Origin of the sequence: Streptomyces johnsoniae (genome assembly GCF_031845565.1) — a bacterium.
Lineage (GTDB): Bacteria > Actinomycetota > Actinomycetes > Streptomycetales > Streptomycetaceae > Streptomyces > Streptomyces johnsoniae.
On record NZ_JAVREV010000001.1, the window covers coordinates 452,731 to 510,401 of the forward strand.

Consider the following 57,671-nt stretch of genomic DNA (forward strand, 5'->3'; position numbering starts at 1 on the left):
GGGCGGTGTAGAGCACCGTCATGTCCACGGAGATCAGCAACAGACCCGCCGAGACCGTTACGAGCAGCAGCCAGCGCCGCGCCTTGCTCATTTCCACACCATGACTTTCCACAATTGAACGTCCGACGGAACGCGACGCTCAGGCCACCGGGCCGGCCGCCGGGTCGGTGAGGGCGGCGATCCGCTCGATCAGGGCTTCCGTGACCTGCGGGTCGAGACGGTCCGGCGCGGTGGCGGCCAGCAGCCACAGGCCGTCGGCGGCCAGCCGCGCGAGGAACAGCTCCACCGCCTCCGGGTCGGGTGTGGCGGGCCTGGGCACCCAGCGCTGCGCCAGCTCCTCCCACGCCCGCGTCAGCTCCGGGTGGGCGGCCGCCTCCACCATGAACGCCAACTCGGCGCGGCTCTCGGTGTCGTGCGGCCCGAACCGCACGTACGCCGCGGCCCGCTCCCGCGGGGTCGCCTCGTCCAGCGGCTTGCCCAGCTCGGCCAGCAGGTGGCCTTCCCACGCACCGATCAGGTGCCGCTGGATCGCCCGCAGCAGGTCATCGCGGGTGCGGAAGTGGTACATCAGCCCCGCCTTCGTCAGCCCCGCCTCCTCCGCAGTGGCCTCCAGCGTCAGCGCAGTGATCCCCGCCCGCGCGGTCACCCGCACCGCGGCTTCCAGAATCTGGTTCCTCGAACTCGGTCTCACACCGTAACTTTACCATCCGGAAGGTAAAGTTACGGTGCCCGCCCCGTCGCCGACCAGGGGCCGGCTCGGGGGCGCCGGGGTCAGGAAGTAACGGGGTGGGGCGGGGGGTTGTTGGGAGTGGCGAGGGCCAGCGGGAGGACGACATCGTGCACCAGACGGTGTGTTTCCTCGCGGGCGACCGGCACCCCGGTCAGCAGCCAGCGGAAGAAGATGACCGCGGGAGCGATCTGCCACAGCAGGTCCACGTCCGCGGTGCTGGCCATCTCGCCGCGATCCCTGGCGCGGACGAAGGCGTCGATGACGGGCCGCCGGCGCGCGTCGATGTATCCCTTGCGCATGGCCGCGGCCAGTTCTGAGTTGCGCCTCAACTCGCCGACGAGACCGGCCATGACGTCGGCGAGACGTTCCATCTCATCGATCAGGTCGTGGAAGTAGGCCAGCAGGTCACCGCGGAGCGAGCCGGTGTCGTGGCTGGCGGGCAGATCGCTGATGGCGTTGACGAGTGCGGCGACGACCAGCGCGGACTTCGAGGGCCACCTGCGGTAGACCGTCGTCTTGCTGGCGCGCGCCCGGCCGACGACCTCGTCGATGGTGAGCCGCTCGTAGCCGTTCTCACGGAGGACGTCGAGCGTGATGTTGAGCAGTTGATCTCTGCGGGCCTGGCCGCCCCGTAGCGGTGCCATCGACATGGGCGGAAGTTTACGCCGCCGCCCACTGGACAGTACAGTACTGTACTGTACTTCTCGTCCTCGAAGGGGGCCGCGTCGATCTTCCTCGCCGTCGTGATGAGCGAGGTCGCGGGCGAGTGTCCGGCGCCCCGGCGGGGCCCACCCGCACAACCTGCCCACAGCCCCTGAGCGACAGGTCCGTCCTGTCCTGCTCAGCAGAGCGCGCCCGGACCCCCGACCGGGCGCTGGCCCGCCGGCCGAGGCGGCACCTCGGCCGGCGGGCCGCACTACCGCACTGCCGCAAGCCCCCGCCGGATCACCCGTTTTCGGGTGGTCCGGCGGGGGTTCTTCCGTGTCTTGACCGCGTCTCAAGCGCCGGTCCCGATCCTGCTCACGACCTCTGAACATGTCGATCGCACCGCACGGCGCCGACCACACTCAGGAGTTATCGTGAGCCTTGCCCAATCGGGCGACTCGGAATGGGTCCTCACCACGGCCATCGGCGGCATCGCTCTGGTGCTGTTCGTGGCCGTGGGCTTCGTCGTGCTCAGCCGCCGGCTGCGGCAGCCGGCTGTCATCGGCGAAATCACCGCAGGGATCTGCCTGGGGCCGAGCCTGCTCGGCCTGCTGCCCGGCGACCTGCCCGAACTGTTCTTTCCCGTCGAGGTGCGGGACTACCTGGGCGTGGTCGCGCAACTCGGCCTGCTCGTCTTCATGTTCCTCATTGGCTGGGAATTCGACTACGCGACGCTCCACGGCCGGCGGCGCACCACGGCGACCATCTGGTTCTGCGCGGCGGCGCTGCCGATGGCGCTGGGCATCGGGCTCGCCGCCATGCTGTTCGGCGCGCACGACACGGTGAACGGGGAGGAACTGCGCTTCCTCGACTTCGCCCTCTTCATGGGAACGGCCATGTCGATCGCCGCGTTCCCCGTGCTCGCGCGCATCATCGCGGACCGCGGCATCCAGTCGACGCCCGTCGGCACGCTGGCCCTCGCGCTGGCCGCGCTCGACGACATCCTCGCCTGGTGCCTGCTGGCCATCGTCGTGGCGCTGGTCACGGCGACCGGGGCGGCCGGGTTCCTCGGCGTCGTCGGCTGGGGTGCGGTCTACATCGTGGCCATGGTGTGGGTGGTGCGCCCGCTGCTCGGGCGCCTGGTGCGCCATGCGACGGCGGCCACCCCCTACCTGCCGATGCTCGCCGCCGGAGGCGCCCTCGGCTCCGCGTACGTGACCTCCGAGATCGGGCTGCACGCCATCTTCGGCGCGTTCGTCTTCGGTCTCGTCATGCCGCGCGGCCCGGAGCGCGAGCTGATGCACCGGGCGGCGTTCATTCCGCTGGAGCACCTGAGCCGGCTGCTGCTGCCCGTCTTCTTCGTCGTCACAGGACTGTCCGTCGACCTGACCGCGCTGACCGCCACCGGGGCGCTGCACATGGTGCTGATCATCCTGACGGCCTGCGCGGGCAAGCTCGGCGGCGTGCTGCTGTCCGCCCGCGCGACGGGCATGAGCTGGCACCAGTCCACGACGCTCGGCCTGCTGATGAACACCCGGGGGCTGACCGAACTGGTCATTCTCAACGTCGGCCTCGGCCTCGGGCTGCTCAGTACCGAACTGTTCACCGCGATGGTGATGATGGCACTGGTCACCACCGCCATGACGTCGCCGTTGCTCGGCATCGCGCTCCGCAGGGTGACGCCGGAGGCCGCCGCTCCCGTGCCGCGGGAACGCGCGCCGGTGCCCGCGGGGCGGGCCACGACCTGACCGCGCGGGCGGCCGCCGGCCGCGCGCGGGAGCACGCCAAGCACTGCTGACGCCCGGGAGATGAGGGACCGTGAAGTTCGACTGGACCGATGAGCAACGCGCCCGGTACGACGGGACGCTGGCCGCCGTGCGCGAGGCGTTCCCGCCCGGCGCGCCGGGGGTGCAGGAGTACTACTCCCGCAAGGACTGGCAGCGCCTGGGCGAACTCGGCCTGCTCGGCCTGTCGCTGCCCGCCGCCTACGGCGGGGGCGGGCTCGGCGCGCTCGACACCGCGCACGCCGTGGCGGCGCTGGGCCGCGGTTGCGCGGAGACCGGCCTCGTCTTCGGCGTCAGCGCGCACCTCTTCGCCTGCGGCATGCCGATCGCCGACTTCGGGACCGAGGAGGTCAAACGCCGCTTCCTGCCGGGCATGGCCGGCGGCGAGCTGATCGCGGGCAACGCCATCACCGAGTCAGGCGCCGGCTCCGACGTCTCGAAGCTGAGCGTCACCGCGGAACGCGTCACCGGCGGCTGGGTCCTCAACGGCGAGAAGAGCTTCGTCAGCAACGGGCCGGCCGCCGATGTCTACGTCACCTACGCCACCACGGACGCCAAGGCCGGCCCGTTCGCCACCACCGGCTTCGTCGTGGACCGCGCGAGCGCCGGGGTCGGTGCGGGCGAGCCGTTCGAGAAGATGGGTCTGCGGCAGTGCCCGGCGGGCAGCGTCCGCTTCGACGACTGCTTCGTGCCGGACGCGCAGGTGCTCGGGGCGCCGGGCCAGGGCGGCGTGATCTTCCAGCACTCGATGGGCTGGGAACGCGCCTGCCTCTTCGCCGGCTACGTCGGGCTCGCCGACCGCGTGCTGGAGCAGTGCGTGGCGCACGCGAAGGAACGCCGCCAGTCCGGCAGGCCGATCGGCAAGTTCCAGGCGGTGTCGCACCGCATCGCCGAGATGAAGCTGCGCACCGAGAGCGCCCGGCTGCTGCTGTACCGCGCCTGCTGGGAGATGGACCGCGGCGGGCCGGCCACGATGGCCATCGCGCTGTCGAAACTCGCGGTGTCCGAGGGCGTGCTGACCAGCATGCTGGACGCGGTGCGCATCTTCGGCGGGCGCGGCTACCAGCAGGCCGACGGCATCGAGGCGGCGCTGCGCGACGCCGTGCCCGCCGTGCTGTTCTCCGGCACCTCCGACATCCAGCGGGAACTCGTCGCGAGGGAGCTGGGACTGTGAACCTCCACCGGCTGCTCGCCGACTCGGCGCGGCGCCGCCCGGACGCCGTCGCCGTGCACGGCCCCGAGGGGCCCCGCGAACTCGACCGCACCTCGGGCTCGACGGACGCGCCGAAGGCCGTGTGCACCGGTCACCGCCCGGCCCGCCGGCTGCCCACCTACATGATCGTCGACCGGCTGTCCGTGCGCGCGGAACTCCCGCGGACCCCCAACGGGAAGCTCGACCGGCGCCTGCTCCTGACCGAGGCCGAAGCGGCCCGTTCCTGACCGGGGCGGCACCGCGCGGCACCGGCGCCCGCGCCGGACCGGCGCCCGCCGGAACTCACCACTCACGGAGGAACCATGAGAAGTGACGGCGACCAGGCCGTGGCCATCGTCGGCGCGGGGTGCCGCTTCCCCGGCGGCGGCAGCGGTCCCGAAGGACTGTGGCGGCTGCTGCTGAGGGGCACCGACGTCATCACGGAAGTGCCCAGGTCCCGCTGGGATCTGGAGCGCTACTACGACCCCGACCCGGACACGCCGGGCACGATGTACACGCGGTGGGGCGGGTTCCTGCCGGACATCGAGCGTTTCGACGCGGCGTTCTTCGGCATCGCGCCGCGCGAGGCCCGCCAGATGGACCCGCAGCAGCGGCTGCTCCTCGAGGTCGCCTGGGAGGCGCTGGAGGACGCCGGAATCCGGCCGGGCGACCTCTCGGGCACGCGGACCTCGGTGTTCACCGGCGGCCTCGGCGTCGACTACTTCCTCGCCCACGCCCGCGACGCGGGGCTCGCCGGGATCGACCCCTGGTACGCCACCGGCAAGGAGTCGAGCTTCACCTCGGGCCGCCTGTCCTACCTGCTCGGGCTGAACGGGCCCAGCCTGTCGCTGAACACCGCCTGCTCCTCCTCGCTCGTCGCCGTCCACCTCGCCCGCCAGTCGCTGCTGACCGGCGAGTCGGACGCGGCGCTGGTCGGCGGTGTCAACCTGCTGCTGTCGCCGGAGCTGACGGTCTTCATGTGCAAGGCGGGCGCGATGGCGCCCGACGGCCGCTGCAAGGTGTTCGACGCGGGCGCCAACGGCATCGTCCGCGGCGACGGCTGCGCCGTGCTGGTCCTCAAGCGGCTCGACGACGCGCTGGCCGACGGGGACGACGTGCTGGCCGTCATCCGCGGCTCGGCCGTCAACCACGACGGGCAGAGCGCGGGCCTGACCGTGCCGAGCGCGACCGCGCAGCAGCGCCTGATCACCGACGCGCTGGCCGCGGCGCGCCTTCACCCGCACGACGTGGGCTACGTGGAGGCGCACGGCACCGGCACCCCGCTGGGCGACCCGATCGAGGTCTGGGCGCTCGGCGACGTGCTCGCGCGCGGCAGGAGCGCGGAAGACCCGCTGGTCATCGGCTCGGTGAAGGCCAACCTCGGGCACACGGACGGCGCCGCGGGCATCACCGGGCTGCTGAAGGCGGCGCTCGTGGTGCGGCACGGCCGCATACCTCCGCACCTGCACCTCAAGGAGCCCAACCCCAACATCGCCTGGGACCAGTGGCCGCTGCGGGTGCCGACCGAGGGGCCCGTCGACTGGCCGGGCCCGGCGGGGCGGCCGCGGATCGCCGGAGTCAGCGCGTTCGGGCTCAGCGGCTCCAACGCGCACGTGCTGGTGGAGTCCCCGCCGGAACGGGCGGCCGCGCCCGCGCCCGCCGCCCGAGCGGGTGGAACGGACGGCCGCGCGGGCGGAACGGACGGCCGCACGTTCGTGCTGCCGCTGTCGGCGCGTTCGGCCGCGGCGCTGCGCGACCTCGCCGCGGCGCACCGCGACCGGCTCGGCGGCCAGGAGGCGGCGGAGCGGGAGGGCGCGGACGGCTTCGCGGACGTGGCGTCGTTCGTGCGGACCGCGGCCGTCCGCCGCACCCACCACGCGGAGCACCGGCTCGCCGTCACCGGCGGCAGCGCGGCCGAACTCGCCGCGGAGCTGGACGCGTTCACCGAGCAGGCGCAGGCGCCGGTCGTGGGCGAACGCGCGGGGCCGGGCGGCGTGTGCTTCGTCTTCTCCGGGCAGGGCGGGCAGTGGGCCGGGATGGGCCTGCGGCTGCGGGCGGCGGAGCCGGCGTTCCGCGAGGCCCTGGACCGGTGCGACGCCCTGATCCGCGAGGCCGCCGGCTGGTCGGTGGTCGAGGAGCTGTCCGCGGACGGGGACGCCTCCCGGCTGGCGGACACGGAGATCGCCCAGCCCGTGGTGTTCGCCGTGCAGGTGGCCCTGGCCGCGCTGTGGCGGTCCTGGGGCGTGGAGCCGTCGGCCGTCGTCGGCCACAGCATGGGCGAGATCGCCGCGGCGCACGTCGCGGGCGCACTCGACCTGGCGGACGCGGTGCGCATCGCCGTGCTGCGCGGGCGGCTGCTCCAACGCGCCGCGGGGCAGGGGCTGATGGCCGCCGTGGCCCTGCCGGAGGAGGAGACGGAACGGCGGCTCGCGCCCTACGGGGAGCGGCTGTGCGTCGCGGCGGCGAACGCCCAGGGCAGCACCGTCGTGGCGGGCGAGCCGGACGCGGTCGAGGAGTTCACCGCGGCGCTGAAGGCCGAGGGCCTCACCTGCCGGACGCTGCCCGGCGGATACGCGTTCCACAGCCCGCAGATGGCCCCGTTCGAGCCGGAGCTGGTCGGGCTGCTCGACGGCCTCGCGCCGCGCGAGCCGCGCGTCCGCATCGTCACCACGACCCCGGGCGACGGCCGCTTCGACGCCGCGCACTGGGGGCGGAACGTCCGCCGGCCGGTCCGGTTCGCCGGGGCGGTGGCGGAACTGCTCGACGCGGGCCACCGCACGTTCGTCGAGCTGGGGCCGCATCCCGTGCTCGCCCAGCCGCTGACCCAGTCCCTTGAGGCGGCGGGCCTGGACGGCACCGTCGTGCCCTCGCTGCGCCGGGACACGGACGACGTGGACACCGCGCGCGCCTCGCTGGCCGCGCTGTTCACGGCCGGTGCCGACGTGGCGTGGGACGCGGTCGCCCCGGCGGGCGAAGGCGTCGACAAGCGGCTGCCCCGCTATGCGTGGCAGGGCGAGCGGCTGTGGTTCGAGACACCGCGGGCGGCCGGTCCGGACGCGCAGGTCGCGGCCGGCGGGCTCGCCGCGCTGCACGGGGAGTTGCGGCTGTACGACGCCGCCGGCCGGGTGGTCGCGGAGGCGACCGGGCTGCGGCTGGGAGCGCCGGGCGACGGGGCGACGGCGGCTGCTGCCGGTCCCGGGGCGCCCGCCGTTCCCGCCGTTCCCGCCGTCTCCGCCGCGGTGGAGGCGGCCGGGCACCGGCCCGATCCGGCGGAACTGGCGGACCTGGTCGCGCGGAAGGCCGCCGCGGTGCTCGGGCTGCCGCAGGGCGGCACTCCGGCCCGCACGCAGGGCTTCACCGAGCTGGGGATGGACAGCCTCGGCACGGTGGAGCTGGCCCGCCAGCTCCAGCAGGCGCTCGGGGTGCGGGTGCCGAAGACCGCCGCCCTCGACCACCCCACGGTGGAACGGCTCGCCGCCTACCTGGACACGCGGCTCGCGGCGGCGCCCGCCGCGCGGGCCCAGGCGCCCGCGGCCGTTCCCGCGCCGGGGCCGGTGGCCGCCGAGGTCACCGGCCCCGAGCCGATCGCCGTGATCGGCCTCGGCTGCCGCTTCCCCGGCGGGGCGAGCGGACCTGACGCCTACTGGCGGATGCTGCGCGCCGGCACGGACGCCATCCGCCCCGCCCCGGAGGGCCGGTTCGGCGGGTCACGCGTGTGGCACGGCGGATTCATGGAGGGCGTCGACGAGTTCGACGCCCCGTTCTTCCGCATCCCGCCGCGCGAGGCCCGGGTGATGGACCCGCAGCAGCGGATGTTCCTCGAAGTGGCCTGGGAGGCGCTGGAGCACGCCGGGCAGCCGCCCGCCGCGCTCGCCGGCACCCGCACCGGCGTGTTCCTCGGCATGAACTCGACCGACTACGCCGGCATCGTCACCGCGCACCCGGGCAACGTCGACGCGTTCTACGGCACGGGCAACTCGTTCACCGCCGCCGCCGGACGGCTGTCCTACCTGCTGGGCGTGCACGGGCCGAGCCTGGCCGTCGACACGGCCTGCTCCTCCTCGCTGGTCGCGGTGCACCTGGCGGTGGCCAGCCTGCGGTCAGGGGAGAGCGAACTCGCCGTCGCCGGCGGCGTGAACCTCATCCTCAGCGACGTCATCCACCGCTCCACCAGCGCCATGGGCGCGCTCGCCGCCGACGGCAGGTGCAAGACGTTCGACGCGTCCGCCGACGGCTACACCCGCGGCGAGGGCTGCGGCGTGGTCGTGCTCAAGCCGCTGTCCGCCGCGCGCGCCGACGGGGACGACGTACTCGCCGTGCTGCTGGGCTCCGCCGTCAACCAGGACGGCCCCAGCGGCGGCCTCACCGTGCCGAACGGCCCCGCCCAGGAGGACCTGTTGCGGCGTGCCCTCGCGGACGCGGGCGTGGCGCCCGGCGAGGTCGGGTACGTGGAGGCGCACGGCACCGGCACCCCGCTGGGCGACCCGATCGAACTCCAGGCGCTGGGCGCGGTGCTGGGCGAGCGGGACGGCTCCTGCCTGGTCGGCTCGGTCAAGACGAACGTGGGCCACCTGGAGGCCGCCTCCGGTGTCGCCGGGCTGATCAAAACCGTACTGGCCCTGCACCACCGGGAGATACCGCCGCACCTGCACTTCACCGAGCCGAGCCCGGACATCCCCTGGGACGAACTGCCGCTGGCCGTGCCCGTCGAGCCGACGCCGTGGGCGCCGGGCGCGGCGCGGCGCGTCGCGGGCGTCAGCGCCTTCGGGTTCAGCGGCACCAACGCGCACGTCGTGCTCGCGGAACCCCCGGCGGACGCGGGCGCGGCACCGGTCCGCGGGGCGGCGCCCGGCGGTGCGGACGCAGGCGAACGCCGCGTCCACGCACTGCCGCTGTCCGCGGCCGGCCGGAACGCGCTGCTGGCCCAGGCCGACGCCTGGGGCGCGCTGCTGTCCGGCGGCGAGGACGATGCGGCGCCCGCGCTCGAAGACCTCGCCTACACCGCGGCGCTGCGCCGCACCCACCTGGAGCACCGGGTGGTCGTCGTCGGCGACGACCGGCGGCAACTGGCGGAACGGCTCGCGGCGTTCGGGCGCGGCGAGGACGTGCCCGGCGTCGCCGCCGGGCAGGCGGGCGCGGAGCCGCGGCGCGGCCCCGTGTTCGTGTTCTCCGGGCACGGCTCGTTCTGGCGCGGCATGTGCCGCGACCTGCTGCGGGAGAGCCCCGTCTTCCGGGAGGCCATCGAGCGTTGCGACCGCGCGCTGCGCCCGCACCTGGACTGGTCGATCGCCGAGGTGCTGGCCCAGGGGCAGGAGCCCGCGGCCGAACTCGACCAGCAGTTCCTGCTCTTCGGCGTGCAGTACGCGCTCACGCAGGTGTGGCGCGGCCTCGGCGTGGAGCCGGCCGCGGTCACCGGGCACAGCATGGGCGAGGTGTCGGCGGCGCTGTGCGCGGGCGCGCTCGACCTCGGCCAGGCGGTCGAGGTGATGGTGCACCGCACCGAGGTGCTGAAGGACCTGATGGGCCGCGGCGGCATGGCCGTCGTCGGCCTCGACGCCGAACGCACCGCGGAGGAACTGGCCGGGTACGAGGACCGGTTGTGCGTCTCGATCGTCAACAGCCACCGTTCGACGGTGATCTCGGGCGAGACGGCGGCGCTGGAGGAGGTCGGGGCCCGGTTGAAGGCGCGCAACGTCTTCTTCCGGCCCGTCGCCGCGGGGGCGCCCGCGCACAGCCCGGTGGCCGAGCCGATGCGCGGGGAACTGGTCGCCAGGCTCGCCGGGCTGCGTCCGGCCGAGCCCGTCGTGCCGATCTACTCCTCGGTGACGGGCGGACCGGTGGACGGACCACTGGACGCCGAGTTCTGGGGGCGGAACCTGCGGCACACGGTCTGGTACGCCGACGCGGTCCGCGCGCTGGCGGCCGACGGGCACACCACGTTCGTCGAACTGTCCCCGCACCCGCTCCAACTCGCCCCGACCGAGCACGAACTGGACGCGGCCGGTATCGCGGACCGGCTCCTCGTCCCCTCCCTGACGCGGGAGTCCGACGGCCCGGTGGCGCTGATGACGGCGTTCGGCACGCTGCACGCCGCGGGCCGCCCCGTCGGCTGGGAACGCCTGCACCCGGCGGGCGGGCGGCTCGCCGCCGCCCCCCGCTACCCGTGGCAGCACAAGCGGTACTGGGTGGAGCACGAGGCCGCGTCGTCCGGCGCGGCGCCCGCCTTCGGCGGGGCCGCGGGCGGCGGGGCGCGGCACCCGCTGCTCGCGCGCGAACTGCGGGCCGCGGGCGGGCCGCGTACCCGCATCGTCGAGGCCGATGTCGACGCGGAGCTGGCGGCCGGGACGGGCGCGGAGCCGGTGGGCGGCCACCTGCGGCTGCCGGCCGCGGCCTGGCTGGAGATGGCACTGGCCGCGGTCGCGGGCGACGGCGGTCGCGTCCGGCGGCTGGAAGACGTGAGCCTGCCCGGCAGTTGCCTCACCGACCCGGCCGTGGGCAGCGTGGCGCAGCTGACGCTGACCCCGGAGCCGGGCGGCGCGTTCGCGTTCACCGTCCACGCCCGCGCCGCGGGCGACGGCGAGGGCGGCGGCGAGGGCCCCGCCCGGCCGCTCGCGGCCGGGCGCGCGGTGCCGGGCAGCGGCAGCGCCGCGCCGGACGCGGTGCCCGCGTCCGGCATGCGCGGGGCGCCGGACGCGCGGGTGACGGAGTGGTTCGCGGCGCGCGGCGGGGGCGGCGCGCTGCGCGCGGTGTCCGCGGTGCGCGGCGCCGACGCGGTCGAGGTCGAGGTGGAGTGCGCACCCGCGGCGCTGCGGTGGCGGATGCGCCCCGACGTGCTGGACGCGGCGCTGCGCCTGCCCGCGCTCCTGGGGAACGCGGACGAGGCGGCGCGGGACGTGCTGCCGCGGCACATCGCGTCGGCCGCCGTGTACGGAACGCCGGGGCAGCGCCTGCTGATCGGCGCCCGGCGCACGCCGGGCGCGGACGGCGAGCTGTGCGCCGATGTCTGGGTGGCCACGCCGGAGGGCACGTTGATCGCCGAAGCGCGCGGGGTACGGCTCGCTCCCCCGCCGGGCCGGCTGCTCGACGCGGCGGAACTCCGTTCCGTGGCGGACAGCTTCTACCGCGTCGACTGGCACGAGCGCCCGCACGAGGCGGCGGAGCCCCTGGAAGCCGCGGGCGGCTGGCTGCTGCTCGCCGACGGCGGCGGCGTCGCACAGGCGCTGGCCGGGCTGCTCGAAGAGCGCGGCGGAACGGTCGAGGTGCTGGCGGGGGCGCGGGAGGAGGCCGAGGTCACGGCGGCGCTGCGCGCGCTGCACCGCGGGCCCGGCTGCCGCGGCGTGGTCCACCTGGCGGCACTCGACCTGCCGGCAGGAGTCCCGGCCGCGGACCGGATAGCCGCCGCGGCGGCGGTGGCGGCCTCCGTGCCCGCGGTCGCCGCCGCGGCGCAGGCGGTCACCGGCGCGGCGGGACCGGCGCGCGTGCACTACGTCACGCGGGGCGCGGTCACGGTCGGGGCCGGGGAGCCGCCCGCGCCGCTGCACGCGCCCGTGCACCGGCTGGCCGGGGTCACCGGCGTCGAACGGCCCACGGTGTGGGGCGGAGTGACGGACCTGGACCCGTTCGGCGACGGGCCGGCGCGGGACGCGTCCTGGCTGCTGGCCGAACTCCTCGCACCGGACGGCGAGGACCACCTCGCCGTGCGCGCGGGCCGCCGGCTCGGCGCCCGCATCGTCCGGTGCGCCGAGCCGGAGCCGGTGCTCGTGCCCCCGGCGCTGCGCGCCGACCGCACCTACCTGGTGGCCGGTGACGACGGCGGCCTCGCGGAGCGCCTGGCGGCCTGGCTGACCGAACGCGGCGCGGGGCGCGTGGTCGCCGCGGGACGGCTCGCGGACCCCGGCACGGCGCGCGACACCGCGGGCGCGCTGGTGAAGGAGGCGGAACAGGCGGGGGCGCCGCTCGCCGGAGTGGTGTGGGCGGGCACGGAGTGGAACCTGAGCCCGCAGGGCGCCGCGCCGCCCGCGGCCGACGAGGTCGGCGGGCTGCTCGCGGAACGCGCCGCCGGGGCGTGGCTGCTGCACGACGTGTGCGCCGAAGCGGACCTGGAGCTGGACCTGTTCGCGGTGTTCACCTCGGTGGCCGCGCTGTGGGGCGCCGCGGGCGCCGGGCACCAGGCCGCGCCCGACGCGCTGCTGTCCGCGCTGGCCGCGCACCGGCAGGCGCTCGGCCTGCCCGCGTGCGAGCTGGCGTGGGCCCCGTGGGACGGCGTCGGGCGGCTGGACGAGAACAGCAGGTCCCTGCTGGTGCGCAGCGGCCTTGAGCCGCTGTCCCCCGAGTCGGGCACCCGGCTGCTGGACCACGCGCTCGCGGGCGCCCACGACGCGGTCGCCGTGGCGGCGGTGGACTGGTCGCTGCTGCTGCCGCTGTACCAGCAGTCGCTGCGCTGGCCGCTGTTCGACGAGATCGCCGCGTCGGCCCTGGCGGCGCCGGACGGCACGGACGAGCTGCTGGCCCGCCTGGCCGCGCTCCCGCCCACGGAACGCGACGAGCTGCTGCTCGATCTCGTCCTGGCCGAGGTGGCCGTCGTGCTCGGCATGGACGGCGCGGACGATCTCGAACCGCGGCAGGGCTTCTTCGAGATCGGGGTCAGCTCCATCACCGCGGTGGAGCTGCGGATTCGCCTGGAACGCCGCTTCGCGTGCGCGCTGCCCGCGACGCTCGCGTTCGAGCAGCCCACCGCGGAGGCCGTGGCCCGTTATCTGGCGGCCGACGTCCTCGGCCTGCCGGCCGCGGACGCCCCCGGCTCCGGGTCCGAGCCGGAGCCGGAGCCGGAGCCGGAGGTGCGGCCGGCGACGGAGCCGCGGCCGGAGTCCGCGGGGGACGGGGACGACCTCCTCGCGCTCCTGGACGAACAGATCAGCGCCGTCAACGACCTTCTCGACAAGGGAGCCTTCTGACGGACCCGTTCGGCGGCGAATACCCGGCGGCGCCGGGGCGTGCGTGTGCACGCCCCGGCGCCGTTCCGCGTGCCCGCGGGCGGTCAGGGCCGCGGCCTTCGGGGTCGATCGGAGCACGAGCCGGGCGCGAGTACCCCTGGACGGCGCCGATTTACCTTGACGGCGAACCGCCACCCCCCGGCCTGCGGGCCGGCGCCGCGAAGAGGATTGTCATGGATGCTTTGACCGAGGCCGTGATCGCGGGGGCGCCCCCTGAGGAGCTGGCGCGGGCCGATGTCCCCCCGGACTACGTCGCCGCGCACCTGCGGATCGAGGACACCGGCATGTTCGCGGGCGTCGAGGACAAGGACGTCCGCAAATCGCTGCGGGTCGGGCGGGTACCGATGCCCGAACTCGCCCCCGACGAGGTGCTGGTGGCGGTGATGGCCAGCTCGATCAACTACAACAGCGTCTGGTCCGCGATGTTCGAGCCGCTGCCGACGTTCGACTTCCTGGAACGCTACGGGCGCGAGGGCGGCTGGGCGCGCCGGCACGACCAGCCCTACCACGTCGTCGGCTCCGACTGTGCCGGAGTCGTCGTGCGCGTGGGCTCGGGCGTGCGCCGCTGGCGGATCGGGGACCACGTGCTGGTCGGCTGCATCCAGGTCGACGACCAGGAACCCGCCACGCACGCCGACGGCATGATCAGCGCCGGGCAGCGCGCGTGGGGCTTCGAGACCAACTTCGGCGCGCTCGCCCACTACGCGGTGGCGCGGGCCAGCCAGCTGATGCCCAAGCCCGGCCACCTCACGTGGGAGGAGGCGGCGAGCGTCATGCTGACCGCCACCACCTCCTACCGCATGCTGATCAGCGACAAGGGCGCGCGCATGAAGCTCGGCGACATCGTGCTGATCTGGGGCGCGACGGGCGGACTCGGCGCGTTCGCGGTGCAGTTGGTCAAGAACGCGGGCGGCATCCCGGTCGGGGTGGTCGGCTCGGCGGAGAAGGCCGCGCTGCTGCGCCGGCTCGGCTGCGACGTGGTGATCAACCGGGCGGACATCGGCATCGGCGGTGCCGCCACGCCGGAGGAGACCGTCGAGCAGGGCAAGCGGCTGGGGCGGCTCATCCGCAAGGAGGTCGGCGAGGACCCGCATATCGCGTTCGACTACATCGGCCGGGCCACGTTCGGCATCTCCGTGTTCGTGGTCCGCCGCGGCGGAACGGTCGTCACCTGCGGGTCCAGCAGCGGCTTCCAGCACAGCTACGACAACCGCTACCTGTGGATGAACAGCAAGCGCATCGTGGGCTCGCACGCCGCGAACATGCAGGAACAGACGGAGACCAACCGGCTGTTCGCGCTCGGGCGGCTGACGCCCGTGCTGTCCGCCGTGTACCCCCTGACGGAGGCCGCGGAAGCCGCGCGTCTCGTGCAGCTCAACCGTCACACCGGCAAGGTCGGCGTGCGCTGCCTGGCGCCGCGCGAAGGGCTCGGCGTCACCGACCCCGAGCTGCGTGCCCGCATCGGCGCCGAACGGCTCAACCCGCTGCGCCCCCCCGGCTGAGGCACGGGCGGGGACGACCAGCTTCCGACCCACACGAGCAAGGGGAGTTTCCCATGGCGAAGGGCACCATCGGCATTCTCGGAACCGGCTCCTACCTGCCCAAGGACGAGGTCACCAACGAGGAGGTGGCCGCGCGCGTCGGCGTCGAGACGGAGTGGATCGAACGCAAGACGCAGATCGCGGGCCGGCGTTACGCGGCCCCCACGGAGGCGACGTCCGACCTGGCGGCGGCAGCGGCGGAGGACCTGCTGAAGCGGTCGCCGGTGGCCGCGGAGGACCTGGACTTCCTCATCGTCTCGACCTCCACGGGCGACTCGCCGCAGCCCCCGACGGCCTACCTCGTCCAGGACCTGATCGGCGCGGTGAACGCGGCCTGCTTCGACATCAATGTGGTGTGCAGCGGGTTCATCTACGGCCTCGCGCTGGCGCACAGCCTCGTCGCGGAGCGCCCCGGCGCGCGCGCCCTGGTGATCGCCGCGGACGTGTACTCCCGCTGCCTGGACTTCTCCGACCGCCGCACCGCCGTGCTGCTCGGCGACGGCGCCGGGGCGGCGCTGGTCGGCCAGGTGCCGGACGGGCTCGGGTTCGCCGGTTTCGAGCTGGGCAGCCGCGGCGACGCGCGGCGGCTGATCCGGGTGGAGGCGGGCGGCAGCAGGCTCCCGGCGTCCGAGGCGACCCTCGCCCGCGGCGAGCACTTCTTCCGCATGGACGGCCGCGGGGTGCGGGACTTCGTCATGGAGAACTTCCCGCCCGCCGTGCAGCGCCTGTCCCTGCGCACCGGTATCGGTCTCGACGAGGTCCGCCACTTCGTCCCGCACCAGCCGAACGGGGTGCTGCTGAGTCAGCTCGTCGAGAAGGCGGGCCTCGGCCACGCGACGACGCACCGCACGCTGGAGCGCTACGGCAACACCGGCAGCGCCTCCGTCGCGCTCACCCTCGACCACGCCCACCGCGAGGGCGCGCTGCACCCCGGCGACCTGCTGCTGCTCGGCAGCTTCGGCGGCGGCATGTCCCTGGGCGCGACGTTCCTGCGCTGGTCGGCGGCGGCGGCCGTCTGATGGGCGCGGACGGAAGCGACGTCGAACGGGTCGGGCTCGTCGGGTGCGGGGTGATGGGCACCGGCATCGCCGAGATCTGCGCGCGCGCCGGCCGGGACGTGCGGATCGTCGCCCGCTCCCCCGCCTCCGCGGAACGGGGCAGGCGGCGCCTGACGGCCTCCCTCGACCGGGCGGTCACCGGCGGCAGGCTCACCGCCCAGGGCCGTGAACAGGCGCTGGGGCACGTCACGTTCGGCACCGAGCTGGCGGATCTCGCGGACCGGCAGCTGGTGGTGGAGACGGTGCGCGAGGACCGGGCGGTGAAACGGGAGCTGTTCGCGGCGCTCGACGACATCGTGCGGGACCCCGAGGCCATCCTGGCGTCCAACACCTCCTCGCTGTCCATCACGGCGCTGGGCGCGACGACGGAGCGTCCCGGCCGGGTGCTCGGCATGCACTTCTTCAGCCCGGCCCAGGTCATTCCGCTGGTCGAGCTGATCCCCGCCCTGCACACCGAGGAGGCGGTGGTGGCGCGGGCCGAGTCGTTCGTCGCGGGCGTCCTGGGCAAGGAGGCCATCCGCTCCGTGGACCGCACCGGCTTCACCGTCAACGCGCTGCTGGTGCCCTACGTGGTCTCCGCGGTGCGGATGGTCGAGTCGGGGCACGCGGAGCCGGAGGTGATCGACCGCGGCATGGTGCTCGGCTGCTCCCACCCCATGGGGCCGCTGCGGCTGGCCGACCTCATCGGGCTCGACGTGATCGCCCTGGTGGCCGGCGCGCTGTACGAGGAGTTCAAGGAGCCGCTGTACGCGCCGCCCGCGCTGCTGACGCGCATGGTCGAGGGCGGGCTGCTCGGCCGGAAGTCCGGCCGGGGCTTCTACGTCTACCCCTGATACGTCCACCCCTGAACGCGCGGCCCCGGCCCCAGCGGGCCGGGGCCGGGGCGCGCAGCGGGAGCAGGCCGGCCGGGTAGTGCCGCACGGTGGCCCGATGACGCGCGCCACGTAACGGGCCGTCACGAGGCCGGCGAGCTGGAAGGCCGGCGAGCTGGGGGGCCGGCGAACGCCGCCCGCACCTCGGGCCAGTTCCTCCTCCCCCCAGGTTCACGGGCTGTACGGCGTCGTCCATGACGGCCGCGAACAGCCCCTCCTTCGGCGTGAAGAAGTGGCGCACGAGTGCCGCATCCACTTTTGCGGCTTTGGCGATCGCCCGGATCGACGCCTTTCCATATCCGTCGCGTGCGAAGGCGGATTCCGCCGCCGCCAGAATCGTCTCCCGCATTGTCGTATTGCCCGGTCCGCGGCCTGCGGGTCTGCGCCGTTCCGTATTCGCCTCGACGGGCGACGTGGGATTTCCCACCCCCTCCGATGTGGTCACGGAAGGCCACCTATACGTGGTCACACGCCAATGCCGGACGTCACCCCAAGGCCGTTTGGGAGGGCTGCGCGGGCCGCGTTCGCACCTCCTGAGCGAAAGACAAGCCGTCCTCCAGCGCGCTGGCGCACGCTCGTTCTGGTCGAGCACTGCATCGGCGCTCCTCGTCCGACCTACAGGAGAAACCAGTGACGGCGACAGACCGCGAAACGATCTACAAGGCCATCAGTACCTATGTCCAGGAAACGTTCCTCGGCGAGGGCGACGTCCCGGAGCTGACGGCCGAGTCCCCCCTGCTGGAGTGGGGAGTGCTCACGTCGATGAACACGTCCCTGCTGCTCGCCTTCATCAGGACCGAACTCAACGTGGTGGTCCCGCCGACTCACCTCACCGGGCAGCATTTCGCCAATCTGCGGAGCATCACGGACACGGTGTACGGCCTGTCCCGCCAGCCCGCCTGATCCCGCCCCGGCCGCACTCGGCCTTTTCTGACAAGACGACCGAAACCAGAAGTGGAGAGAGTGTCGTGGACGCAGAGTTCGATATCGGTATCATCGGGGGTGGCCCGGCCGGCTCAACGGCCGCCTCCTACCTGGCCAAGGCGGGATTGTCGGTGGCCGTCTTCGAGGCGGAGAACTTTCCCCGGGACCACGTGGGCGAATCCCTGGTGCCCGCCACCACTCCCGTTCTGCTGGACATCGGCGCCATGGAAAAGGTCGAGGCCGCCGGCTTCCCGAAGAAGTTCGGCGCGGCGTGGACGTCCGCCGAGCAGCGCGACATCGACCACATGGGCTTCCGCGGGCTGACGCACGACTTCAGGGCGGCGGAAATCCTGTTCAGCGAGCGGGATCAGAAGGGGGTCGACCGCGACTACACGTTCCACGTGGACCGCAGCAAGTTCGACCAGATCCTGCTGAAGCACGCCGAGAGCCTGGGCGCGAAGGTGTTCCAGGGCGTGCGCGCGGGCAAGGTCGACTTCTCGGGCGAGCACCCGCAAATCGAGGTGAAGATCGCCGGGCGCAGCACGCAGGTCCCGGTGCGGATGGTCGTGGACGCGAGCGGCCGCCGCACGCACCTGGGCTCGCAGGAGAAGTTCAAGATCGCGGACCCGGTGTTCAACCAGTACGCCGTGCACACCTGGTTCGACGGTCTGGACCGCAAGGCCCTGGCGGTCAACAAGGACCAGGCGGACTACATCTTCATCCACTTCCTGCCGGTCACGGACACGTGGGTCTGGCAGATCCCGATCACCGACACGGTCACCTCGGTCGGTGTGGTGAGCCAGAAGAGCCGGTTCAAGAGCTACGGCGGCGACCGGGAGAAGTTCTTCTGGGACACCATCGCCAGCCGCCCAGAACTGCTCGATGTGCTCAAGAACTGCGAGCAGGTCAAGTCGCTGAAGACCGAGGGCGACTACAGCTACGGCATGAAGCAGATCGCCGGTGACAAGTTCGTGCTCATCGGTGACGCGGCCCGCTTCGTCGACCCGATCTTCTCCAGTGGCGTCAGCGTGGCGCTCAACAGCGCGCGGATCGCCTGCCAGGACATCATCGCGGCGGCGGAGAAGGGCGACTTCTCGCGGGCGCAGTTCTCCTCGTACGAGGCGAAGCTGCGCCGCGGTGTGCGAAACTGGTACGAGTTCATCTCCATCTACTACCGTCTGAACATCCTGTTCACGGCGTTCGTCCAGGACGACCGGTACCGGCTCGACGTGCTGAAGATGCTTCAGGGCGACGTGTACGACGACGAGGAGCCGAAGGCGCTGGCCGCGATGCGGGAGATCGTCGAGGCCGTGGAGAAGGACCCGAACCACCTGTGGCACCCGTACCTGGGCGACCTCAAGGCCCCCTCGGCCGCGCCGAGTTTCTGACGGCAGAACGGCAGGCGGCACCGCACGCACATCAGGGCCGGCCCCCGCGGGGGCCGGCCCTGATGTGCGTGCGCGTGGCCGCCGGCTCAGCCGACGGGGCGGCCGGTGAGGACGGCCTGCTGGATGCGCTGGAGTTTGGGCGAGGGTTCGAGACCCAGCTCCCGCACCAGGGAGCCCCGCAGCCGCTGGTACGCCTCCAGCGCCCGCCATGGGTTGCCGGCGCGGTGGAGGGCGAGCATCAGCTGGGCGCAGAAGTTCTCGTGCAGGGGCTGCTGAGCCGCCAGGACGCGTAGCTCCGGGATGAGTTCGGCGTGGCGGCCGATGCGCAGGTCGGCCTCGATGCGCCTCTCCAGCGTGGACATGCGGCGCTCCTCCAGGCGCAGCACTTCGAGTTCGAGCGCGCTGCCCACCCGGACGTCGACGAGGGCAGGGCCGCGCCACAGGTCCAGGGCCTGACCGTAGAGACGGGAGGCGGCATGGGCGTCACCGGCCTCGGTGGCGTGGCGGCCGGACTCGACGAGCTGGTCGAACTCGACGAAGTCCAGGGTCCCGGGCTGTACATGGAGGACGTACGCGCTGTGCCGGGTCTCCAGGACGTCCTTGGCCTGGCGCGAAGTGTCGTGGATCAGGGCCCCGGCGATTTTGCGGCGGAGCTGGAGGATGTAGGTCTGGAGCGTCGTGGCGGCGCTGCGTGGGATGGACTCGCCCCACAACTCCTGCATGAGCGTGGACACGGTCACGACCCGGTCGGCGTGCAGCGCCAGCAAGGCGAGCAGCTGCCGGGGCTTGGCCGCGCTCGGCACGATCGACACCCCGTGGTCATGAGCAGTGAACGGTCCCAGTATATTGATTTCCATCTGTGCCTCTCCCTCATCTGCGACGACCCCCGATCGGTCGGCACGGCAATCAGAGCGATCCCGGAGCCTGGCAGACACGGCGCATGACTCCCAGTGACACGTTCATCCCACGGGGCATGAAGATCTCATGCTTCGCGCGTGTCCGGGACACTGCCGGTCGATGACACGGCGCGGGAGACTCGTGGGTCGCCCCCCGCGGCCCGGTTCACCTCCCGGTTCGCCCCGCCGACTCCGTCGCGCGCAGAATAGGGGCCCTGAAATGCGGCGTGCTGCCCGTTTGTCCGGCATTTCCCGCGCGCCCCTCTGGGCCACTCCGCATATCTTCATATAATCTGAAGCTGCCATTGGTCACCTTGAGGAGCGCCTGGATGGCAGGCAATTTATGGGACCCGGACAGGGGACCTCCTGGAACGCACAGCCGCGGTGCGCGCGAGTCCGGCGGGCCGTCGGCACACCACCACGTGTCGGCGTTTCGCCTGGCACGGACCGTCACGCTCCTGGCTCTCGGGGGGTACTGCACACTCGCGGCCTTTGAAGTGCTGCACCGCGTCCCGCCGCCGGGCGGGGCCACTCCCTGGCTGACTTTCCTCTCGGGCATTTTAGGGATGCAGTATGTGCACACGGCGTTCACCTCTGCTTCCAGGAGCCCGGGAAGACGAGCAGTAACGACCGGTATCAAAGCCCTTCCGGCCCCTGTTCCGCTGTTCCACTTCGACGCGGGCCGCGCCCATATGACCGCGGGCGCCTTCGCCTTCGTCGCCGCCACGGTGGGCACCGCGGCGCGCGGGCTCGTACTGAACGGCCACAGCGTTTCCGGGGTCCCGCTCAAGGCGGAACCCGTGCCGCGGCTGATGGGCGCCGGACCCGAACGAGCCCGCGCGGGTGTCGTCCCGCTTCTCGACGTCAGCCGCCTGGCCCTGTCCGACGCCAGGTCGGTGGCGAACGGCTACCGCACCCTGTCGCCGGCGCACGAGGCGTCCATGGCCCACATGATCCTCGCCGCCGCCGGGATCGAGGCCGAGATCGACGTCGAGCGGTGCGGCCGCCTGCCGCCCGAGGTGGACACGCTGCTGGCGACGGCCCTGCGCGAGGGCGTCACCAACGTGCTCAGGCACAGCGACACGCGGCATTGCCGCATCATGGCCGACCGCCATCAGGGCACGGCACGACTGGAGTTGACGAACGACGGCGTCGCACCGGCGAACGGCGCGACCGCGTCGGCGGGCCACGGAATCGGGAACCTGACCGCCCGGTTCACCGCCGCCCGCGGGCGCGTCCACGCCGGGGCGACCGGCGGATTCTTCCGCCTGACCACCGAAGTACCGGCGCCTGCCCGGTGGCCGGCGGCCGCCCGCGCGGGGCAGGAGGGACCGTCCGGGGCAGGCCCGCGATCGATGTCAGGCACCACTGCGAACGAGTGACCGGGGGAATCATGCAACCAGTGAAGGTACTGCTGGCCGAAGACCTGTCCATGATCAGGGGCGCGCTGATCGCCCTGCTCGAACTCGAACCCGATCTGCGCGTCGTCACCTCGGTGGGCCGGGGCGACGCGATCGTGCCGGCCGCCGTCCGTGCCCGGCCCGACGTGGCGGTCATCGACATCGGCCTGCCCGGCGGCGACGGCATCACCGCCGCCGCGGCCCTCCACGAGCAGGTGCCGACCTGCCGGACCCTCATCCTCACCGCGCACGGCCAGCCGGGAACGATCCGCCGGGCGCTCAGCACCCGGGTGTCCGGCCTGCTGTTCAAGGACGCGCCGCCGGAGCAGCTGAGCAAGGCGGTGCGCGCGGTCGCCGCGGGCGGCCGGTTCATCGACCCCCAACTGGCGCTGTCCGCCTGGGACACGCAGGAGAACCCGCTGTCGCCCCGGGAGCGCGAGGTGCTGCGGTTCGCCGCCCAGGGCGCGGACAGCGACGAGATCGCGGGCTGCCTCTACCTGTCGGTCGGCACCGTGCGGAACTACCTGACCACCATCGTCACCAAGCTGAACGCGCGCAACCGCGTCGACGCCGTGCGTATCGCCACCCAGGCCGGCTGGCTCACCTGAGCATCCGCTCCGGCGGGCCGCACGGCTCGGACACGCCGGGCAGCATCTCCTGGTGCAGCGGGTGCAGTTCGCCCGCGAGGAACAGCCGCCGCATCGTGCCACGGCGCTGCTTGCCGCTGGTCGTCCTGCGCACCGTGCCGGTGCGCACCAGCAGCAGGGCCGCGGGCACCACGCCGAACTCGTGCGCCACCCGGTCCCGCACGGCGGCGGCGAGGCCGGCCAGGTCGAGCCGGTAGCGGTTCCCGGCCCGCACCTCCTGCACCACGACCAGCCGTTCCGGCTCGTCGTGCACGCCGAACGCCACGCAGGCACCGAACGCATCGCTCACCTCCCGCACCGCGTCCTCCACGTCCTGCGGGTACAGGTGGCGGCCGGTCACGGTGATCAGCTCCTTCAGCCGCCCCGTCACGAACAGTTCCCCGTCCGCGGCGACGCCCAGATCGCCCGTCCGCAGCCAGCCCGCGCCCGCCCCCTCGGCCGAGCCGTGGAACGCGGCGGCCGCGGCGCCCGACCTGTTCCAGTAGCCCGCGGCCACGCCCTCGCCGCGCACCCACACCTCCCCCACCAGGCCCTCGGGGAGCACGCGCCCCGTCTCGGGCTCCACGACGCGCAGCTCGCCGCCCGCGGCGTCCGCCGGGCCGCAGCCGACCAGGGTGCGGGCGGGCGCGCCCGGCTCCGGGGCGCGCAGCTCGCCGCCCGCGAGCGCCGCGGGGTCCACGCGGCGGGTTCGGCGGGCGCCGCGCGCGGCACCGGTGACCAGCAGCGTGGCCTCGGCAAGCCCGTAACAGGGCGTCAGCGCGGCGGCGCGGAACCCGGCGGGGGCGAAGCGTTCGGCGAAGGCCCGCAGGGTGCGTTCGCGCACCGACTCCCCGCCGCTGACCGCGATCTCCCAGCCGGACAGGTCCAGTTGCGACAACTCGGCGTCGGTGACCCGGCGGATGCACTGTTCGTAGGCGAAGTCGGGGGCGCCGCTCACGGCGATGCCGTGGTCGCCGATCGCCCGCAGCCACGCGGCCGGGCTCCGCAGGAACGCCGCGGGCGGCATCAGCACGGCGGTGGCGCCGAGCCACAACGGGTGCAGGAGCTGGCCGATCAGACCGAGGTCGTGGTGGAGCGGCAGCCAGCCGCCGAGCCGCGTGCCGGGCGCGGTGCCCAGCGTGCGGGCGATGGCGCGCTGGTTCGCCAGCAGGTTCCCGTGGGTCACCATCACGCCGCGCGGCTCGCGGGTGGAACCCGAGGTGTACTGGAGGAGGGCGACGGAGTCGGGCCGCAGGTCCGGCATCCGCCAGTCGCCCGCGTCCGGCACCGCGTCCGGCACCGCGTCCACCGGCAGACAGGGGACGTGGCCGAGGCCGACTTCGGCCAGCAACTGGGACACGACGGCGGCATCGGCACGACTGGTGAGGGCCACGCCGACCGCGGCGTCGCGCGCGATGGCCGCGGCCCGTCGCGCGTGGGCCCGCCGGTCGCCCGGCCAGGGCGCGGGCACGGCGATCGCCCCGGCATACAGACAGGCGAGGACTCCGGCCACGAACGGGCCGGGGGACGAACAGAGCACGAGCACCCGCTCGCCTGCGGCTCCGCGGTCCCGCAGCCAGGCCCCGAGGCGCTGTGCCAGCGCGTCGAGACCGGCGTAGTCGAGGACATGTGGAGCGGCCGGGCCGGCATCGCCGCCGAGCAGGAGCACGGCGTCCCGGCCGGGCGCCTCGGCGACCCGTTTCCTGACGTGCTCGGTGAAACTACGAGGACCGGTCACGCTTCCCCCCCGGTGTCCAGAAACCACCGCGAGGAGCGGCGGAATTCCCATGCCGGGGAAATCTAGCGAGCATCTCTCGAACAGGACTCAACTATTCCCGGAGCCGCCGCCCCGCCTACCGCGACGGCACCACGCCCCTCGGGCACCAGTGCCGAAGCCGGTCCCGCGGCTGGCCTTTCTCCGCAATGCACTGCGCGACGTCTGCCTCGACGTCCGCAACCTCCACGATATCCGCGGTCATTTCGTGGTAGGCGGAGGAACGCAGCACCCGGTCGAACAGGTGGCTGTCCTCGCCCCATTCGAGAGTAATGTAGTCCCGCGGTGAGAGGAAAGAACGCAGAACCCGGACGCTGCTCGGACCCCCGTGCCGGGCGAGATGGTCGGCGCGCCGCCACAGCCGTTCCTCGAAGTCGTGCACACGGCCGTGCACGCGGTAGCCGCTGACGACCGCGCACGCGGCGGAGAGCCGCCCCGAGACCGCGTCGCCGCGCACCTCCCCCAAACATTCCGCCTGGTCGGCACGGGTGTCGACGAGGGTGCCCACCTCCGCGACCTCCCGCAGGATCGCCTCGTCGTGCACGGTCTCGACGAACGCGCCGAGTGTGCGCCAGAAGCCGAAGTGGATGTAATTACCCGGCTGACCGACCGACCGGAACGTCGTCATGAGGTCGACGTTTCCACGGCGCCCCACAGAACCTATGTGCTCAAGGAACTGCTGCTCGAACAGACGCGCATCCTGTTTGACCGCGAAGCGGTTTATAACGACAACGGGCCCGCTGAGGTCGCGGGCTATTCGCATCATGGAAATCCTTCGGGCGAGGGCTCTCTGGGAGCTACGCTGCGGGCGGACCCGGTCCGCCCCGGCCACACCCAGCCGCCGAGTGTCGCTCGACTTCGAGCGGCCCGTACGTGCCGGTTTACCCAAGGCTACTCCCCAGTTAACTGAGAAGTACAGCCCTCACCGTCGCACGCACGCCCATGAGGTGAAGTGATTCGCGAATGCCGCCGCCCGCAATTTGCCGCCCGCCAGGTCCCGAACTAGGCGCTGTCCTGCCGCGGGTGAGACCGCGTCCGCGGGGCCGGTGCCCCGCGGACGGACCTACCCGGCCGCTGCCCGGCCGGTCACCACTCGGCGAATGAGCCGTCGTTGTGGCGCCAGACCGGGTTGCGCCAGGTGTGGCCGGTGCGGTCGGCGGCCCGCACGGCGGCCTCGTCGACGGTGATGCCGAGGCCGGGCAGGTCGGAACGGACGGCATGCCCGTCCTGGAAGCGGAACGGCTCGGGGTCGACGACGTAGGAGAGGAGATCGGCGTCCTTGTTGTAGTGGATGCCCAGACTCTGCTCCTGGATGAGGAAGTTGGGGGTGGCGAAGTCGACCTGGAGGCTGGCCGCCAGGGCGATGGGCCCGAGCGGGCAGTGCGGCGCGAGCTGCGCGCCGAACGTCTCGGCGAGCGTGGCGATGCGCCTGGTCTCGGAGATGCCGCCGGCGTGGGAGAGGTCGGGCTGGGCGACGGCCACCCCGGCCTGGAGGACCGGCAGGAAGCCGCCGCGGTCGTAGACGCGTTCACCGGTGGCGATGGGCACCGGGCCGGCGGCCACGAGTCCCGGCAGCAGGTGCCCCTGGTCGGGCAGCACCGGTTCCTCGACGAACAGCGGGTGCAACGGGGCGAGTTCGACCAGGAGGCGGCGGGCGCCCGCGGCCGTGAACCGCCCGTGGCAGTCCACCGCGACGTCCCGGTCCTGGCCCAGGACCTCGCGGGCGGTGGCCACGCGCCGCACGACCGCGGATATCTCCGCGGCCGTGGGGTGCGGTGAGATGCGGCCCGACGCGTTCATCTTGACGGCGGTGAAACCCGCCTCGGCCAGCGCGGCGACCTGCTCGGCCAGCTCGCCCGGGTCGTCGCCGCCGACCCAGCCGTAGACGCGGGCGCGCTCCCGCACGGGGCCGCCGAGCAACGCGTGGACGGGCGCGCCGTAGTGCCGGCCGGCCAGGTCCCACAGCGCCTGGTCGATCCCGGCGACGGCGCTGGACAGGACGGGGCCGCCGCGGTAGAAGCCACCCTTGGTGAGTACCTGCCAGTGGTCCTCGATGCGCAGCGGGTCCTGGCCGACCAGGTACTCGGCGAGCACCTCGACGGCGGCGCGCACCGCCTCGGCGCGGCCCTCGACGACGGGCTCGCCCCAGCCGACGGTGCCGTCGTCGGTCTCGATACGGCAGAACAGCCAGCGCGGCGGGACCATGAACGTCTCGATGCGGGTGATCTTCATGTGCGGAGTCCTTTCCTGACCTCGTCGAGGTCGCGAACGGATTGGGCGAGCGGGGAGCGCATGGCCGCCTCGGCGGCGCCCGGGTCCCGGTCGCGTACGGCGTCGAGCACGGCCAGGTGGCCGGGCACGGGGCCGACGGCGTGCGCCGAGCCGTGGACGATCCGGTCGCGTTCGGCGAGGCCGGACTCGATGACGGCCTTCATGCGTTCCAGCAGCTCGTTGTGGGTGGCGGCGAGCCCGGCCGCGGCGGGCTCGACGATGCCCCGCACCTCGCCGAGGTCGCGGTGGGCGATGGCCTCGACGGTCCGCCCGTGGACTCCCCGGCGTGCGTGCGCGTCATGCACCGAAGCCTTGCGGGCGGGAGGGACCCCGTCAAGGAAAATTAGTAATTAATAGGGCACCCCTCGGCAGGACGGGCGTGCCGAAACCGTTGACAAACCCATGACACGCTTGAAAACTCTCCCACCAAGCCGCAAGAGCTCAACTTCCTTACGCAAATCTCTGCACGCTTGTTGCAACTTCCCGGCGGGCTCCTGGTCCGGCCTGCCGCAGTCCCCCCGTTCACAGGGAACAGAGGACACCCATGACATGGAAGCAACACGGCAGACGGCTGCTCGCCGCCTGCCTGCCGGCCGGCCTGCTCGCCGTCGGACTCCTGCCCACCACCGCCTCCGCCGCGGCCGACACCGATCTGGCCGCGGGCCGGCCGATCGAGGCGTCCTCCACGACGCAGTCGTACATCGCCGCCAACGCCAATGACGGGAACGTCACCACCTACTGGGAGTCCAACGGCTTCCCGTCCACGCTGACCGTGGACCTCGGCACCGACGCCGACCTCTCCGCCGTCGTCGTCAAGCTCAACCCCGACCCGATCTGGGGACCGCGCACACAGGACGTCCAGGTACTCGGCCGCGCGCAGGGCGAGGCCGGCTTCACCCCGCTCGCGGACCGCGCCGACCACGCCTTCGGCCCGGCCGCGAACCGGAACACGGTGACCATTCCCGTCGACGGGCGGGCCGCCGACGTGCGGCTCACGTTCCACGGCAACACCGGTGCCCCCGGCGGCCAGGTGGCGGAACTCCAGGTCCTCGGCACCCCGGCGCCCAATCCCGACCTGACCGTCACCGACCTGACCTGGACACCCGCCTCCCCCGTGGACGGCGACGAGGTCACGGTGAACGCGACCGTGGCGAACGAGGGTTCCGCGGACGCCGCGGCGACCACGGTGGACGTCCGGGTCGGCGGCACCGTCGCGGGCAGCGCGCCGGTGGGCGCGCTCGGCGCGGGCGAATCGGCCACGGTCCAGGTGCCCGTCGGTGCGCTGTCCGAGGGCAGCCACGGCGTCGCGGCCACGGTCGACCCGGACGACGAGATCGTCGAACAGGACAACGCCAACAACGACTTCACCGCACCCGACCGCCTGGAGGTCGGCGTGCGCCCGGGGCCCGACCTCCAGGTCCTCGGCATCACCCCGAGCCCGCGGAACCCCGCGGTCGGCGCGGAGGTCACGTTCACCGCCGAGGTCCGCAACCGCGGCACCAGCGACGTCACCGCCGCCACGGTCACCCGGCTGACGACGGCCGGCACCACGCTGAACGCCCCCACCCCGCCGGTCGGCGCGGACGAGACGGTCACCGTCGCCTTCGACGGCAGCTGGACCGCGGTCGACGGCGGGGCCGACTTCACGGCCACCGCGGACGCCACCGAGGCCGTGGCGGAGACCAACGAGGCCAACAACACCCTCAGCCACTCCCTCGTGGTGGGACGTGGTGCGTCGTTGCCGTTTGTGGAGTATGAGGCGGAGGCGGGGGTGTTCGAGGGGACGTTGGTGGAGGCGGACGCGGAGCGGACGTTCGGGCACACGAACTTCGGGACGGAGTCCTCGGGGCGTGCGTCGGTGCGGCTGGACGCGACGGGGGAGTTCGTGGAGTTCACCTCGGTGAACGTGACGAACTCGATCGTGGTGCGCAACTCGATCCCGGACGCGCCGGGCGGCGGGGGGCAGGAGGCGAGCCTGAGTCTGTACGCGGACGGGGAGTTCGTGCAGAAGCTGACGCTGTCCTCGCGGCACAGCTGGCTGTACGGGAACACCGATGACCCGGAAGGGCTGACGAACACCCCGCAGGGGGACGCGCGGCGGCTGTTCGATGAGTCCCATGCGCTGCTGGAGGACAGTTACCCGGCCGGGACGACGTTCCGGCTGCAGCGGGACGCGGATGACACCGCGGACTTCTACTACGTGGACCTGATCGATCTGGAGGAGGTGGCGGCGCCGCTGCCGCGGCCGGCCGGCTGCGTGTCGATCACGGAGTTCGGCGCGGTCGCGGACGATGGCCTGGATGACACCGCGGCGATCCAGGCGGCGGTGACGGCCGATCAGGAGGGGGAGATCGACTGTGTGTGGGTGCCGGCCGGGCAGTGGCGCCAGGAGCAGAAGATCCTCACCGACGACCCGCTGGACCGCGGCCCGCACAACCAGGTCGGTATCCGGGATGTGACCCTGCGCGGGGCGGGGATGTGGCACTCGCGGTTCTACACGCTGACCCCGCCGCACGAGGCCGGGGGGATCAACCACCCGCACGAGGGGAACTTCGGGTTCGACATCGACGCGAACACGCGGATCTCCGATATCGCGATCTTCGGCTCGGGCACGATCCGCGGCGGGGACGGCGGCGCGGAGGGCGGGGTCGGGCTCAACGGCCGCTTCGGGGAGGGCACCCGCATCGCGAATGTGTGGATCGAGCACGCGAACGTCGGGGTGTGGGTCGGGCGCGACCACAGCAACATCCCCGAGCTGTGGGGGCCGGGTGACGGTGTGGAGTTCTCCGGTATGCGTATCCGCAACACCTACGCCGACGGTATCAACTTCACCAACGGCACCCGCAACTCCCAGGTGACCGACTCGCATTTCCGTACCACGGGGGATGACGCGCTGGCGGTGTGGGCCAGCCGCTACGTCGCCGACCCGGGCACCGATATCGGGCACGACAACACCTTCGCGAACAACACCATCCAGCTGCCCTGGCGGGCCAACGGGATCGCGGTCTACGGCGGGTACGGCAACACCATCGAGAACAACGTCATCTCCGACACGATGAACTATCCCGGGATCATGCTGGCCACCGACCATGACCCGCTGCCGTTCTCCGGGCAGACGCTGATCGCGAACAACGAACTGCACCGCTGCGGCGGCGCGTTCTGGGGCGAGGCGCAGGAGTTCGGCGCGATCACCCTCTTCGCCGCCGCCCAGGACATCCCCGGTGTCACCATCCGCGACACCGACATCCACGATTCCACCTACGACGGTATCCAGTTCAAGACCGGCGGCGGCGCCGTTCCCGACGCACAGATCACCAACGTGACCATCGACCGCTCCAACCACGGCTCCGGCATCCTGGCCATGGGCGGCGCCCGCGGCAACGCCACCCTCACCGACGTCACCATCACCAACTCCGCCGAAGGCGACATCCACATCGAACCCGGCTCCCCCTTCACCATCACCCAGGACCCGGCGGCGTCCGGCTCCGACCGGCCCGCCGCGTGGGCGCCCGGCGGCACCGCCGCCGCGGCCCCCGCGGGCCGGCAGGCCCGCCGGGCGGCCTGACCCGCGCACCGGCTCCCCATCCCGGCAGCCCGTGCCCCGGCCGAACGCCGGGGCACGGGCCCGCCGTTCGGGCGCACTCAGGCGCCCACGTCGAAGGACCGCAGCCACAGCTCCAGCGTGAGAACGAGCCACAGCTTGCCGCCCTGGCGCGGCAGCAGCGTTCCCTCGCGGCGCAGCCACCTGCGCAGGGTGTCCTCGCGGAACAGGCCGCGGGCGCGGGCGGCCCGGCCGAGCAGCAGGTCGTGGCCCAGGTCCCGCAGCGGCCCGTCCAGCCACTGCTGCACCGGGACCCGCATGCCGCTCTTGGGCCGGTCCACGATCGTGGCGGGCAGCAGATCCCGCACGGCCTCCTTCAGAATCCACTTCTCCGTGGTGCCCGACAGCTTCTGCCGCGGCGGCACCCGGAAGGCGTGGTCGATCACCGCCCGGTCGAACAGCGGGGCGCGGCCCTCAAGGCCCGTGGCGGCGGTGATGCGTTCCACCTTGGTGAGGATGTGGTGGGCGCCCTTGGTCCGCAGGTTGGCGTGCAGCAGCTGGTTCAGCAGGCCGGTCATGCGGCCCTGCCGCAGGTAGGGCGCGACGGCCTCCGCGGGCTCGGGCGCGTCGGCGAGCCGGGCGAGCGCGTCCGCGGTCAGCAGCACCGGCAGGTCGCCGTGGCACTTGCGGTAGGAGTCGATGTAGGCCCGTGCCCGCGCGGCGGGCGAGGCGTCCTCGCGGTGCAGCTCGTGAATCAGCATCGGCAGGTTCTTCGGGCCGCCGAACACCGGGTCGCCGCCCTCACCGTTCAGCACCACGTCCGCCCCGTCGGCCGAAACCGCCTCGGCGAGCAGCAGGTTGGGCACGGTCAGCGGGTCGCCGACGGGGCTGTCGAGCAGTGCGACCGTCTCCGGCAGCCGGGCCGCGACCGCGGCGCCCGGGACGGTCAGCACGCGGTGTTCCGTACCGCAGTGGGCGGCGACCAGGCCCGAGTAGGCCAGCTCGTCCTGGGTGTCCCCGCCGAAGCCGATGGAGTAGGAGCGCACCGGCGCGTCGTGCAGCCGGGCGGCGAGCGCCGTGACCAGGCTGCTGTCGACGCCGCCGGACAGCAGCACCGAGACCGGCCCGGCGGCGGGCAGCCGCCGCGCCGTGGCGTCTTCGAGGAGCGCGCGCAGGCGCGCGGCGTGCTCCGCGGGCGGCAGTTCCTCGACGTCCTCGGCCGGCTCCCAGAACGTCTCCTCGGTCCGGGTGCCGTCGGCCCGCAGCCGCAGGCAGCGCCCGGGCAGCAGCTCGTGGACGCCGCGCAGCAGCGTCTCCCGGCCGGGCAGGTAGGCGAACGTGAGGAACGACCGCACCGCGGGCAGGTGCAGCCCGGTGCGCAGCCCCGGCCAGCGGCCGAGCGCGCGCAGCGAGGTCGACGCGGCCCAGGCGGTGCCCGCGCGTGCCGTGAACAGGGTGCGCGCGCCGACGTGGTCGCGGATGAGGACCAGTTCGTCGCCGTCGGCGACGGCCAGCGCGAACATGCCGTCGGCCGCGGCCAGTCCTGCGGTGCCGAGCTTGGCATAGCAGTGCAGCAGCAGTTCGCCGTCCGGGCAGTCCCGCGGCACGGCGCCCGCGCCGAGCCGGGCGCGCAGCTCCGGCGCGTTGAACAGCGTGACCTCGCCCACCGCCGTCAGCCCCGCCGCCCGGAAGGGGCCGGTGGCCGTGCCGGGACCGTCGAGCAGCCCAAGCGCCTGCCGCCCGACGGCCGTCACGGAACGGCCGCCCGCCGCGGCGAGCAGCCCGGCCGCGCCCTCCGCGGCCAGGCAGGCACCCCATCGCGCCACGTTCCCCTCTCCCCTCCCCCTCAGCCGAAGTCGTCCTCGGCGCCGCCCGCGTCGCCCCAGTCGCCGTAACCGGCGTCCTCGCCGCCCTCGCCACCACCCCCGCCGCCCCCGGCGCCCGCCTGCGCCTCGGCCTCCCGCCGGAGTTCCTCCTCCTCGTCCGGCGAGAGGACGGCCGGCGGCGCGAGGACCGCGCCGACCAGGGCGCCGCCCGCGACGGCGGCGAGCACGGTGCCCATACGCCCGCCCAGCGACGTCCTGTTCACCGTCAGCACACCGTTGCTCCACAGCGTGCGGCCGTAGCCGCCCTCCCGGCCGTACAGCACCCGGCCGTCGTCGAAGGTCCGTTTGACGAGATCACGGCCGAGCGGCTCGTCGGTGCCCGCGTCGCCCCTGTCGTCGCGCCACCTCACCTCGCCGCGGCTGCCGCGGCTGCGCCACTCCTGACGGCCGTCGGAGTACCGGCGGTGCACGGAACGGTCGGCCAGCAGTTCGTCCGTGTAGGTCGTCTCCTGCGTGTGCGGCTGCGACACTGCCTCTCAGTCCGTTTCTTCAGGTGAGTGGTGTGAGTGGTGTGCGTGGTGCGGGCCCGGCGTTGCTCATGCGGTTGCTCATGCGGTTGCTCGTGCGGTTGTTCATGCGGCTGTTCATGCGGCGGGCCAGCTGAGGAAGCCCGCCTCGCGCGCGCGGCGCAGCCCGGCGGGCGGCGGCCTGCGCCTGACCTCACGGACCAGCCGGTGAACGGTGCGCAGCAGGGCCGCCGGGCGGACCGCGGCCACCTCGACAGCACGCCCGCGGCCGAGCCAGCGGCGCTCCCACGGGTCGGCCGGGGCTCCGGCGTCCGCACCGGCGGCACCGGCCGCGGCGGGACCGCGCGGGCGGTGCGGCAGGTGCAGCGCGCCGGCCTGCCGCGGGCGCAGCCCGATCGGGACGACCCCGACCCCGTCGGGGACTCCGGCGAGGCCGGCGACGCGCGCGGCGAAGGCGAGCCCGGCGGGCGAGGCGTCGTGCAGCACGTACACCGTGGCCCGTTCGGCCTGGGTGAGCATCGTGAACACGCCTGCGTCGAGAGGCAGTTCGCCCGCGCCGTAGACGGGGCAGGCGGACTCCATCGGCAGCCCGTTGGCGCGCAGCATGCGGGCGATGTCGTCCGACTCGCACACCAGCAGCCGCGGCAGCCCGTAGTCGAACAGGTCGGGCTCCGGCGTGTGGCGCCCGGCCGGCCGGCGGGTGGGCGGTGCGGCGGGCGGCAGCAGCCCCGGCAGGTCCCCGGCGCGGCGCAGCGCGGCCGAGAACGCGGCGGTGCGTACGGGCGGTCCGGTGCTGAACGGAGGGCGGCGCGGCGCGCGGTGCCAGGGGCGCAGGCCGCGGCACAGCTCGTAGTACAGCTGGCGCTCGGTGAACCGGAGGCCGCCGGGGTCCGCGGCCCGCTCGGCGGCGGCGCGCAGCGCGCGCTCAAACAGGGCGTGCCACGGGCTCACGCTGCCTCCGGCCAGGTGAGGAAGCCGAGTTGCCTGGCCTCGCGCCGGGCCGGGTCGGCGGCTTCCGCCGCACGCTCCGCCGCGCGCCCGGCCGCGCGGTCCACGGCGGCGAGCAGCTTGGCGGGCGGCACCGCGGCCACCGGCGACCACCAGCCGTCGGCTGCCCACGCCACCTCCGCCTCCGTCAGCCGCGCGGGCGAGGTGCGCAGGGCCTGGATCTGGGCCGCCAACTCGGCGTCGCGCAGGGGCCTGGTGCGCAGCAGGACGGCCTTGGCCCGGTCCCTGTGCATCACGGAACGCGGCAACAGGCCGACACCCTGGGCCCGTTCGCCCAGCGCGGCACGGGCCGCGCCGAAGAGGGCGAGCCCGTCGGCGCCCGCGTCGTGCAGCACGAGCACGGGAACGTCCCGCGGGACCTCGTCGAGGCGGGCGGCCAGGGCCATGCGGTGCCGCTCCTGAACGCCGTTCGCGGCGAGGCAGGCCAGCACCGCGCGGTCGGGGCACAGCAGCGCGAGTGCGGGCTCCCGGACGGGAGCGGGCGTGACCCGGGTCTCGTCCACGCAGCCGGCCGGCAGCGCGCCGTAGACCTGCTGCCACCGCACCAGTTCGGTGCCGCGGAAGTCGTGGAGCTGCATCGGCACCTCGACCCGCCCCCAGCGCCTGGCCTTCCGGCGGCCGGTCACGACCGAGATCACGGCAAGCAGGAGCAGCGCCAGGGCGATGAGGAGGGCGATGACGAACGCGTCGGAGCCGAAGTCGGTGGCGGCGCCGGTGATCAGCACGGCGACGGTGAGCATGCCGGTCGCGACCGGCAGACAGCCCTCGTAGTCGTGGTCCACCGCGGGTATGCGCCCGCGCGCCGCGGCGTACCAGAGCTGCGGAACGGTGTAGGTGTGCCGCCCCTCCGCCCCGAGCCGCCCGGCGAGCCGGTGCACGCGGACGTCATGGAGCCGCAGCACGTTTTCCTTGGGTTCGAGCGCGAACGGCCGCTGGCAGGACGAGCACGTCCGGTCGGTGCGCTCGGTGCGTTTCAGCTCCGTGTTGCAGCGCGGGCAGATCATGCGGTCCCCCCTTGTTCCGCGATGTGCCGGGGCGATCGTACACGAGCACCGCGCGGCGCGGGAGATGCCCGCGGGGCCCGACAACCGCGCTGTTAGCATCCGGGAGTAATTCCGCCGCGCCGTGACCGCGCCTTATCGCCCGGGGAGTTGGCCGTTTTGTCGAATGAGCGAATGAAAGTCAGCGCCGACGCGGAGAACGAGGTGCACGACGTCGCGCGTTTCACCGATGCCGCGCGGTGCGTCGTGACGCCGGTGCTCGAACTCCCGGCGGACGCGGCGCTCGTCGTCGTCGGCGCGTTCGCGCGGCTGGTGCGGAACGCGAAGTCAAGTGCCGCGGCCACGACTCCGGACGGCGACGGGATCGTGCGCTCCCAGACGTTCGAGGAGGGCGACGTCTACATGCTGGAGGCGCCTTTCGACGGCTTCTTCGCGGATCGCTACCTCATGGATTTCTACGATGTGGCGGAACGGGACTTGTGTTCGCGCATGCACGTCCACACCGGTTTGCGCTTCGTGCGCATGATGACGGGCCCTGATACGAGAATCCGGGTGAGCAGTCTTTCGCCGTTCGATGTGCGGAACGTTCCCGGGGTGACGCCTTTTCTTCCCCGCACGTTCGAGGACGCGCTGCCCGACGCCCCGCCCGGGGCCGCGCGCACCCGGTACAACCTCGTGGTGCCGCCCTGTTCCTTCGTCGACGTGCAGATACCGCGGGGCGTCAGCCACCAGTTCAACGCCGTCGGCGAGCACGCGGTGATCGACTCGGTGCACCCGGAGGAGTCCATCGAGATCTTCCGTGAACGGATGTCGGGCTTCCGGATGATGGCGCAGACGGTGTTCCTCGCGGCGGAGCCGCCGCCGGCGGCCAGCTGTTCCGACCTGCCGGAGTGAGCCGCGCGCCGACCGGGGCGGGCGGCGCGCGGCGGGCGTCAGAGCGCGACGCCGAAATCCTGCGCGATGCCCGCGAGCCCGGCGGCGTAGCCCTGGCCGACGGCGCGGAACTTCCAGTCCGCGCCGCTGCGGTACAGCTCGCCGAAGACCATGGCGGTCTCGGTGGCGGCGTCCTCGCTGAGGTCGTAGCGGGCGATCTCGGTGCCGCCGGCCTGGTTGACGATGCGGATGTAGGCGTTCCGCACCTGGCCGAAGTTCTGCTTGCGGGAGTCGGCGTCGTAGATCGACACCGGGAAGACGATCTTGTCGATGTCCGCGGGGAGCGCGGCCAGGTTGACGTTGATCTGCTCGTCGTCGCCCTGGCCCTCGCCGGTGCGGTTGTCGCCGGCGTGGACGATCGTCTGGTCCGGCGTCTGCTTGTTGTTGAAGAACACGAAGTGGCTGTCCGAGTACACCTTGCCGTTCGCGTTCACGGCGATGGCGCTGGCGTCCAGGTCGAAGTCGGTGCCCGTGGTGACGCGCACGTCCCAGCCGAGGCCGACGACGACGGCGGTCAGGCCGGGGGCCTCCTTGGTGAGCGAGACGTTTCCGCCTTTGGACAGCGATACGGCCATGAGGTCTCCTTGGGCTCTGGGTGCCGGACGGGCCCGGCACCGGACAGGACTGCTCCCCAAATTACGGCACCGCCCCGGCGCGACGCGGACCGGCCGCCCGCGGCCGCCCACGGCCGCCCACGGGGGCGGCCGGGGACGGCCGGGTGTCATGCCAGGGACAGCGCCTGCTGTGCCGCGCGTAGCCCGGACTCGACGGCGCCCTCGATGTAGGCACCGTGCCAGCCCTGCGCGATGTCGGCGCCGGCGAACAGGATGCGCCCGTGCGGCTCCTCGATCTGCGGGAACAGGTCGAGCAGTTGGTTGGGCCTGCGCAAGCCCCAGCCGCCGCGGGACCAGGGGTCACGCCCCCAGTCCTGCGAGCGGTACTCCAGGACGGAGGTGTCCGGCAGCAGCTGCTGTACGGCCTGCCGCACGGCAGCCGCGTCGCTCGTGTCGAGCGAAGGGCCGGGGAAGGCCACCATCAGGCGCCCTTCCTCCAGCTCCTGGGCGGCCATCAGCATCGCGATCGGCGCGCCCTCCTCGGCCTGGACCGTCACAGCCTCCTTGTTGCTCACGTGGAGCCACATCTTTTTGGAGTGCGGAACGCCGATGCCGTCGCCGGCCGCAGCCGCTTGCGCCGGGGGCAGCCCCGGCTGGAAGGAGATGTGCTTCCACACGTTGGTCGGCGTGGCCACGACGACCACCGGCGCGGCGAAGGTGGCACCGCCGGTGGTCTCCACGGTCACCTGCCCACCGGACTCGGTAATACTGGTGACCGGGGAGTCAAAGCGCACGTCGGCCTGCGCGTCGTCGAGCATGGCGTCGAGCAACGCGATCATGCCGCCCGCCGGCTTGTCGGCCGTCGACAGGAAGCTGCCGTAGGTGCCGCCGGCGAGTTGGAACCACTGCGCCATACCGGTGAGTGCGCCGATGGTGCTCGGGCCGCCCGAGTACATCGAGGTCTCGCCGTTGAGCCGCATGAACTCGGTGGGCGAGAGCGCGATTTCGTCGAGCCGGTCGGCCAGGGACTTCCAGTCGACGCCCTCCAGCAGGTCCCTGCGGTACAGGGGCTCGGAGGGGCGCTCGAAGTAGTCGTCCGCGCCGGCGTAGAACTCGGCCCACAGCGGGCTGAGGACGGCGAGGGCTTCCGCCGGCGTCATGCTCTCGAAGCCGTTCTCGGACGGCAGCATCATCCGCTCGGGGGCCACGTCGATTTCCGTGGTGATGCCGTAGCGGCTCAGCTCCCGCTGAACCAGCACCTGCTGGGCTCCCACCCAGCCGCCGCCGACCTCGACCTGTGCACCGGCGAAGGTGTCGGTCCAGATACGGCCGCCGATCCGGTCGCGTGCTTCGAGGATTATGGAGCTCATTCCCTGGGCAGACAGCTCACGAGCCACTGTTCCACCTGCATAGCCTGCGCCTATGATGATGGCGTCCGCTATCTCGTCCCCCGCCGCATTCCTCTTCGTTGCGGCTCGGGCGATTCCGGCGGTCATTCCGGAGGCTGCCGTGGCGGCGGCGGTCGCACCGGCCGCCTTCAGCAGCGAGCGTCGCCCGATGCGCCATTGGGTTGCAGGTCTTGATGCACGAGAGTTCACGAAAGTTCCTTGTTGGTCGGCTGCCTTTCAGCGAACGGCCATGGACGGCGCCTTCGCTGTCCGGCGCAATCGGTCCGAACGCCGCGCTCCCCTCCGCGCGGTGTCGGGTAGATCATTCAACTCCTATGAGTAGAGGCCCGGTTGGGAGCGCTGGTTCCCGATGTGAGGGAACCCTCACAGGAGGGTGTGGCCGTCGTGGTCGGCATGGGATACCGCCTCGGCGGACATGACACCGTTCGTGCGGCGGCGGCTCCTTGCCGTGTTCCGCGCGAACGGCACCATGACCGAACGGGACCCCTTTCAGCCTGCGGTCATGAGCCTCACAGGTAATCGGTCCCGGGTTCGAGTCCGAGGAGGACGCGCCCCTGAACTTCCAGCGAGCCGATGGGGGCGAGCAGCCCGTGCAGCGAAAGCGCCAGGATGTCCCGGTGAATGCGCTGGAACTCCTTGCTCCGCGAAATGGCCGAGGCCGGGCTCAGCGCGGCGAGTTCGCCGACCGCCTCCTTCGTCGTCTGCACGATGTGGGCCACTTGGCCGCGTACCGTGGCCCGTTCCGCCAGCGTCAGGGGCTCGCCGCGGTCAGCGCGCCCCTGGATCGGCCGCAGGAACGACTCCTGAAGCGCCTCGCACGAGGCGATCTTGTTGGCGGCGACCGCCACCTGGATCTGGATGTGCGGATGCTGGTTCTGCTCCGCCCAGTTCGTGTAGGTGATGCCCTTCCCGGGAAGCGCCTGGGTGAACGCGTCGAGGGCGGCCCGGCCGAGACCGGTGAACACCGAGGCCCCGCCCGCCAGAATGTAGCTGAGCAGGTGGTAGTTCCGGCCGTGCACCTCCGCGTTCCAGCGGTTGCCGGTGGCCGCCTCGTACACCGCGGCATCAACGACGCGGTGGGCCGGCACGAAGACGTCCTTCGCCGTGGAGGTGACGCTGCCGGTGCCGGCCGCGCCGAAGACGTCCCAGTCGTCGCCCGTGGACAATGCTGATGTGGGGACCAGCGGGAACAGCTCCTCGGTCCGCCCGTCCTGGTACTCGGCGACCGCCGCGCACACGTTCCATTCCGCGCCTTTGACACCGGTGTTGAACCGCCAGGTGCCGGTGAGCAGGTAGCCGCCCTCGGTCGGCACCAGGGTGCCGGATGGGGTGAAGCCGCCGGAGACGCGCACGCTCCCTCCGGCGAACACTTCGGCCTGGGCGCGGTCCGGGTAGAGGCTCGCCATCCAGGCGGTGGTCACCCAGACCATGGCGACCCACCCCGTGGAGCCGCAGTAGCGCGCGATCTCGGCGAGCAGCGCCGCCTGCCGGTCCACGGGCAGGTCCAAGCCCCCGAATCTTTCCGGTACGGCGACGGAGAAAACGCCCGCCTCTTCGAGCAGTGCTATGTTCTCGTCGGGAATCCAGTTCTCGTTCTCGGCACGCAGGGCGTTGCTTCTGAGCGCCGGTGCAATTTTCCGCACCGCCTCAAGTACCACCAGCAAATCCGCTTCGGCGGAGGCCATTCCGATCTCCCTACGTGACGTTCCATGTGCGGGGGCCAGTTATGACGTGAACGGGCCTGAGAAGGCTAACGAAATGCCGCTCATTGGCCGGTAACTCCCTTGGCAGGGCCGGGCGGACGCCCGTCGGGGCCCTCCATAACGGAGGCGGCGGCTGATAACCTCATGGGATGGAGAGAACGCCACTGCGTGCCCCGAAACGGCCGGCGGCGGCCGCCGCACCCGTTGTCGCCACTCGTGAGCGCATCCTCCGGGCCGCCTCGCGACTGATGCAGCAGCAGGGGTACGACGGCACCGGCATCAAGCAGATCTCCCAGGAGGCCGACGCGACGCTCGGCTCCGTCTACCACTTCTTCCCGGGCGGAAAGCAGCAGCTGGCGATCGGGGTGATCCGCCGCGGCAGCCAGGAGTTCATCGACGAGCTGAGCACCGTGTTCGCCGCCGAGGAGGACCCGGCCAGGGGCCTCGTGGTGTTCACCCGCATCCTGGCCGAAGGGCTGCGGGCCTCCGACTGGCTAGACGGCTGCCCCGTCACCACCACCGCGCTGGGCACCTACGGCCGGTTCCCCGAGCTCCAGGCGGCGGCGGCCGAGGCGTTCGCGCGCTGGCGCGCGCTGGTCCACGACAAGCTGTGCGCCACGGGCTTTGCCGAGGACGACGCACGGGCCCTGGCCCATACCGTGATCAGCACGGTGCAGGGCGCCGAGCTGACCGCCCAGGTCTCGCGGGCCGACGATCCCCTGAACGCGGCCGGCGCCCACCTGGCCCGGCTGATCGCGAGTTACCGCTGAGCGACCGGCCGGGCCGTGCGCGCGGCCGGTGCCCGGGCGACGCGCCGGACAAGAGCCGGGGTCAGGCCGAGGGCTTTTTGAGGCTCTCGATCAGGCTGGTGAAGCTGTCGTCGGCACGCCCCGCGGCGATGCCGCGCTCGAAGACCTCCAGCACGGCGGCGGGCAGCGTGGCGTCGATGCCCGCGTCCCTGGCGGTCTGCACGACGTGGTCGACGCTGGCCACGCCCATCGCGAGCCGGTCGACGTCGCCCGGGTGCTCGCCCGCGTCGATGCGCGCGGTGTAGAAGCCGAAGAAGTCGGGCATCCCGGCGACCGTGCCGGAGACGTAGGGCAGCATGTCCTGCGCGGAGATGCCGTTGGCGTTCGCCACGGCAAGGGCGTGCAGCCAGGCGAGCGCGGTCGTCCAGAAGACGTCGAGCTGGAGCTGGTAGTACAGCGCCGCCAGGCCCGGGTCCTCGCCGCGGTAGTCGGTGCCGGTGAGCAGCTCCAGCACGCCCTTGTTCGCCTCGAAGACGGACGCCGGGCCGCTGTAGAAGGTGAACGTCTTCGGGTCGCCGATGCCGACGGGCGATGCCTGCACACCGCCCGTGAGGTACTGCGCACCGTGCTCGGCCGCCCAGGCCGCCGCAGCGCGGGCCTTGTCCGGCGTGTCCGAGCTGAGGTTGACGAGGGTCCGCCCGCGGAGCGCGTCGGTCGCGTCCCCCAGGATCGCGTACATCGCGTCGTAGTCGGTCAGGCTCAGGATGACCAGCTCGCTCGCGGACAGCGCGGCCGCGGGGCTCTGGGCGAGCGTGGCGCCCTTGGCCACCAGGCCGTCGGCCTTGCTCGCCGTCCGGTTCCAGACGGTCACCGCGTGGCCGTTGTCCACGAACGTGCTGGCCATGGCGTGCCCCATCGGGCCCAGCCCGATGACCGTGACCGGCTGCTTCGACATGAGAACCCCTTGCTCTGACTCACTGGATGGATCGCTCTATTGAAAGGGAGGCTAACACGGGAGCTGGATCGAGCACTCTAATTAGCCATGCGCCGCAGGTAGTTGATTTGGCATCAGTCGACGGCGCGGTGATGCGCCGTCAACCGTTCGAGCACGGGGACCACTTCGGCGGGCCCCGGGGCGCCGAGCAGGTCGCTGCGCAGCGCCGCGGCGCCCGCCCGGAAGGAGGGGTCGGCGAGCAGCCGGGACGTCATCGCGCGGATGTCGGCCACCGACGACTCCTCGTGCCGCAGCAGCAGGCCCGCGCCCGCGCCGGTCAGGTAGTGTCCGCTGACCGGCCCCTCCATGACGTTGTCGCCGTCGATGGCGACGATCTGCGGAACGCCGGCCGCGGCGGCCGCGCACACCGTGCCGTAGCCGCCGTGGTGGATCACCGCGGAGCACGTCGGCAGCAGCTGCGTGAGCGGAATGTAATCGACGGCCCGCACGTTGCCCGGCAGGTGCGCGATGCCGTCGAGCTGCGCCGCGTTGAGCGTCGCGACCACCTCCACGTCCATCGCGCCGAGCGCTTCGAGCAGGTCGGCGATGAGCGGCTTGCTGTCCTTGCCGAAGGCGCGCATCGACGCGCCCAGGGTCAGCGCCACGCGCGGCCGTCCGGACGAGGCGTGCAGCCAGTCGGGCAGCACGCCGGAGCCGGTGTAGGGGACCCAGCTCATCGGCACGACGCGCCCGTCGGTGGGGAGCCGCATGCCGGCCGGCATGGGGTCCACCGTCCACTGGCCGCGCAGCAGTTCGTCGTCGAGTTCGAACCCGTACCGTTCTGCCATCGGCCGCACCGCCTCGACGATCGGGTCCTCGTCCTTCAGCGCGCCGCCCAACTCCCGCTTGCGGCGGGCGAAGCGGTCCATCGACCAGCCGATGTGATCGAGCCCCCACAGGAAGCGGGCCTGCGCGGCGCCCACGACCCTCGCCGCGACGGCACCGACCGGGGTCGTGGGGTCCCACAGCACCAGATCCGGCCGCCAGTCGCGGCAGAACGCCACCAGCGCGTCCAGTACCGGCTGAGGCGCGGCGGGGTCGGCGCCGATCGGCTGGAGATCGTCGACCGCGGGAACGGCGTAGTCCCGGTGGCAGCGCCAGACGTGGAAGCCGACCGGGTCGTCCCGGCCGACGGCCATGGCCTCGGTGATGCGTTCCAGGGTCCGCCGCGACTCCTCGGACGCCGGATTACTCGCGCCGACGGAACGCGGCAGCTCCGCCTCGTCGACGAGCGCCGCCGCGGACAGGCCGACACCCCCGACCGCGTCCGCCAGGGCCGGCCGGGACGCCACGCACACCTCGTGCCCCGCCGCCTGGAGGGCCCAGGCCAGGGGCACGCTCGGGTAGAGGTGTGCCGCCGCCGGCCAGACGGTGAACAAGACTCGCACGGAACTCTCCTAGGGTTTCGCCGGGTGGCACCGCGGCCGACCGCCGCGCAGATCTCGGCGTTCCCATCGCCGCACCGAACCGAGGGAAACCGTAGGGAAACGGGTCAACCGCCCGGTCACAGCGGGGTAATCGGGACCGCCCGGCGCCGTTCAGCCGCGGGGCGGCAGGCGACGCAGCGTCACCTCGCCGAGGCGCCCACCCGAGGCCGTGGCCGTCAGGTAGGTGTGCCACGGCTGACGCCGCCGGTCGGTCGGCGAGCCGGGGTTGAGCAGGCGCAGCCCACCGGCGGCCGTGGTGTCCCACGGGATGTGGCTGTGGCCGAACACCAGCACGTCGAGACCCGGGTACCGCGCCGCGCAGCGCGCCTCCCGGCCGCGCGCCGGTCCGGTCTCGTGCACGACGCCGAACCGCAGCCCGCCCAGTTCGGCAAACGCCTCCCGCGGAAGGCGGGCGCGCAGCGCCGGACCGTCGTTGTTCCCGTACACGCCGATGAGGCGGCGCGAGCGGGCGAGCAGCAGGTCGAGAGTCGCGGTGTCGACCCAGTCCCCAGCGTGGATCACGGCATCGGCGCGCGCCACCTCGGCCAGCAGCTCCGCCGGCAACTGCCGGGCGCGCTTCGGCACGTGGGTGTCCGAAGTCAGCAGCAGGCGCATGCGCACCACGCTACTGGCCCACCCACCACCGACGGCGGCAGCGGCCCGTCGGGTTGTCCTCGCGGTCGCGACGGGTGTGGCTGCACCAGCTGCTTGTGCTGTGGCTGATGGACACGGTGAACGTCCTCAGCACCTACCTCTCCGCCCCCGCTTCACTTCCCCTGCCGCCCCAGGCCGCCAGGCTGGTGCAACGCGCTGTCGAGGTGAGCAACCTTGCCGAGTCGGTGAGCGCCGACCTGGTGACCGGAGCGGAGCCGCACCAGGCGTGGGAGCGGATGATCGACCGGGCCGCGGCGATGGCGTCATGACGCGCCCGGCGCCCCCGTTTCAGGCGGTCGGACTCATCGGAGCCGGGGCGGTAGGGCAAGCTGTTGCCGGCGCGCTGGTCATCTGCGGCCTGTTCTCGGAAGTCCTCGTGGCATCCCGGACGACGGAGCAGACCAGCGCTCTCGTGGCCGATCTGGAAGACATGGGAACGGCCTTCGCTTCCCCGGTCCGCCCCTACGCCGCTCGTCCCGTCACCATGGCGAACTGCCAGGCCGTCGTCGCCCCCGGGCCCGCTTCACCAACACCCAAGCCGCAGACGTCCGGATGGGCGGCGCCCACGCCGGGGAAGCCCTCCACCCCACCCAGGACCAGCGGGTGACCGATGCCCTCCTGGCCGGCCATCGGCAGCCGCTGTGGAACGGCAAGCGGGAGCTGAAAGCACAGATCTTCCCCGACCAGTTCCCCCACTGGTTCGGAGTCGATCTCGCCACCAACGGCCAGGCCGCAGGACTGCTGTTCCCCCAGGTCGCCCCGGACACCACGCCCGCCCCGGCCGAGGTGTGCCGACCCCTGACCGAGCGCGACTTCATGACCGGAGCAACGGAAGACCGCTACCCCGACGTCTTCGAACTCGCGGCCGGAGTGGACGGCGGCGGGCGGGAGGAGAGCCGCCAGGCCGTCACCGCGCTGCTCACCCGGCTTCCCCAGCACACCATCGTCCTCGGACATGACCTCGGCGCGAACGGCGACTTTCTGGCAACGCTGCTTTCCTGAAAAGCCCCTACACCAACCGTCCCGGGCCCGACGCCCCGCACAGGGCGACGGGCCCGGGACGGGGAACGCACGTCAGGGGGTTCGGCCTCTGCCTACATGATCGACGCTGATGACCAGCGGCTTACTGCTCACGATCGTGTAGAGCACTCGGTAGAAGCAGATGCGCATGCGGAACTGGTCACCTCCGTAGGAGTGTGCACCCGAGGGGCGCGGGTTCCTGAGCAGAAGGTTGATGCTGTCCAGAACCTGGTCGACGCCTTCCGGGTCGGCTTTGCGTAACCGAGTCAGCGAGCGTTCCGCCTCCGGGGTGTACTGCACACGTCCCCGGCTCATTCGCCACGCCTCAGCTTGGCCACCAACTCCTCGTGTGAGATCGGCTCCTTGCCATCCCGCCGGTCAATCTCATTGCGGGCGATGGCGAGATCGTCTTCGAGGTCTTCGAGCTTGGCCACGCTCATGACGACGGCGACGATCTTCCCGTTCTCGTCGGTCAGCGCGATCTCTTCCCGGGAATCGGCCACCCTGCGGGCGAGCACCCGCAACTGCCCGTCGGCCGCGGAAATGGGGATGGCGTCCCAGGGGCCCAGCTTGTGCAGCCCTTCGAGCGGAGCGTAGTCATCCATGCACTCAATGGTAGCGAAGGGGAAGGGGGTTCGACCGAACCGGGCGGAGCCTAGGATGGCCGGCGTGCGGCTGGAGTTCGCTGATATAGCGCCGGGGGATGACCGGCTTGAGCGGGATGTGGCGCCTTTGATCCGGGTCTTGCGGCCGGGGCTGACTGCCGAGGCGTTCTCCGCGTTCGCCGGGGAGGCGCACCGGCAGGGGCTCGTGTTCACCGCGGCCTATGACCGGGAGGGCCGCTGTCCCGGGGTGGCCTCGCACCGGGTGCTGGCGACCAGCCGGGGCAGGCTGCTGTTCGTGGACGATCTGGTGACGGAGCGGGAGCGCCGTTCCCGCGGAGTCGGGCGGCTGCTGATGGACGAGCTGGCGGCCCGGGCCGCGCGGGCCGGGTGCGTCAGGGTCGAGCTGGACTCGGGCACCGCGAACCACGGGGCGCACCGCTTCTACCACGCGTGGCGCATGTCGATATCCGCGCTGCACTTCGCGCGCGAGGTGCCGGGGGAACGCTGACGTGCTGCGGGCCCGGCCACCGCGAGGTGGCCGGGCCCGCCGGCCGCCGGGAAGGGTCAGGCGGCACGTTCGGCGAGAATCCTGGCCAGTTCGAGGCGCTTGATCTTCGTGGTGGCGGTCTGCGGCAGGTCCTCGTGCTTCCACTGCACCGGCTCGGCCATCTTCGGCAGGCCCGCGACCGCGGAGCGCCAGGCGGCCAGGTCCAGCGGCTCGTCGTCCCGGGTGCAGACGATGGGCGTGGCCACGTTGTTCTCGTCCGGCACGATGACGACCTCGACGAGGTTGTCCAGCTTGCCGAACAGCTGGTCCTCCACGGCCAGGGTGCTGCCGAAGTCCTCGATGAGGTCGACCTCGCGGTCCAGCAGGTGCACGCAGCCCCACTTCGTGCGGTACCCGACGTCGCCCATCCGCCACCAGCCGTCGGTGACCTGCGCGTCGTAGCGTTCCTGCTCGCCGAGGTAGGTGACGATCCGGCCGTCGCTGCGGACCTCGATGTACCCGGGGTGCTGCTCGGACGGCGGCTTCCCGTTGCGGCTGACGACCCTGACCTCGGTCATGCCGGGGATGGCCATGCCGACGCAGCGGCCGTCCGCTTCGAGCGCGCGCCGCTTGGAGAACGCGCGGGCCACCGCGGGGCCCACCTCGCTCTGCCCGTACAGCTGCGCGAACAGCGGCGCGCGGCGGCGCGTCGCGTGCAGCAGCCGGTGCACGGTGCGCGGGTGGATGGCGTCGAACGTGCTGCTGAACAGCTTCACGTTGCGCAGCGGGCCGCGCGGGTCGTCGGCCAGCTCCTCCCATTGCATGAACGAGTTGGGGTGCGCCTCCAGGATGCCGGGCCGCAGCTGCGCGAACAGGTCGGCGACGTGTTTCGCCTCCGACTCGACCAGCATCACGATCGGGAAGCCGCGGAAGAGGGAGATGGCCAGCGCGGTGAAGATCCGGGAGTGCACGAACGACACGTGCATGGCGATCGTTTCGCGCCCGCGGACGATCGGCGAGAGCGCGGACACCTGTGGCCGGTAGCGCGCCTGGAGAGTGCGGCCGGTGTGGACGGCCAGCTTCGGCGTGCCGGTGGTGCCGGAGGTGTGGGTGATCAGCGTGGGGTGTTCTGGCGGCATCGTCAGGCCCTCGACGCGCTCGGCACCGGCCAGCGCGTGCAGGTCCGTGGCGTCCGCGTGGCTGCCGGAGGTCAGCAGCACCCGCTCGCTCAGCTCGAAGATGCTTTCCGGCAGTTCCTGTTCGATCTTGGCCTGGTCGGTGACCAGGTGCGGCCGGTCCGTCCGGCGCACCAGTTCGGCGACGGTCTCCCCGTCGAGCTTCGGCGACAGCAGCACCGGCACCGCGCCGACCCGCGCGACGGCGCACGCGAGCAGCACGATGTCGAAGGCGTTCGACTTGTAGATGACGACTCGTTCGCCCGGCCTGACCTTCGCGGCCCACAGCCGCGACGCCATATCGGCGACGGTCTCGGCTATTTCGGCTACGGTGGCGCGGCGCCCGAGCTGCGGCGCAATGTCGAGGTCGTGGTCCAGGATGATGATGTTGGAAGGATGACGTGCCGCTGCGCGCTCGAACAGTGACCCCAGCCGGAAACCACGGTTTGCTATGCGTTGCAGAATCATGCTTTCACGCTCTCACCAATAGATTTCGGGGCGTACGTCGGCAACACCTGTACGGAGCGGCTCCACGACACAAAGGGAGGAAGAGATGCGAAATGAGAACACGCGCCGGGCAGCTCGACCTATACGGCCCCACAGCCTGGCAGCGCCCGTTCCCGCCCTTCAAGGCGCGGCCGGTAAATTCGTCAAGTCGCCGCGGGTGGCCGGCCGCGGGCGGCGGGAGTTGACAGACAATGCGCGGCTCCCGCGGACGGGCGGGCGGATGCGCGACGATGGCGTCATGCACGCAGCCTTCATCGAGCAGCTCGGCTCCCCGGACGTCATCCGCTACGGCGAGCTGCCCGCGCCGCGGCCCGGGCCCTCGGACGTGCTCGTGGACGTGGCGGCGACGACGGTCAACCCGGTGGACACGTTCGTGCGGTCGGGTGTGTTCCGCACCCCGCTCGACTTCCCGTTCGTCATCAGCCGTGACCTCGTGGGCACGGTCGCGGAGACCGGCGGCGACGTGCGGGGCTTCGCGCCGGGGCAGCGCGTGTGGTGCAACAGCCTCGGCCACGGCGGGCGGCAGGGCGCGGCGGCCGAGCGGGCCGTGGTGCCCGCGGACCGGCTGTACCCGCTGCCCGACGGCGTGGACCCGCGTACCGCGGTCGCCGTCGTGCACCCGGCCGCGACGGCCTACCTGGGGCTGTTCACGCACGGCCGGCTGCGGGCCGGTGAGACCGTCGTCGTGGCGGGCGGCGCGGGCAACGTCGGGGGCGCGCTGGTCGCCCTGGCCGCCTGGGCCGGGGCCCGCGTCATCGCGACGGCCAGGCCCGCCGACTTCGAGCACTGCCGCGCCCTCGGCGCGGCCGAGGTCGTGGACTACCGGGCGGAGGACCAGTGGGAACGCATCCGCGCCGCCGCCCCGGACGGCGTCGACGTGTACACCGACACCTCGGGCCGCAACGATCTGGAGCGGGCGGTCGGGACGCTGGCCGTGCGCGGGCGCATCGTCGTGCTGGCCGGGTCGGCGTCGCGGCCCACGCTGCCGGCGGGCGAGCTGTACATGAAGGACGGCTCCGTCATCGGCTTCGTCATCTCCCGCGCCCGCGTGGCGGAGCTGGCCGAGGCCGCGGATGTCATCAACACCCTGCTCGCCGGGGGCCTGCTGCGCCCGCGGGCCACGGAGGTCCTGCCGCTCGCCGCCGCGGGCGAGGTGCACCGCCGCATGGAGCGCGGCGAGCTGAACGCGCGGCGCGTCGTTCTCCAGCCGGCGGGCGCCGCTCCCGCTCGCTAGGGGTGCGAATAAGGGTTGGCACCCGCGGCCCGCGTGGCTAACGTCTAGGCCCTGTCCTGCCGATCTTGCCGGGCCCGCGACGCCAGCTACGGCACCTCGCTGCGTTGTCGCATCGCGCGAGTACGGCCAAGTACGAGCTGCGATCCTCCGCCTTGCGATGCACCGCATCTGACGCCGCGGGCTGCTCCGACAAGATCGACAGGACAGGACCTAGTCTCCCCGGACGGTTATGCGGAATTCTGCCCGCCCTTGCCGTGAACGCCTCGCGCATGGTTCGCCGACCGGCCGGAAGGGCCGCGACGTGCGGCTTTGCCTCCGTTTCCCGCCGCCGCCCGGCGCGTTATCCCGCCGGGTGCCGCCGTGCGGCGGGACCGGCGCGTAGGGGACGGCTAGGGGCTGACGGCGGGGGCTGCCGCAAGTAATCTCGCTCTCGCCAATTGACCGGGGAAACCTCACTGCGTGCATGCCGAATACCGGCACGACTGCGTCACGTCGCGAAAAAGCCGAACCGTCTTTCGGGGGACAATTCTGCCTGCTCGGAAACGAGTGGCGTTGCGGCAATGCGGCGGTACGACTGCGCGCGTGCGGCAATGCCTTGACGTTTCGGAGTTGCTTCAGATGATGACCGAGTCAGGTAACGACACGCACGCGACGCCGGCCGACACGTCGGACGCGGCGATCGCCGTGGTCGCGGCACGCTGACCGCCCACCACGCGCCCCTCGGAACGATGTCCGCCCGAGCAGCCGATCCGAAGCAAACGCCGAGCGATCACGGACACTCGGTGGAGATGGGGGAACATGATCGTGGAAGCCGATGTCGGACTGACGCGTAACGCGCCCGGCGAGTTCGCGGCATGGAGCGTCGAGTGCAGTAGCGAGGCGCTGCGCGACCTCTGCCACGTGCTGTTCGCTTCCCTTCAACGCAGCGACCAGCGGCGGCGTGGCATGGACTACATCCGCGGATTGGTCCACGTGGAGGGGCGCAAATCGATCCGCAACATCGCCTCCCTGCTCGGCGGCGGACAGGCGGTTGAGCAGAGCCTCCACCACTTCGTGTGCGATTCCACGTGGCAGTGGGACCCGATACGCGAGGCGCTGGCACGATACATGACCGCTGCGGCGCCACCGCTCGCCTGGGTGGTGCACCCACTGGTCATCCCGAAATCGGGGGACAGCTCGGTCGGGGTGGAACGCCGCGCCTCGCCAACCTCCTACACACAGCGGGCAGTCGGCGTGTGGCTGGCGTCGGAGCACATGGCGTGCCCGGTCAACTGGCGGCTCCTGTTGTCCCGCTCGTGGGTGGAGGACCCGCTGCGCCGCGAGCAGGCGTGTATTCCGGAGCGGACGCATCCCGAGACGCTGGGGACGTGCGCGGTGGAGGCAAGCCTGCGGGTGGCGCGCGGCTGGCGGCTGCCGGCCCGGCCCTTGCTCGTGGACGCCAGGGAGATGGACGCGCCGGCCGTACTCGGGGGGTTGCGGAAGGCGGGACTGCCCCAGTTGCTGCGGGTGGACGGGCGGCTGCGGCTCACGGTCGCCGACGAGGCACTGCGCGCACACAACGGCGGGCAGTTGTCGGCCGAGGAGATCATGCGTGTCGCGGCCCGCATGCGACGGCCGTGTCTGTGGCGCGCGCCGGACGCCTCGCCTGGCGTGCGGAGGGGCACGCTGGCCGCGGTCCGGGTGCGGGTGCCTACGCCCGCGGCCGGGGCGGCGGGCGGGCCGCAGGGCGGGGAGTTGCTGCTGCTCGGCGTGGCAGAAGCCGGTCAGCAGTGGCCGGCCGAGCTGTGGCTGACGGACGCGGTATCGGTGCCCCCGGCCGCTCTGGTGCAGCTTTCGCGGCTGATGCAGCGCGTCGGCCGGGATTTCGCCGAGATCGGCGACCGGGTCGGCATCCGTGACTTCGTGGGCCGTTCGTTCACCGGCTGGCACCGGCACATCACGCTCGCCTCGGCCGCTCATGCGGTGGCCGCCCTGTCCCGGCCGACCGCGAGGCACTTCGAACGAGCTTCGTGAGCCGATGTCTTTCCCGTCTGTTTCCCTGGGCGAGGTTCTCCGGCAGCCCGGGAATACTCGAACGTATTCCCGCGGCTTCCCGATGGGCTTCCGGCGGCTCGACCGTCGTCCGCCGCACCTGTTACCGGAGGGTCGAATTCCGCGGAGCGGCACGAACGGGCACCACACGGCCGCCTGCCACGATGGCTCGCTCCGGACCCGACGGGAAATGCAAGAGCGCCCCTCAAACCTTCTCGGAAGCAAACATCTGGTTACCGAATCGGCCCGCGGCCCGGCCGCACGGCTGCGCGTCGACAACGTTCGTTAGTGTTTGTCCGCACACTGTGTCAACCCCCTAGGCGCCCGTAAATCGTCACGTCGTGCCGACACATCATTGGGGTAACGGGCGCGTTGAACATATGCCACACTCATTGGGCAGTGATCTCCAGCACGGGGCCAACGCGGGAGCATCGAACCGCTACAAACCCGGCGAGAGTTCGCGCGGCGCATAACTATACACGCGCCCGCGTACCATCCGCGCCGGATCGTCCCGGTGCGGGCTTTTCCGTGCCCTGACCACGCACGGCGACCGCACCGGCCGCGTGGCTTCGCGTTGGGACACACGGGGACAATCACGACTGCCGCCTTGACCGGGCGGTCTCGTGCAGTGCCCCCGCGACAGTCCGACGTTCAGGGGGAACGGGGATGCATCAACAACACCGTGGCGGCGACTCAGGCCACCCGCACGACGCGGATCGCCATCAGAGATGCGCCCGGGGACACGGGTATCGCGCCGATCCGCGCGCAGCAGCAGGGGGATACGGCAATCGTAAACTGCCGCCGATCCCCCCGGCGCCCCTGTCACCGCTCCCCGCAGGTCGATAGTCCACATGCTTTCCCCACGCCTCACGCAGGACAGCTTTGCGTCGCAATATCCCAATTGCCCGACTGTTGCACACGAGGAGGCTCATCGAGTGGTGTTGGTGCAGCGCGAAGAACAATTCATGCAGATCCGGATGGCATTTGACGACTGCCGCGGGAAACGACGAGGTCACGCCGTCCTCATCTCAGGCGCCGTCGGCAGCGGTAAGACCTCGCTGCTCGAATCGCTCAACGAGTACTTCACCGAGGAGGGCGGTCGCGTACTGCGCGCCGTTGGTTCACAGTCCGAACGGGATATTCCGCTTGGCATCATCGGACAGCTGCTGCACGGCGCACCGTTCCCGGACAAGACACGACGCCTCGTGGAAGGACTGCTTCCCGAGCACGCGCCGGCGGCTCCTGCCGTCGGGGGGCAAGCGGCCGGGCCGGGGCCGCCGCTGGAAGGCCGTCATCAAGCCGCGGTGCTGCACCAGTTGTTCACGTCCCTCAGCGAGATGGCGCAGAGCGGGCCGCTCGTTCTTGCCCTTGACGACGTCCAGCACGCCGACTCCGCTTCGCTCCACTGTCTCCTCTACGTCATCCGCCGGCTGCGGCACGCGCCGATGATGGTGCTGATGACCGAGGCGCCCATGCTGCGGCTGCCGCACCCGCACTTCCGTGCGGAGCTGCTCAGCCAGCCGCACTTCTCGCGCATCGCCCTCCAGCCGCTGACCCGCGATTCGCTGACGCGGCTCGTCGGCCGCAGCCTCGACCCGTCCGTGGCGCGGAAGATGGCGGAGCGGGCGCGGGCCATCACCGGCGGCAGCCCGCTGCTCGCCCAGGCGCTGATGGACGACCCGCTGGCCCAGCTGACGGAGCCGGAGTACGCGACGCCGCCGGGGGGCGGCGGACCGTTCGACCAGGCGGTGCTCGGCTGTCTCTACCGGCACGAGCCCGAGGTGCGGCAGGTCGCGCAGGCCCTGGCCGTCCTGGGGCGCAAGACGTCCGTCGACATCCTGGACCAGGTGCTCGACATCACCCACGAGTCCGCGGTGCGCGCCGTGCACATCCTGCGGATATCGGGTCTGGTGGAGGGCAACGAGCTGCGGCACCCGCGGATCACCCGCTCGGTGCTCGGGGACCTGTCCGCCGAGAGCCGCCGCTCGCTCCACTCGCGGGCGGCCGAGGCACTGCACAACCACGGGGCCGAGCCGACGGTCGTCGCCGACCACCTGGTGGCGGCCGACTGGACGGAGGACGCCTGGGCGGTGCCGGTGCTCCAGGAGGCCGCGGCGCACGCGCTGTCGCTGGGACGGCCGGAGTTCGCCGGGGCCTGCCTGCGGCAGGCGTGGCGGGCGGAGACCGACGAGTCGCAGCGGGCCGACATCAAGGCGCTGCTGGTCAAGGCGCGCTGGCAGGTCAACCCGCTGTCGGCGGAGGCCCACCTGCCGGACCTGCTGGACACGATCAGGCAGCGGGGCGCCTCGGTGCCGGGCGTGGTCGCGGCGGTGCCCTCGCTGCTGTGGCAGGGCAGGTCGGGAGAGGCCGGCCACCTGCTGGCGCAGTTCGAGCTCGACGACGAACGGGACACGGCCGCCGCGGCCGAGCTGCGCGTCATGCACATGCTGGTGTCGCTGTGCCGTCCCGAGTCCCTGACCGACGCGCACTCCACGAGCGACGCGTACGGCGGCCCCGCGCGCAATCCGGTGGTGAGCCCGCATCTGGAGGCGCTGACCGTTCTCCACAAGGCGCTCTTCCCCACCCCGGACTACGACGTGGTGGCCCGCGCGGAACAGATCATCCGGCGGCACAACAGCGAGGTCGGGGCGCCAGGACTGCTGGCGGGCCCGCTGCTGGGGATGCTGTACGTGGGACGTTCCGACCGGGTCGCGGCCTGGACGGACACGCTGCTGCACCACTCCACAGTGCGGCACGCCCCGATCTGGCAGGCGATCCTCGAAGGCATCAGAGCCGAGGCGCTGCTGCGCCTTGGCGACCTGCGCGGCAGCGAGCAGCACGCGCGATCGGCGCTGGAGTCGATCACCCCGCAGGCGTGGGGCGTCGCGGTGGCCGGGCCGCTCGGCACGCTCATCACGTGCGCGACCGAGGCGGGGCGGCACCACGAGGCGGACACCTGGCTGGCGTATCCGACGCCGGCGAGCATGTTCCAGACGCCGCTGGGTCTGCACTACCTGGTCGCCCGCGGCCGCTACCACCTGGCGGCCGGCCGGCCGCACGCGGCGCGCGACGATCTCCAGCAGTGCGCGGAGCTGATGGAGAAGTGGCGTCTCGACCTGGCGGGGCTGGTGGCCTGGCGGCTCGAACTGGCGCAGGTGCACCTCGCGCTCGACAACAGGGCGGAGGCGGCGCGGCTGCTGCACGAGGAGACCTCGGGCGAACGGCGCGTCGATGACCGCACCCGCGGCAGGGCGTTGCGATTAATGGCCAGGACGGCGGTGTCCGACCGCAAGAAGAGGCTCCTCTCCGAGGCCGTCGACGTGTTGCAGGCGTCGGGTGACAAGGTTGAGCTGGCCCGTGCGCTGAGCGACCTCGGGCACGCGCTGCACCGTTCGGGGGATTCGGGGCGCCCGCACATGCTGATCCGCCGCGCCTACCAGCTGGCGCTGGAGTCGGGGGCGGAATCGCTGACGGACCGGCTGATGCGCAGCGGCTCGGCGGAGGGGCTGGTGGTGCAGCAGGAGGTGCCGCAGGGCGGGCACGGGCTGAGCGAGGCCGAGTTGAGGGTGGCGTCCCTCGCGACCCTCGGCGACACCAACCGGCAGATATCGAACAAGCTGTTCATCACCGTGAGCACCGTGGAGCAGCACCTGACACGGGTGTACCGCAAGCTCGGGGTGAAGCGCCGGGTCGACCTCCCGGCCGAGCTCGTCGCATATGCCGAAGAGACGCGCGACGCGTCGTCGGAAGCGGTGTGACGGCGGAGAGTCCGCTCGCTTTCCGTCGGTCCCCCGGTGTCGCAGCCGGGCCGGGCGGCCCAACAGGCCGCCCGGCCCGGCTCGCTCATGTCCGCAGCAGCTCCGCCACGACCCCGCCGAGTATGTCCTCGCCGCCGCGGGTCAGCACCGACTCGGCGTGGAACTGGAGCGACGCGAAGTGCGGCCCGCGCAGCGCGTGCACCTCGCCCGTCTGCCGGTCGCGACTGACCTCCACCACACCCGTTCCGGCGCATTCGACCTTGTCCTCCCGGCTGTGGGCGGCGAACGTGTTGTAGAAGCCGACGTGCCGCGCGGCGCCGAAGAAGTCGATCTCGTGCTGCGTGCCCTGGTTGGGCACGGCACGGCGCCGCACGTCGAAGCCGAGCCGCAGGCTGAGGACCTGGTGGCTGAGGCAGACCGCGAGGAACGGGCGGCGTTCGCGCAGCAGCCGCGCCGTCGTCGCGTGCAGGTGCGCGATCTTGCCGTTGCCGGTGTCGAGCGGATCGCCTGGCCCAGGCCCCATCACCACGAGGTCCTGCCCGTCGAACGAGTAGGGCTCGTCGAAGCGGCGCACCGAGACGGACAGGCCGAGCGAGCGCAGCTGCTGTCCGAGCATCGAGGTGAAGTTGTCCTCCGCGTCGACGACGAGCACGCGGCGGCCGGCCAGTGCCGGGTCGGTCCGCGTCCGTTCGGTGTCGGGGCGCAGCCAGAAGTCCGCGATGGTCCCGTTGCGCCGCTCCATCGCGGCCCGCACGTCGGGGTGTTCGGCGAATCCGCCCTCGGCGCCGGTCAGTGCCCCGATCAGCGCGGATGCCTTCGCCCTGGTCTCGGCGACCTCGCCCGCCGGGTCGGAGTGGCGCACGAGGGTGGCACCGGTGGCGATGCGCGCGGTGCCGGAGCTGTCGATGTCGGCGGTGCGGATGAGGATGGAGGAGTCCAGCGTCTGCTCGCCGTACCGGTCGCGGCCGATGAGGGCGACGACGCCGCTGTAGTAGCCGCGGCCCTCCCGTTCGAAGGCGCTGATGACGCGGGCGGCGCTCTCCAGCGGGCTGCCGGTGACGGTGGGCGCGAACATCGTCTCGCGCAGGATCTCGCGGACGTCGCGGCTGGTCGTGCCCTGGATGAAGTACTCGGTGTGGGCCAGCTGCGCCATCTCCCGCAGGTGCGGCCCGGTGACCCAGCCGCCGCGTTCGCAGATGCGGGCCATCATCTTGAGTTCTTCGTCGAGGACCATGTAAAGCTCCTCCGTCTCCTTCCTGTTGGAGATGAAGTCCATGACGTCCGGCAGGTTGGGCCCGGCGGGCGGGTAGCGGTAGGTGCCGCTGATGGGGTTCATCACGGCGGTGCTCTCCCGCAGCGTGATGTGCCGTTCCGGGGTGGCGCCGACGAACGTGCGCTCGCCGGTGTGCACCAGGAACGTCCAGTAGGCGCCGGACTCGCGGCGCAGCAGGCGGCGCAGTACGACGAGCGCGCTGTGCACCGAGTAGTCGGTGATGTCGGCGACGAACGAACGCTTGATCACGAAGTTGGCGCCGGTGCCCTCGCCGATCTCCGTGTCGATGATGCGCCGCACGATGCCCGCGTAGGTGTCGTCGTCGATGTCGAAGTGGCCGCCGGTGATGCGCACCGCCACGTCGGGGATCGCCGCCATGACGTCGGCGACCGGCACGGTGGCGTGCTCCGCCACGGTCATCGCCAGCAGCGGCGCGCCGTCGTCGACGCAGGCGAAGCCGCGTTCGGCGATCTGCCGGTAGGGGATCAGCGCGAGCACTTCCTGCCGCGGGCCGCCGACGGTGGAAGGGGCCGAGGACACCGGCAGGTCGGCCAGCGCCTCGTAGGTGCCGACCTCGCCGACGAGGACGTCCAGCGCGTCGGGCCCGGTTTCGGCGGGCCGGTGCAGCAGCGCGAACGGGGGCGGTTCGGCGGCCAGGACGCGGCCGAGCAGCCCGGCCGCGGCCCCGGCGGCGCCGTCCGCGCCTGTCATGCGGCACCGCCGGAACGGGCGGGTCCGCCGGCGGTCACCGGGCGGCGGCCCGGGCGCCCGAGCGCGGCACGGACGTCGGCGCCGGTGAGGACGACGGCGCATCGTTCGGCGGCGTACTGGAGGGCCGAGTGGTGGTAGGCGGCGGAGAAGTCCGCGGTCGCGTCGGCGACGAGGAACGGCTGGATACCGTGGCTGAACGCGTCCACCGCCGTCATCAGCACCCCGACGTGCGCGTACACGCCGCAGATGATGAGCTGGTCGCGGCCCTGCTCCCGCAGCCACTCCAGCAGGCCGGACTGGTGGAACGCGCTGTAGCGCCACTTGGTGAAGACGCGGTCGCCGAGCGCGGGCGACAGGCTGTCGTCGATCTGCCGGTGCTCGGGCTCGGGCGACATGCCAGGACCCCAGAAGTCCGCGAGGAGGCCGCGCTGTTCCGGCGTCATGCCGCCGGGCTGCGCGGTGTAGGCGACCGGCAGGTCCAGCGCGGCACAGTGGTCGCGCAGCCGCGCCACGTTGGTGATCAGGTCGCCGCGCAGGGTGTCGGCGGGCAGCGGCGCGAGAAAGAACCGCTGCATGTCGTGCACGAGGAGCGCGGCGCGCTCCGCGTCGGGCGCCCAGCGCGCGGTGTTGGCGGGCAGTTCCTCCCGGGTCGGGAGGGAGTACGGTTCGATAGGCGGTATGCCTGACATGGCAGTTCCTCTTCTGGTGTCCTGGAGTCCTGGAGTCCTGGACGAATTCGACGTGACGCTGGGCCAGCACCGAAGAACGTCACCGAACGTCACCGGCAGGGACCGCGCGGTCCTGGGTGTTCAGACGCCGAGGGTGGCCCCGCCGTCGACCGTGAGCGCGTGCATGGTGATGTGGGCGGCTTCTTCGGAGAGCAGGAAGACGACCGCGTCGGCCACGTCCTGCGGGGTGGCCAGCTTGCCGAGCGGAATGCCCACCTTGTACGCCGCCAGGTCCCCCCGGATGGTGGCTTCCCGGCCGCTGTCGTCGTGCCACATGGAGTTGAGCATCGGCGTGTCGGTGGAGCCGGGCGCCACCAGGTTGCAGCGGATGCCGTACTCGGCGACCTCAAGTCCGAGGCACTTGGTGAACATGGAGGCCGCCGCCTTGGAGGCGGCGTAGGCGGCCATGTGCTTCCTTGGGGTGCCGGCCGCGTTGGAGGCCACGGTGACGACCGCGCCGGAGCGGCGCGGCACCATCCGGTTGACGACGGCCTGGGACATGTGGAAGACGCCGGTGGCGTTCACGGCGAGGGTGTCGGCCCAGTCCGTGTCGGACACGCGCCTGGCCTCGGCGAGGCGGAGGATGCCCGCCGCGTTGACCAGGTAGTCCACGGGGCCGAGCCGCGCCTCCACGGCGGCGACCGTGGTGTCGGCCTCGTCGCGGCGGGTCACGTCGGCGGTGAAGCCCTCTACGCGCAGCCCCTCGGTGGCCAGCGTCTCGATCCGTTCCTTCAGCGCGACGCCGTCGGCGTCCACGGCCGCGGGCACACCGCCGCGTTCCGCTATCGCACGGACCACCGCGGCGCCGATGCCCCCGGCCGCACCGGTCACGAGCGCGACCTTTCCATTCATCGGGCGAACCTCCATCGTGCGGACCTCCGTTGGCTGTGCGGCGCGCCGCGCTCTTCGCGCGGGAGGGTGCTCAGCGCCAGGCGGTGACGATGCGGTCGGCCTGCCGCGGGTCGAGACGTGGATCGCATAGCGTCGTGTACTTCTTCCCTACGTGGTCGAGTGAGGACTCGTTGAGCACGCATTCGGTGACGTCCTCGGGGGTGATCTCCAGGTGGAGTCCGGCGGCGGTGCCGCCGGAGTCGCGGACGGCGCACTGGAAGTCCTCCGTCTCCCGCAGCACGGTCTCCACCAGACGGGTCTTCAGCTTGTTCGGCGCGGTCAGCGTGTTGCCGTGCATCGGGTCGCACAGCCAGACCGCCGGGTGCCCCGCGGCGCGGACGGCGCGCACCAGCGGCGGCAGCCGGTGGGCGACGGCGTCGGCCCCCATGCGGGAGATGAGCGTCAGGCGGCCGGGCTCGCGGTCCGGGTCGAGCCGTTCGCACAGCGCCAGCAGGTCCCGCGCGGTCATGCCGGGGCCGACCTTGCAGGCCACCGGGTTGGCCACGGCGGCGAGCAGCGCGACGTGCGCCCCGTCCGGCTGCCGCGTGCGCTCCCCGATCCACGGCCAGTGGGTGGACGCCAGGTACAGCCGCCCGTCCTCGGCGCGGCGGGTCAGCGGCACCTCGTAGTCGAGCAGCAGCGCCTCGTGGCTGGTCCACAGGGTGGAGCCCGGGTCTGGCGGTCCTGCCGGGTTCCCCGACCAGCCGAGATGGGCCATGACCTCGGAGGCGGCCCGGTAGCACAGCAGCAGCCGCGACGCGTCTGGTCTTCGCAGCGCCGGATCGGGTTCGGGGCTGTTGACCATGTGGCCGCGGTAGACGGGCAGTTCCT

Annotated in this window: 47 protein-coding genes and 1 pseudogene (2 of these 48 only partly in view); 22 read left to right on the forward strand and 26 right to left on the reverse strand. The window is 72.5% G+C overall.

Annotation, left to right across the window (positions count from 1 at the left end; translation table 11 throughout):
- The 3 genes from RM779_RS02085 to RM779_RS02095 form a co-directional block, all read right to left on the reverse strand.
- On the reverse strand, nucleotides 1-91 hold the beginning of the coding sequence (locus RM779_RS02085; protein WP_311615120.1) for an MFS transporter. The gene continues 1,445 nt to the left of window position 1, outside the view; 91 of the gene's 1,536 nt are visible here — the first part of the coding sequence; the start codon lies at nucleotides 89-91; its stop codon lies off the left edge, out of view.
- Nucleotides 92-139: 48 nt separating this feature from the next.
- Nucleotides 140-691, reverse strand: a complete 552-nt coding sequence (locus tag RM779_RS02090; RefSeq protein WP_311615122.1) for a TetR/AcrR family transcriptional regulator — start codon at nucleotides 689-691, stop codon at nucleotides 140-142.
- An 80-nt stretch (nucleotides 692-771) separates the two neighbouring features.
- Nucleotides 772-1,380: a TetR/AcrR family transcriptional regulator gene (locus tag RM779_RS02095; protein WP_311615124.1), complete on the reverse strand. Its 609-nt coding sequence runs from the start codon at nucleotides 1,378-1,380 to the stop codon at nucleotides 772-774.
- 429 nt (nucleotides 1,381-1,809) lie between these two features.
- Here RM779_RS02095 and RM779_RS02100 point away from each other — a divergent pair, with 429 nt between their 5' ends.
- The 7 genes from RM779_RS02100 (at nucleotide 1,810) to RM779_RS02130 (ending at nucleotide 16,776) form a co-directional block, all read left to right on the forward strand.
- On the forward strand, nucleotides 1,810-3,123 hold the full coding sequence (locus RM779_RS02100) for a cation:proton antiporter (protein ID WP_311615127.1): 1,314 nt from the start codon (nucleotides 1,810-1,812) through the stop codon (nucleotides 3,121-3,123).
- Between the two features lie 70 nt (nucleotides 3,124-3,193).
- The gene (locus RM779_RS02105) at nucleotides 3,194-4,333 is read left to right on the forward strand and encodes an acyl-CoA dehydrogenase family protein (RefSeq protein WP_311615129.1); all 1,140 of its coding nucleotides are present in this window, start codon (nucleotides 3,194-3,196) and stop codon (nucleotides 4,331-4,333) included.
- A complete protein-coding gene (locus tag RM779_RS02110; protein WP_311615131.1) occupies nucleotides 4,330-4,599 on the forward strand; it encodes a hypothetical protein in 270 nt (89 codons plus the stop codon). The genes RM779_RS02105 and RM779_RS02110 overlap by 4 nt, the downstream gene beginning before the upstream one ends.
- A gap of 75 nt (nucleotides 4,600-4,674) precedes the next feature.
- Complete coding sequence (locus RM779_RS02115) at nucleotides 4,675-13,305, forward strand: type I polyketide synthase (RefSeq protein ID WP_311615133.1); 8,631 nt, start codon at nucleotides 4,675-4,677, stop codon at nucleotides 13,303-13,305.
- Between the two features lie 212 nt (nucleotides 13,306-13,517).
- On the forward strand, nucleotides 13,518-14,846 hold the full coding sequence (gene ccrA, locus RM779_RS02120; RefSeq protein WP_311615135.1) for a crotonyl-CoA carboxylase/reductase: 1,329 nt from the start codon (nucleotides 13,518-13,520) through the stop codon (nucleotides 14,844-14,846).
- Nucleotides 14,847-14,899: 53 nt separating this feature from the next.
- Nucleotides 14,900-15,904: a 3-oxoacyl-ACP synthase III family protein gene (locus tag RM779_RS02125; protein WP_311615137.1), complete on the forward strand. Its 1,005-nt coding sequence runs from the start codon at nucleotides 14,900-14,902 to the stop codon at nucleotides 15,902-15,904.
- On the forward strand, nucleotides 15,904-16,776 hold the full coding sequence (locus RM779_RS02130; RefSeq protein ID WP_311615139.1) for a 3-hydroxybutyryl-CoA dehydrogenase: 873 nt from the start codon (nucleotides 15,904-15,906) through the stop codon (nucleotides 16,774-16,776). The genes RM779_RS02125 and RM779_RS02130 overlap by 1 nt, the downstream gene beginning before the upstream one ends.
- Here the strand turns inward: RM779_RS02130 and RM779_RS02135 are convergent.
- A complete protein-coding gene (locus RM779_RS02135; protein WP_311615468.1) occupies nucleotides 16,676-17,164 on the reverse strand; it encodes a helix-turn-helix domain-containing protein in 489 nt (162 codons plus the stop codon). The genes RM779_RS02130 and RM779_RS02135 overlap by 101 nt on opposite strands.
- Before the next feature lie 281 nt (nucleotides 17,165-17,445).
- Between RM779_RS02135 and RM779_RS02140 the strand changes: the two genes are divergently transcribed.
- Nucleotides 17,446-17,718 (forward strand): acyl carrier protein, encoded by a 273-nt coding sequence (locus RM779_RS02140; RefSeq protein WP_311615142.1) that lies wholly within the window; start codon nucleotides 17,446-17,448, stop codon nucleotides 17,716-17,718.
- Between the two features lie 65 nt (nucleotides 17,719-17,783).
- Nucleotides 17,784-19,127, forward strand: coding sequence for an NAD(P)/FAD-dependent oxidoreductase (locus RM779_RS02145; RefSeq protein WP_311615143.1), 1,344 nt, complete (start codon nucleotides 17,784-17,786; stop codon nucleotides 19,125-19,127).
- An 86-nt stretch (nucleotides 19,128-19,213) separates the two neighbouring features.
- Here RM779_RS02145 and RM779_RS02150 read toward each other — a convergent pair whose 3' ends face one another.
- The gene (locus RM779_RS02150; protein ID WP_311615145.1) at nucleotides 19,214-19,984 is read right to left on the reverse strand and encodes an AfsR/SARP family transcriptional regulator; all 771 of its coding nucleotides are present in this window, start codon (nucleotides 19,982-19,984) and stop codon (nucleotides 19,214-19,216) included.
- A gap of 731 nt (nucleotides 19,985-20,715) precedes the next feature.
- On the opposite strand from RM779_RS02150, the gene RM779_RS02155 reads away from it, so the two are divergent.
- Together RM779_RS02155 and RM779_RS02160 are read left to right on the forward strand one after the other, a co-directional pair.
- Nucleotides 20,716-21,405, forward strand: a complete 690-nt coding sequence (locus RM779_RS02155) for a sensor histidine kinase (protein ID WP_311615147.1) — start codon at nucleotides 20,716-20,718, stop codon at nucleotides 21,403-21,405.
- A gap of 11 nt (nucleotides 21,406-21,416) precedes the next feature.
- Complete coding sequence (locus RM779_RS02160) at nucleotides 21,417-22,031, forward strand: response regulator transcription factor (protein WP_311615149.1); 615 nt, start codon at nucleotides 21,417-21,419, stop codon at nucleotides 22,029-22,031.
- On the opposite strand, the gene RM779_RS02165 is transcribed toward RM779_RS02160, so the two are convergent.
- The 4 genes and pseudogenes from RM779_RS02165 to RM779_RS02180 all read right to left on the reverse strand — a co-directional run.
- Nucleotides 22,024-23,787, reverse strand: a complete 1,764-nt coding sequence (locus RM779_RS02165) for a fatty acyl-AMP ligase (RefSeq protein ID WP_311615152.1) — start codon at nucleotides 23,785-23,787, stop codon at nucleotides 22,024-22,026. The genes RM779_RS02160 and RM779_RS02165 overlap by 8 nt on opposite strands.
- 115 nt (nucleotides 23,788-23,902) lie before the next feature.
- Nucleotides 23,903-24,589 carry a hypothetical protein gene (locus RM779_RS02170; RefSeq protein WP_311615154.1) on the reverse strand — a complete coding sequence of 229 codons (687 nt, stop codon included), beginning with the start codon at nucleotides 24,587-24,589 and terminating at the stop codon, nucleotides 23,903-23,905.
- 320 nt (nucleotides 24,590-24,909) lie between these two features.
- Nucleotides 24,910-26,055: a galactonate dehydratase gene (gene dgoD, locus RM779_RS02175; protein ID WP_311615156.1), complete on the reverse strand. Its 1,146-nt coding sequence runs from the start codon at nucleotides 26,053-26,055 to the stop codon at nucleotides 24,910-24,912.
- Nucleotides 26,052-26,291: pseudogene (locus RM779_RS02180) on the reverse strand (FCD domain-containing protein); the annotation flags it as partial. The gene dgoD and the pseudogene RM779_RS02180, both read right to left, overlap by 4 nt.
- Before the next feature lie 347 nt (nucleotides 26,292-26,638).
- Here RM779_RS02180 and RM779_RS02185 point away from each other — a divergent pair.
- Nucleotides 26,639-29,659, forward strand: a complete 3,021-nt coding sequence (locus RM779_RS02185; protein ID WP_311615157.1) for a CARDB domain-containing protein — start codon at nucleotides 26,639-26,641, stop codon at nucleotides 29,657-29,659.
- Between the two features lie 77 nt (nucleotides 29,660-29,736).
- Here the strand turns inward: RM779_RS02185 and RM779_RS02190 are convergent, their stop codons facing one another.
- From RM779_RS02190 to RM779_RS02205, 4 genes are all read right to left on the reverse strand, one after another.
- Complete coding sequence (locus tag RM779_RS02190) at nucleotides 29,737-31,461, reverse strand: asparagine synthetase B family protein (protein ID WP_311615158.1); 1,725 nt, start codon at nucleotides 31,459-31,461, stop codon at nucleotides 29,737-29,739.
- Nucleotides 31,462-31,481: 20 nt separating this feature from the next.
- Nucleotides 31,482-31,991, reverse strand: coding sequence for a hypothetical protein (locus tag RM779_RS02195; RefSeq protein WP_311615160.1), 510 nt, complete (start codon nucleotides 31,989-31,991; stop codon nucleotides 31,482-31,484).
- 114 nt (nucleotides 31,992-32,105) lie between these two features.
- Nucleotides 32,106-32,939 (reverse strand): hypothetical protein, encoded by an 834-nt coding sequence (locus RM779_RS02200; protein ID WP_311615162.1) that lies wholly within the window; start codon nucleotides 32,937-32,939, stop codon nucleotides 32,106-32,108.
- Entirely contained in the window at nucleotides 32,936-34,000 is a 1,065-nt protein-coding gene (locus RM779_RS02205; protein WP_311615164.1) for a hypothetical protein, read from the reverse strand. Before RM779_RS02205 ends, RM779_RS02200 begins: the two co-directional genes overlap by 4 nt.
- 171 nt (nucleotides 34,001-34,171) lie before the next feature.
- Between RM779_RS02205 and RM779_RS02210 the strand changes: the two genes are divergently transcribed.
- Entirely contained in the window at nucleotides 34,172-34,891 is a 720-nt protein-coding gene (locus tag RM779_RS02210; RefSeq protein ID WP_311615166.1) for a hypothetical protein, read from the forward strand.
- Between the two features lie 38 nt (nucleotides 34,892-34,929).
- Here RM779_RS02210 and RM779_RS02215 read toward each other — a convergent pair whose 3' ends face one another.
- From RM779_RS02215 to RM779_RS02225, 3 genes are all read right to left on the reverse strand, one after another.
- On the reverse strand, nucleotides 34,930-35,505 hold the full coding sequence (locus RM779_RS02215) for a TerD family protein (RefSeq protein WP_077058888.1): 576 nt from the start codon (nucleotides 35,503-35,505) through the stop codon (nucleotides 34,930-34,932).
- A gap of 146 nt (nucleotides 35,506-35,651) precedes the next feature.
- Nucleotides 35,652-37,082, reverse strand: a complete 1,431-nt coding sequence (locus tag RM779_RS02220) for a flavin monoamine oxidase family protein (RefSeq protein WP_311615168.1) — start codon at nucleotides 37,080-37,082, stop codon at nucleotides 35,652-35,654.
- A 320-nt stretch (nucleotides 37,083-37,402) separates the two neighbouring features.
- Nucleotides 37,403-38,578 carry an acyl-CoA dehydrogenase family protein gene (locus tag RM779_RS02225; RefSeq protein ID WP_311615170.1) on the reverse strand — a complete coding sequence of 392 codons (1,176 nt, stop codon included), beginning with the start codon at nucleotides 38,576-38,578 and terminating at the stop codon, nucleotides 37,403-37,405.
- Nucleotides 38,579-38,745: 167 nt separating this feature from the next.
- Between RM779_RS02225 and RM779_RS02230 the strand changes: the two genes are divergently transcribed.
- The gene (locus RM779_RS02230) at nucleotides 38,746-39,366 is read left to right on the forward strand and encodes a TetR/AcrR family transcriptional regulator (protein ID WP_311615172.1); all 621 of its coding nucleotides are present in this window, start codon (nucleotides 38,746-38,748) and stop codon (nucleotides 39,364-39,366) included.
- A gap of 61 nt (nucleotides 39,367-39,427) precedes the next feature.
- Here the strand turns inward: RM779_RS02230 and RM779_RS02235 are convergent, their stop codons facing one another.
- The 3 genes from RM779_RS02235 to RM779_RS02245 form a co-directional block, all read right to left on the reverse strand.
- Complete coding sequence (locus tag RM779_RS02235; protein ID WP_311615174.1) at nucleotides 39,428-40,300, reverse strand: NAD(P)-dependent oxidoreductase; 873 nt, start codon at nucleotides 40,298-40,300, stop codon at nucleotides 39,428-39,430.
- Nucleotides 40,301-40,413: 113 nt separating this feature from the next.
- A complete protein-coding gene (locus tag RM779_RS02240; protein ID WP_311615176.1) occupies nucleotides 40,414-41,727 on the reverse strand; it encodes a nucleotide disphospho-sugar-binding domain-containing protein in 1,314 nt (437 codons plus the stop codon).
- A 150-nt stretch (nucleotides 41,728-41,877) separates the two neighbouring features.
- A complete protein-coding gene (locus RM779_RS02245) occupies nucleotides 41,878-42,381 on the reverse strand; it encodes a metallophosphoesterase family protein (RefSeq protein ID WP_311615178.1) in 504 nt (167 codons plus the stop codon).
- Between the two features lie 74 nt (nucleotides 42,382-42,455).
- On the opposite strand from RM779_RS02245, the gene RM779_RS02250 reads away from it, so the two are divergent.
- From RM779_RS02250 to RM779_RS02255, 3 genes are read left to right on the forward strand one after another with little or no spacing between them, the layout of a single operon-like run.
- A complete protein-coding gene (locus RM779_RS02250; protein ID WP_311615179.1) occupies nucleotides 42,456-42,689 on the forward strand; it encodes a hypothetical protein in 234 nt (77 codons plus the stop codon).
- A complete protein-coding gene (locus RM779_RS33615) occupies nucleotides 42,686-43,027 on the forward strand; it encodes an NAD(P)-binding domain-containing protein (protein WP_394813199.1) in 342 nt (113 codons plus the stop codon). Before RM779_RS02250 ends, RM779_RS33615 begins: the two co-directional genes overlap by 4 nt.
- Nucleotides 43,024-43,422 (forward strand): hypothetical protein, encoded by a 399-nt coding sequence (locus RM779_RS02255; RefSeq protein WP_311615180.1) that lies wholly within the window; start codon nucleotides 43,024-43,026, stop codon nucleotides 43,420-43,422. The genes RM779_RS33615 and RM779_RS02255 overlap by 4 nt, the downstream gene beginning before the upstream one ends.
- A 72-nt stretch (nucleotides 43,423-43,494) precedes the next feature.
- On the opposite strand, the gene RM779_RS02260 is transcribed toward RM779_RS02255, so the two are convergent.
- Together RM779_RS02260 and RM779_RS02265 are read right to left on the reverse strand one after the other, a co-directional pair.
- Nucleotides 43,495-43,740, reverse strand: coding sequence for a type II toxin-antitoxin system RelE family toxin (locus RM779_RS02260; RefSeq protein ID WP_311615182.1), 246 nt, complete (start codon nucleotides 43,738-43,740; stop codon nucleotides 43,495-43,497).
- Between the two features lie 11 nt (nucleotides 43,741-43,751).
- Entirely contained in the window at nucleotides 43,752-44,045 is a 294-nt protein-coding gene (locus RM779_RS02265; protein WP_311615184.1) for a hypothetical protein, read from the reverse strand.
- 139 nt (nucleotides 44,046-44,184) lie between these two features.
- Between RM779_RS02265 and RM779_RS02270 the strand changes: the two genes are divergently transcribed.
- Entirely contained in the window at nucleotides 44,185-44,553 is a 369-nt protein-coding gene (locus RM779_RS02270) for a GNAT family N-acetyltransferase (protein WP_311615186.1), read from the forward strand.
- 56 nt (nucleotides 44,554-44,609) lie between these two features.
- On the opposite strand, the gene RM779_RS02275 is transcribed toward RM779_RS02270, so the two are convergent.
- Nucleotides 44,610-46,175, reverse strand: coding sequence for a class I adenylate-forming enzyme family protein (locus tag RM779_RS02275; protein WP_311615188.1), 1,566 nt, complete (start codon nucleotides 46,173-46,175; stop codon nucleotides 44,610-44,612).
- Between the two features lie 277 nt (nucleotides 46,176-46,452).
- Between RM779_RS02275 and RM779_RS02280 the strand changes: the two genes are divergently transcribed.
- The 4 genes from RM779_RS02280 (at nucleotide 46,453) to RM779_RS02295 (ending at nucleotide 53,237) form a co-directional block, all read left to right on the forward strand.
- Entirely contained in the window at nucleotides 46,453-47,448 is a 996-nt protein-coding gene (locus tag RM779_RS02280; RefSeq protein WP_311615189.1) for an NADPH:quinone reductase, read from the forward strand.
- A gap of 459 nt (nucleotides 47,449-47,907) precedes the next feature.
- Nucleotides 47,908-48,150 (forward strand): hypothetical protein, encoded by a 243-nt coding sequence (locus tag RM779_RS02285; RefSeq protein WP_311615191.1) that lies wholly within the window; start codon nucleotides 47,908-47,910, stop codon nucleotides 48,148-48,150.
- A gap of 96 nt (nucleotides 48,151-48,246) precedes the next feature.
- Nucleotides 48,247-49,461 (forward strand): IS701 family transposase, encoded by a 1,215-nt coding sequence (locus tag RM779_RS02290; protein WP_311615193.1) that lies wholly within the window; start codon nucleotides 48,247-48,249, stop codon nucleotides 49,459-49,461.
- A 962-nt stretch (nucleotides 49,462-50,423) separates the two neighbouring features.
- Nucleotides 50,424-53,237: a helix-turn-helix transcriptional regulator gene (locus RM779_RS02295; protein WP_394813208.1), complete on the forward strand. Its 2,814-nt coding sequence runs from the start codon at nucleotides 50,424-50,426 to the stop codon at nucleotides 53,235-53,237.
- An 85-nt stretch (nucleotides 53,238-53,322) separates the two neighbouring features.
- Here RM779_RS02295 and RM779_RS02300 read toward each other — a convergent pair whose 3' ends face one another.
- The 4 genes from RM779_RS02300 to RM779_RS02315 all read right to left on the reverse strand — a co-directional run.
- Entirely contained in the window at nucleotides 53,323-55,221 is a 1,899-nt protein-coding gene (locus tag RM779_RS02300) for an anthranilate synthase family protein (RefSeq protein WP_311615197.1), read from the reverse strand.
- The gene (locus RM779_RS02305; protein ID WP_311615199.1) at nucleotides 55,218-55,910 is read right to left on the reverse strand and encodes an isochorismatase family protein; all 693 of its coding nucleotides are present in this window, start codon (nucleotides 55,908-55,910) and stop codon (nucleotides 55,218-55,220) included. The genes RM779_RS02300 and RM779_RS02305 overlap by 4 nt, the downstream gene beginning before the upstream one ends.
- Before the next feature lie 120 nt (nucleotides 55,911-56,030).
- Complete coding sequence (locus tag RM779_RS02310; protein WP_311615201.1) at nucleotides 56,031-56,801, reverse strand: 2,3-dihydro-2,3-dihydroxybenzoate dehydrogenase; 771 nt, start codon at nucleotides 56,799-56,801, stop codon at nucleotides 56,031-56,033.
- Nucleotides 56,802-56,871: 70 nt separating this feature from the next.
- A protein-coding gene (locus RM779_RS02315; RefSeq protein WP_311615203.1) for a 3-deoxy-7-phosphoheptulonate synthase crosses the window boundary here: on the reverse strand, nucleotides 56,872-57,671 show its 3' portion. It continues 418 nt past the right edge of the window; 800 of the gene's 1,218 nt are visible here — the last part of the coding sequence; its start codon lies off the right edge, out of view; the stop codon is at nucleotides 56,872-56,874.

Excerpts from the sequence above, each read along its gene's own strand:
- RM779_RS02095 (WP_311615124.1), bottom strand. The coding sequence starts at position 1,380 with ATGTCGATGGCACCGCTACGGGGCGGCCAGGCCCGCAGAGATCAACTG.
- RM779_RS02115 (WP_311615133.1), top strand. The coding sequence starts at position 4,675 with ATGAGAAGTGACGGCGACCAGGCCGTGGCCATCGTCGGCGCGGGGTGC.
- ccrA (WP_311615135.1), top strand. The coding sequence starts at position 13,518 with ATGGATGCTTTGACCGAGGCCGTGATCGCGGGGGCGCCCCCTGAGGAG.
- RM779_RS02125 (WP_311615137.1), top strand. The coding sequence starts at position 14,900 with ATGGCGAAGGGCACCATCGGCATTCTCGGAACCGGCTCCTACCTGCCC.
- RM779_RS02130 (WP_311615139.1), top strand. The coding sequence starts at position 15,904 with ATGGGCGCGGACGGAAGCGACGTCGAACGGGTCGGGCTCGTCGGGTGC.
- RM779_RS02135 (WP_311615468.1), bottom strand. The coding sequence starts at position 17,164 with ATGCGGGAGACGATTCTGGCGGCGGCGGAATCCGCCTTCGCACGCGAC.
- RM779_RS02150 (WP_311615145.1), bottom strand. The coding sequence starts at position 19,984 with ATGGAAATCAATATACTGGGACCGTTCACTGCTCATGACCACGGGGTG.
- RM779_RS02155 (WP_311615147.1), top strand. The coding sequence starts at position 20,716 with ATGACCGCGGGCGCCTTCGCCTTCGTCGCCGCCACGGTGGGCACCGCG.
- RM779_RS02160 (WP_311615149.1), top strand. The coding sequence starts at position 21,417 with ATGCAACCAGTGAAGGTACTGCTGGCCGAAGACCTGTCCATGATCAGG.
- RM779_RS02170 (WP_311615154.1), bottom strand. The coding sequence starts at position 24,589 with ATGATGCGAATAGCCCGCGACCTCAGCGGGCCCGTTGTCGTTATAAAC.
- dgoD (WP_311615156.1), bottom strand. The coding sequence starts at position 26,055 with ATGAAGATCACCCGCATCGAGACGTTCATGGTCCCGCCGCGCTGGCTG.
- RM779_RS02185 (WP_311615157.1), top strand. The coding sequence starts at position 26,639 with ATGACATGGAAGCAACACGGCAGACGGCTGCTCGCCGCCTGCCTGCCG.
- RM779_RS02205 (WP_311615164.1), bottom strand. The coding sequence starts at position 34,000 with ATGATCTGCCCGCGCTGCAACACGGAGCTGAAACGCACCGAGCGCACC.
- RM779_RS02210 (WP_311615166.1), top strand. The coding sequence starts at position 34,172 with ATGAAAGTCAGCGCCGACGCGGAGAACGAGGTGCACGACGTCGCGCGT.
- RM779_RS02215 (WP_077058888.1), bottom strand. The coding sequence starts at position 35,505 with ATGGCCGTATCGCTGTCCAAAGGCGGAAACGTCTCGCTCACCAAGGAG.
- RM779_RS02225 (WP_311615170.1), bottom strand. The coding sequence starts at position 38,578 with ATGGCCTCCGCCGAAGCGGATTTGCTGGTGGTACTTGAGGCGGTGCGG.
- RM779_RS02230 (WP_311615172.1), top strand. The coding sequence starts at position 38,746 with ATGGAGAGAACGCCACTGCGTGCCCCGAAACGGCCGGCGGCGGCCGCC.
- RM779_RS02235 (WP_311615174.1), bottom strand. The coding sequence starts at position 40,300 with ATGTCGAAGCAGCCGGTCACGGTCATCGGGCTGGGCCCGATGGGGCAC.
- RM779_RS02245 (WP_311615178.1), bottom strand. The coding sequence starts at position 42,381 with ATGCGCCTGCTGCTGACTTCGGACACCCACGTGCCGAAGCGCGCCCGG.
- RM779_RS33615 (WP_394813199.1), top strand. The coding sequence starts at position 42,686 with ATGACGCGCCCGGCGCCCCCGTTTCAGGCGGTCGGACTCATCGGAGCC.
- RM779_RS02265 (WP_311615184.1), bottom strand. The coding sequence starts at position 44,045 with ATGGATGACTACGCTCCGCTCGAAGGGCTGCACAAGCTGGGCCCCTGG.
- RM779_RS02275 (WP_311615188.1), bottom strand. The coding sequence starts at position 46,175 with ATGATTCTGCAACGCATAGCAAACCGTGGTTTCCGGCTGGGGTCACTG.
- RM779_RS02280 (WP_311615189.1), top strand. The coding sequence starts at position 46,453 with ATGCACGCAGCCTTCATCGAGCAGCTCGGCTCCCCGGACGTCATCCGC.
- RM779_RS02290 (WP_311615193.1), top strand. The coding sequence starts at position 48,247 with ATGATCGTGGAAGCCGATGTCGGACTGACGCGTAACGCGCCCGGCGAG.
- RM779_RS02300 (WP_311615197.1), bottom strand. The coding sequence starts at position 55,221 with ATGACAGGCGCGGACGGCGCCGCCGGGGCCGCGGCCGGGCTGCTCGGC.
- RM779_RS02305 (WP_311615199.1), bottom strand. The coding sequence starts at position 55,910 with ATGTCAGGCATACCGCCTATCGAACCGTACTCCCTCCCGACCCGGGAG.
- RM779_RS02310 (WP_311615201.1), bottom strand. The coding sequence starts at position 56,801 with ATGAATGGAAAGGTCGCGCTCGTGACCGGTGCGGCCGGGGGCATCGGC.